This window comes from Borrelia turicatae 91E135 (assembly GCF_000012085.2).
Classification (GTDB): Bacteria; Spirochaetota; Spirochaetia; order Borreliales; family Borreliaceae; genus Borrelia; species Borrelia turicatae.
Genome location: NC_008710.1, coordinates 403,701 through 461,371, shown reverse-complemented (window position 1 = coordinate 461,371; position 57,671 = coordinate 403,701). Strand labels below are relative to the sequence as shown.

General features: G+C 30.5%; 48 protein-coding genes, 4 tRNA genes, 3 rRNA genes and 1 pseudogene (2 of these 56 cut by a window edge). 32 read left to right on the top strand and 24 right to left on the bottom strand.

All coding sequences use genetic code 11. The annotated features are described in order from the left end of the window. The 3 genes from recF to dnaA form a co-directional block, all read right to left on the bottom strand. Positions 1–844, bottom strand: partial view of a DNA replication/repair protein RecF gene (gene recF, locus BT0_RS02175; protein ID WP_041178478.1) — the 5' portion only. The gene continues 224 nt to the left of window position 1, outside the view; 844 of the gene's 1,068 nt are visible here — the first part of the coding sequence; its start codon is at positions 842–844; the stop codon falls past the left edge of the window. Between the two features lie 21 nt (positions 845–865). Continuing rightward, positions 866–2,026: a DNA polymerase III subunit beta gene (gene dnaN, locus BT0_RS02170; protein ID WP_011772384.1), complete on the bottom strand. Its 1,161-nt coding sequence runs from the start codon at positions 2,024–2,026 to the stop codon at positions 866–868. A gap of 240 nt (positions 2,027–2,266) precedes the next feature. Further along, on the bottom strand, positions 2,267–3,721 hold the full coding sequence (dnaA, locus tag BT0_RS02165) for a chromosomal replication initiator protein DnaA (RefSeq protein WP_011772383.1): 1,455 nt from the start codon (positions 3,719–3,721) through the stop codon (positions 2,267–2,269). A 246-nt stretch (positions 3,722–3,967) separates the two neighbouring features. Here dnaA and gyrB point away from each other — a divergent pair, with 246 nt between their 5' ends. The 3 genes from gyrB to BT0_RS02150 all read left to right on the top strand — a co-directional run bounded on the left by gyrB (position 3,968) and on the right by BT0_RS02150 (position 9,233). Next, positions 3,968–5,872, top strand: coding sequence for a DNA topoisomerase (ATP-hydrolyzing) subunit B (gene gyrB / locus BT0_RS02160; RefSeq protein ID WP_041178477.1), 1,905 nt, complete (start codon positions 3,968–3,970; stop codon positions 5,870–5,872). A gap of 11 nt (positions 5,873–5,883) precedes the next feature. Continuing rightward, positions 5,884–8,316: a DNA topoisomerase (ATP-hydrolyzing) subunit A gene (gene gyrA, locus BT0_RS02155; protein WP_041178476.1), complete on the top strand. Its 2,433-nt coding sequence runs from the start codon at positions 5,884–5,886 to the stop codon at positions 8,314–8,316. 134 nt (positions 8,317–8,450) lie between these two features. Then, positions 8,451–9,233, top strand: a complete 783-nt coding sequence (locus BT0_RS02150) for a ParB/RepB/Spo0J family partition protein (protein ID WP_041178475.1) — start codon at positions 8,451–8,453, stop codon at positions 9,231–9,233. On the opposite strand, the gene BT0_RS02145 is transcribed toward BT0_RS02150, so the two are convergent. The 3 genes from BT0_RS02145 to BT0_RS02135 all read right to left on the bottom strand — a co-directional run bounded on the left by BT0_RS02145 (position 9,226) and on the right by BT0_RS02135 (position 11,455). Continuing rightward, positions 9,226–9,930, bottom strand: coding sequence for a hypothetical protein (locus tag BT0_RS02145; RefSeq protein ID WP_011772379.1), 705 nt, complete (start codon positions 9,928–9,930; stop codon positions 9,226–9,228). The genes BT0_RS02150 and BT0_RS02145 overlap by 8 nt on opposite strands. A gap of 2 nt (positions 9,931–9,932) precedes the next feature. Further along, positions 9,933–10,685: a ParA family protein gene (locus tag BT0_RS02140; RefSeq protein WP_011772378.1), complete on the bottom strand. Its 753-nt coding sequence runs from the start codon at positions 10,683–10,685 to the stop codon at positions 9,933–9,935. Between the two features lie 191 nt (positions 10,686–10,876). Beyond that, the gene (locus BT0_RS02135; protein ID WP_011772377.1) at positions 10,877–11,455 is read right to left on the bottom strand and encodes a YigZ family protein; all 579 of its coding nucleotides are present in this window, start codon (positions 11,453–11,455) and stop codon (positions 10,877–10,879) included. Between the two features lie 114 nt (positions 11,456–11,569). Here BT0_RS02135 and BT0_RS02130 point away from each other — a divergent pair, with 114 nt between their 5' ends. Then, a complete protein-coding gene (locus tag BT0_RS02130; RefSeq protein WP_041178474.1) occupies positions 11,570–11,959 on the top strand; it encodes a DUF1893 domain-containing protein in 390 nt (129 codons plus the stop codon). Between the two features lie 9 nt (positions 11,960–11,968). Here the strand turns inward: BT0_RS02130 and BT0_RS02125 are convergent, their stop codons facing one another. Next, entirely contained in the window at positions 11,969–12,289 is a 321-nt protein-coding gene (locus BT0_RS02125) for a hypothetical protein (protein WP_011772375.1), read from the bottom strand. A gap of 269 nt (positions 12,290–12,558) precedes the next feature. Between BT0_RS02125 and rsmI the strand changes: the two genes are divergently transcribed. From rsmI to BT0_RS02105, 4 genes are all read left to right on the top strand, one after another. Continuing rightward, positions 12,559–13,233 (top strand): 16S rRNA (cytidine(1402)-2'-O)-methyltransferase, encoded by a 675-nt coding sequence (gene rsmI, locus BT0_RS02120; protein ID WP_011772374.1) that lies wholly within the window; start codon positions 12,559–12,561, stop codon positions 13,231–13,233. A 387-nt stretch (positions 13,234–13,620) separates the two neighbouring features. Then, a complete protein-coding gene (gene radA / locus BT0_RS02115; protein WP_011772373.1) occupies positions 13,621–15,009 on the top strand; it encodes a DNA repair protein RadA in 1,389 nt (462 codons plus the stop codon). A gap of 162 nt (positions 15,010–15,171) precedes the next feature. After that, positions 15,172–16,708, top strand: a 16S ribosomal RNA gene (locus tag BT0_RS02110). A gap of 73 nt (positions 16,709–16,781) precedes the next feature. Next, positions 16,782–16,856, top strand: a tRNA-Ala gene (locus BT0_RS02105). Positions 16,857–17,392: 536 nt separating this feature from the next. Here BT0_RS02105 and BT0_RS02100 read toward each other — a convergent pair. Beyond that, a tRNA-Ile gene (locus tag BT0_RS02100) sits at positions 17,393–17,466 on the bottom strand. Between the two features lie 164 nt (positions 17,467–17,630). Between BT0_RS02100 and BT0_RS02095 the strand changes: the two genes are divergently transcribed. Continuing rightward, positions 17,631–18,185 carry a DNA-3-methyladenine glycosylase gene (locus tag BT0_RS02095; protein WP_041178473.1) on the top strand — a complete coding sequence of 185 codons (555 nt, stop codon included), beginning with the start codon at positions 17,631–17,633 and terminating at the stop codon, positions 18,183–18,185. Here BT0_RS02095 and purB read toward each other — a convergent pair. The 3 genes from purB to hpt are packed head-to-tail and all read right to left on the bottom strand — an operon-like array spanning position 18,182 to position 21,387. Continuing rightward, positions 18,182–19,585 carry an adenylosuccinate lyase gene (gene purB / locus BT0_RS02090; RefSeq protein WP_011772371.1) on the bottom strand — a complete coding sequence of 468 codons (1,404 nt, stop codon included), beginning with the start codon at positions 19,583–19,585 and terminating at the stop codon, positions 18,182–18,184. The two genes, BT0_RS02095 and purB, sit on opposite strands and share 4 nt — an antisense overlap. Then, entirely contained in the window at positions 19,570–20,853 is a 1,284-nt protein-coding gene (locus tag BT0_RS02085) for an adenylosuccinate synthase (protein WP_011772370.1), read from the bottom strand. The genes purB and BT0_RS02085 overlap by 16 nt, the downstream gene beginning before the upstream one ends. A gap of 9 nt (positions 20,854–20,862) precedes the next feature. Continuing rightward, positions 20,863–21,387: a hypoxanthine phosphoribosyltransferase gene (gene hpt / locus BT0_RS02080; RefSeq protein ID WP_011772369.1), complete on the bottom strand. Its 525-nt coding sequence runs from the start codon at positions 21,385–21,387 to the stop codon at positions 20,863–20,865. A 133-nt stretch (positions 21,388–21,520) separates the two neighbouring features. Between hpt and BT0_RS02075 the strand changes: the two genes are divergently transcribed. The 5 genes from BT0_RS02075 to BT0_RS02055 all read left to right on the top strand — a co-directional run bounded on the left by BT0_RS02075 (position 21,521) and on the right by BT0_RS02055 (position 31,164). Next, positions 21,521–22,360 carry a Cof-type HAD-IIB family hydrolase gene (locus tag BT0_RS02075; RefSeq protein ID WP_011772368.1) on the top strand — a complete coding sequence of 280 codons (840 nt, stop codon included), beginning with the start codon at positions 21,521–21,523 and terminating at the stop codon, positions 22,358–22,360. Between the two features lie 304 nt (positions 22,361–22,664). Next, positions 22,665–25,599, top strand: a 23S ribosomal RNA gene (locus BT0_RS02070). 21 nt (positions 25,600–25,620) lie between these two features. Further along, positions 25,621–25,731 (top strand): 5S ribosomal RNA (gene rrf, locus BT0_RS02065). Between the two features lie 55 nt (positions 25,732–25,786). Further along, positions 25,787–30,220: a response regulator gene (locus BT0_RS02060; protein ID WP_011772367.1), complete on the top strand. Its 4,434-nt coding sequence runs from the start codon at positions 25,787–25,789 to the stop codon at positions 30,218–30,220. An 11-nt stretch (positions 30,221–30,231) separates the two neighbouring features. Continuing rightward, positions 30,232–31,164 (top strand): GGDEF domain-containing response regulator, encoded by a 933-nt coding sequence (locus tag BT0_RS02055; protein WP_011772366.1) that lies wholly within the window; start codon positions 30,232–30,234, stop codon positions 31,162–31,164. A gap of 2 nt (positions 31,165–31,166) precedes the next feature. Here BT0_RS02055 and BT0_RS02050 read toward each other — a convergent pair whose 3' ends face one another. From BT0_RS02050 to BT0_RS02030, 5 genes are all read right to left on the bottom strand, one after another. Further along, positions 31,167–32,189 carry a hypothetical protein gene (locus BT0_RS02050; protein ID WP_041178572.1) on the bottom strand — a complete coding sequence of 341 codons (1,023 nt, stop codon included), beginning with the start codon at positions 32,187–32,189 and terminating at the stop codon, positions 31,167–31,169. 105 nt (positions 32,190–32,294) lie between these two features. Beyond that, entirely contained in the window at positions 32,295–32,927 is a 633-nt protein-coding gene (locus tag BT0_RS02045) for an adenylate kinase (RefSeq protein WP_011772364.1), read from the bottom strand. 37 nt (positions 32,928–32,964) lie between these two features. Beyond that, complete coding sequence (locus tag BT0_RS02040; protein WP_011772363.1) at positions 32,965–34,173, bottom strand: TraB/GumN family protein; 1,209 nt, start codon at positions 34,171–34,173, stop codon at positions 32,965–32,967. A gap of 23 nt (positions 34,174–34,196) precedes the next feature. Next, a complete protein-coding gene (locus BT0_RS02035; RefSeq protein ID WP_011772362.1) occupies positions 34,197–35,333 on the bottom strand; it encodes a chemotaxis protein CheB in 1,137 nt (378 codons plus the stop codon). 35 nt (positions 35,334–35,368) lie between these two features. Next, positions 35,369–36,229 carry a CheR family methyltransferase gene (locus BT0_RS02030; RefSeq protein WP_011772361.1) on the bottom strand — a complete coding sequence of 287 codons (861 nt, stop codon included), beginning with the start codon at positions 36,227–36,229 and terminating at the stop codon, positions 35,369–35,371. Between the two features lie 218 nt (positions 36,230–36,447). Here BT0_RS02030 and BT0_RS02025 point away from each other — a divergent pair, with 218 nt between their 5' ends. Together BT0_RS02025 and BT0_RS02020 are read left to right on the top strand one after the other, a co-directional pair. Continuing rightward, complete coding sequence (locus BT0_RS02025) at positions 36,448–37,395, top strand: peptidylprolyl isomerase (RefSeq protein ID WP_236842845.1); 948 nt, start codon at positions 36,448–36,450, stop codon at positions 37,393–37,395. Then, the gene (locus BT0_RS02020; protein WP_011772359.1) at positions 37,395–37,991 is read left to right on the top strand and encodes a diacylglycerol/polyprenol kinase family protein; all 597 of its coding nucleotides are present in this window, start codon (positions 37,395–37,397) and stop codon (positions 37,989–37,991) included. Before BT0_RS02025 ends, BT0_RS02020 begins: the two co-directional genes overlap by 1 nt. Positions 37,992–37,994: 3 nt before the next feature. Here the strand turns inward: BT0_RS02020 and BT0_RS06155 are convergent, their stop codons facing one another. The 3 genes from BT0_RS06155 to BT0_RS02005 are packed head-to-tail and all read right to left on the bottom strand — an operon-like array spanning position 37,995 to position 40,281. After that, entirely contained in the window at positions 37,995–38,759 is a 765-nt protein-coding gene (locus BT0_RS06155) for a hypothetical protein (protein ID WP_081422776.1), read from the bottom strand. Further along, positions 38,756–39,637: a DNA/RNA non-specific endonuclease gene (locus tag BT0_RS02010; RefSeq protein ID WP_011772357.1), complete on the bottom strand. Its 882-nt coding sequence runs from the start codon at positions 39,635–39,637 to the stop codon at positions 38,756–38,758. Before BT0_RS02010 ends, BT0_RS06155 begins: the two co-directional genes overlap by 4 nt. Beyond that, positions 39,634–40,281: a hypothetical protein gene (locus BT0_RS02005; RefSeq protein WP_041178472.1), complete on the bottom strand. Its 648-nt coding sequence runs from the start codon at positions 40,279–40,281 to the stop codon at positions 39,634–39,636. Before BT0_RS02005 ends, BT0_RS02010 begins: the two co-directional genes overlap by 4 nt. 115 nt (positions 40,282–40,396) lie before the next feature. Between BT0_RS02005 and BT0_RS02000 the strand changes: the two genes are divergently transcribed. Together BT0_RS02000 and manA are read left to right on the top strand one after the other, a co-directional pair. Next, positions 40,397–42,265: a fructose-specific PTS transporter subunit EIIC gene (locus BT0_RS02000; protein ID WP_011772355.1), complete on the top strand. Its 1,869-nt coding sequence runs from the start codon at positions 40,397–40,399 to the stop codon at positions 42,263–42,265. Continuing rightward, positions 42,262–43,377 carry a mannose-6-phosphate isomerase, class I gene (manA, locus tag BT0_RS01995; protein WP_011772354.1) on the top strand — a complete coding sequence of 372 codons (1,116 nt, stop codon included), beginning with the start codon at positions 42,262–42,264 and terminating at the stop codon, positions 43,375–43,377. Before BT0_RS02000 ends, manA begins: the two co-directional genes overlap by 4 nt. A gap of 39 nt (positions 43,378–43,416) precedes the next feature. Here manA and BT0_RS01990 read toward each other — a convergent pair whose 3' ends face one another. Further along, positions 43,417–44,244 (bottom strand): DUF3996 domain-containing protein, encoded by an 828-nt coding sequence (locus tag BT0_RS01990; protein ID WP_041178471.1) that lies wholly within the window; start codon positions 44,242–44,244, stop codon positions 43,417–43,419. Between the two features lie 10 nt (positions 44,245–44,254). Further along, positions 44,255–44,854, bottom strand: a complete 600-nt coding sequence (locus tag BT0_RS01985) for a BAPKO_0422 family outer member beta-barrel protein (protein ID WP_011772352.1) — start codon at positions 44,852–44,854, stop codon at positions 44,255–44,257. Between the two features lie 586 nt (positions 44,855–45,440). On the opposite strand from BT0_RS01985, the gene proS reads away from it, so the two are divergent. Further along, a complete protein-coding gene (proS, locus tag BT0_RS01980; protein ID WP_041178470.1) occupies positions 45,441–46,907 on the top strand; it encodes a proline--tRNA ligase in 1,467 nt (488 codons plus the stop codon). 26 nt (positions 46,908–46,933) lie between these two features. Here proS and BT0_RS01975 read toward each other — a convergent pair whose 3' ends face one another. Further along, a complete protein-coding gene (locus BT0_RS01975; RefSeq protein WP_011772350.1) occupies positions 46,934–48,124 on the bottom strand; it encodes a dicarboxylate/amino acid:cation symporter in 1,191 nt (396 codons plus the stop codon). A gap of 210 nt (positions 48,125–48,334) precedes the next feature. Between BT0_RS01975 and BT0_RS01970 the strand changes: the two are divergent. Next, positions 48,335–48,538: pseudogene (locus BT0_RS01970) on the top strand (hypothetical protein); the annotation flags it as partial. An 11-nt stretch (positions 48,539–48,549) separates the two neighbouring features. Here BT0_RS01970 and BT0_RS01965 read toward each other — a convergent pair. Both BT0_RS01965 and BT0_RS01960 read right to left on the bottom strand, forming a co-directional pair. Next, positions 48,550–49,206, bottom strand: a complete 657-nt coding sequence (locus BT0_RS01965) for an ankyrin repeat domain-containing protein (RefSeq protein WP_011772349.1) — start codon at positions 49,204–49,206, stop codon at positions 48,550–48,552. Between the two features lie 12 nt (positions 49,207–49,218). Then, entirely contained in the window at positions 49,219–50,526 is a 1,308-nt protein-coding gene (locus BT0_RS01960; RefSeq protein ID WP_236842844.1) for a hypothetical protein, read from the bottom strand. Between the two features lie 75 nt (positions 50,527–50,601). Between BT0_RS01960 and BT0_RS01955 the strand changes: the two genes are divergently transcribed. From BT0_RS01955 to rpoB, 12 genes are all read left to right on the top strand, one after another. Continuing rightward, positions 50,602–51,624: a tetratricopeptide repeat protein gene (locus BT0_RS01955; protein ID WP_011772347.1), complete on the top strand. Its 1,023-nt coding sequence runs from the start codon at positions 50,602–50,604 to the stop codon at positions 51,622–51,624. Positions 51,625–51,635: 11 nt separating this feature from the next. Beyond that, the gene (locus tag BT0_RS01950) at positions 51,636–52,487 is read left to right on the top strand and encodes a hypothetical protein (RefSeq protein WP_041178468.1); all 852 of its coding nucleotides are present in this window, start codon (positions 51,636–51,638) and stop codon (positions 52,485–52,487) included. Positions 52,488–52,572: 85 nt separating this feature from the next. Next, positions 52,573–52,645 (top strand) — tRNA-Thr (locus tag BT0_RS01945). Between the two features lie 22 nt (positions 52,646–52,667). Continuing rightward, entirely contained in the window at positions 52,668–52,847 is a 180-nt protein-coding gene (gene rpmG / locus BT0_RS01940; RefSeq protein WP_011772345.1) for a 50S ribosomal protein L33, read from the top strand. A 10-nt stretch (positions 52,848–52,857) separates the two neighbouring features. Beyond that, positions 52,858–52,929, top strand: a tRNA-Trp gene (locus BT0_RS01935). A 30-nt stretch (positions 52,930–52,959) separates the two neighbouring features. Further along, positions 52,960–53,130, top strand: a complete 171-nt coding sequence (gene secE, locus BT0_RS01930; RefSeq protein WP_011772344.1) for a preprotein translocase subunit SecE — start codon at positions 52,960–52,962, stop codon at positions 53,128–53,130. Positions 53,131–53,139: 9 nt separating this feature from the next. Beyond that, positions 53,140–53,694, top strand: a complete 555-nt coding sequence (gene nusG / locus BT0_RS01925; protein ID WP_011772343.1) for a transcription termination/antitermination protein NusG — start codon at positions 53,140–53,142, stop codon at positions 53,692–53,694. A gap of 53 nt (positions 53,695–53,747) precedes the next feature. Beyond that, a complete protein-coding gene (gene rplK, locus BT0_RS01920; protein WP_011772342.1) occupies positions 53,748–54,182 on the top strand; it encodes a 50S ribosomal protein L11 in 435 nt (144 codons plus the stop codon). Next, positions 54,182–54,856 (top strand): 50S ribosomal protein L1, encoded by a 675-nt coding sequence (gene rplA, locus BT0_RS01915; RefSeq protein WP_011772341.1) that lies wholly within the window; start codon positions 54,182–54,184, stop codon positions 54,854–54,856. The genes rplK and rplA overlap by 1 nt, the downstream gene beginning before the upstream one ends. Before the next feature lie 10 nt (positions 54,857–54,866). Beyond that, a complete protein-coding gene (gene rplJ, locus BT0_RS01910; protein WP_011772340.1) occupies positions 54,867–55,364 on the top strand; it encodes a 50S ribosomal protein L10 in 498 nt (165 codons plus the stop codon). 76 nt (positions 55,365–55,440) lie between these two features. Further along, entirely contained in the window at positions 55,441–55,812 is a 372-nt protein-coding gene (rplL, locus tag BT0_RS01905) for a 50S ribosomal protein L7/L12 (RefSeq protein ID WP_011772339.1), read from the top strand. Between the two features lie 85 nt (positions 55,813–55,897). Beyond that, positions 55,898–57,671, top strand: partial view of a DNA-directed RNA polymerase subunit beta gene (rpoB, locus tag BT0_RS01900; protein ID WP_011772338.1) — the 5' portion only. Its footprint extends 1,694 nt past the window's final position; 1,774 of the gene's 3,468 nt are visible here — the first part of the coding sequence; it begins with the start codon at positions 55,898–55,900; the stop codon falls past the right edge of the window.

Sequence of the window (57,671 nt, the reverse complement as noted above, 5' to 3'; positions counted from 1 at the left end):
TATAAATCAAAGCAAGTGCCCTGATTTGTCCTGTCGAAGAATGATGAGTAAACACTCTCTCACCACTTAATATCTCATATAAATCTCTGTGTGGACCTATTAAAGTACTTTCACTGTAAAGTTCATCTTGTTCTTTTAAAAGCAAAGTCTGCAAAAATTCATCCCTTTTAGAACATTTCACAGAAGGTAAATATTTAATCTCTAAACTATAAGAAACATCAAAAATAAAAGAATAATAGTACTTAAAAAACTCATAAAAATGCTTGATAAAATTTTCCCTCATTTTTGTTATCTCAAAAGCAAAATCAACAAAAGTTTCATTATAAACTTTAAGTAAATCTTTATTGCCTTGTCTTAAAATCAAATTTCTTTGCTGTAAAATCTTTCGATATTTCCTAAGAGAATCTAAATAACTTAAAGAAACAAGACTTATTGCCTGATCAAAAAACCATCTCTTCTTAGCAGGAGCTCCAATGATAAAGTCAGTATCATAATTTGAGAAAATAACTGATGGAATGTTCAATATCAAATTTTTTCTATCTTTTACAATGCTATTGTTAACCTTTATTTCTTTTTTCCCATTCCTTAAGGACAAACCAATTTCTCCAGCCTTTCCTTCAGTATTATAGAAACACTTTAAATAAAATTCGGTCTTGCCATATGTAATAAGTTCTCTATCAGTACGAACTAGAAAAGACGATGCAAAAGCAAGACAATAAATAGCATCAAGAATATTAGTCTTACCTGAACCATTCTCTCCGCAAAAATAAATATTATTAAAATCAAAATTAATGACCCGATTCTCTATATTCTTAAAATTAAAGAACTCTACTTTCTTTATCATCTTTGCCAATAAAAAAGAATTTTAATTTAATACCATGGGCATTATCAAATGAATGAAACCAAAATTCGCAGGGTCACTTAATTTCAATATACCTCCTCCACTGAATTTTATCTCTAACTTTGAAGTATCAAATACACCCATTGCTTCAGTAAAATAAGCACTATTAATAGCTACAACTTCCTCGCTCCCTTCATAATCATAATTAGGACTTTGTACAAAAAATTCACCCTTTCTTCCTGTAATTGGATCTTCTGCCATAAGTCTTAGTTGATTGCCTGCAAAATTCAGAATAACTTTTTTAGACCTTTTGTCTGTGTAAGAACTTACCCTTGAGAGCCTATCTTTTAAAATGCTAACATCGATTAATGCTTTGTTCTGTTGTTCATTTGGTATGATACTTTCATAGTCAGGATAGTTTCCATTTATCAGACTGCAAACTATTTTATAATTATTGAATTCAACATAAAATTTTTTATCAGAGATCTTGAGCTTTATAATACCTTCTCCTACCATCATCTGCCTTAGAAGATTAACCATTTTGACAGGAACAATAAAATTGATATCCTCCTCAAATATTAAATCTGTTTTATATACAGACAGTCTATGCGAATTGGTGGAAACAAATGTCAATGCAGAGTTTTTGTCCTTTGTAAAATAAATTCCATTTAAAACGTTCTTGGACTCATCATGTGAGGCTGAAAATGAGACTTTGTTTATAATTTTCTTAAATTCCCTTTGGGTTAACTCAACTGTTAAATTGTAAATCTCTTCATTTATGTCATAATTGTAAATTTCAATCTCTTCACTAGAAAAAGTTGGCTCACTTAAATGATCATTTATGAAATTGTCATTCTTATTTTCTGATTCACCAATAATGCTTAATTTGCTTTCATCTTCTATAAATTTTATTTTTAGCTCATTGTACAAATTTAGTGCTTTTACTGCATCTGAAAAGTTTGAAGCATTGATTAATACTTTAAAATTTTCTGCTGAAACAATTGGGATTGTGCTTTCAAAAAAGATATTCCTATCTGTTGCCTTTATCTTGAGATTGGAATTTTTTACTTCGAGTAATATTGCACTCCAAATGTCATTTATGTTCCTATTTAAAATTATACTTTTGGCTTTGTCAATCTCGTTCGAAATCTGTTCTGTGTCGCACAGTATAAATTTTTCGTTCAATGTTTTACCTCCTTTTACTATATTATCATTTTTTGGCTTTCATTAATGCAAATCTTGTTCGGTTTATTGTACGTGTTTTTTTATTATATTTATATAGTTGTATTAGTAGGGAGCTGTCTAATTGTCTAATTCTATTTATTTCTTTACTTTATAAGGAATAATATATGTTTAATTGTTTGTGTTTTTTGATGAATTATTTGTTTAATTTGTTCAAAAATATTTTGAATTTTATATATTTTGCTAGTTTTTGTTGATTTTGTTCATAAGTTCTATGATTAAATTGTTAATTTCTAGGTCATTGTTTCTCTCTTTATCTATCTTATTTATCGAATAAAGCACTGTTGAATGGGTTTTTCCTCCGATGATTTTACCTATTTCAATTGTTGAAAGCTCTGTAAAATTCCTCAGAAGATAAGCATAAATGTGTCTTGCTTTTGTGATTTCAGGTTTTTTGCTGTTGCCTTCAATGTCTTTATTTGTAAGTTTTAATTCCCTTAAGATAACTTTTTTTATACTTTCAATATTAATTGTGTTATTTGTATTTGTTTTATCGTTTTCATAAGCTATTATCTCTTTAATTATTTTGTCTACTATGCTAGTGTCGATTTCTATATCTTCAAGGTCTATGTGAGCTTTTAATTTTGTTACAGCAGCTTCAAGATCTCTTATATTTGTTGTAACTTTTTTAGCAACTAAGTTGAGGATGTTTTTTGGAACTTTTATTCCATCTTCTTCTGCTTTTTTTTCTATAATTGCCACTCTTAATTCAAAGTTTGGTTTTGATATGTCGACATTGAGTCCCCTTGTAAATCTGCTTTTTAATCTATCTGTAAAATTGATGAGTTCTGAGGGTTGTCTATCGCATGTAAATACCATTTGTTTATTGTCTTCATAAAGAGCATTGAAAGTGTGAAAAAGCTCTTCTTGTATACCTTCTTTTTTTTGTAAATCATGAATATCATCTATTAATAACATATCTAGGTGTCGGTATTTTTTCTTAAATCTTTTTGTTTCATTTGTTTTTATACTTTCTACAAATTCATTTAAAAAATTTTCAGCAGTTACGTAAAGTATTTTAAATTCTTTATGTAATTCTTCTGTTTTGTTTCCTATACTTTGGAGTAAATGTGTTTTGCCAAGACCAACTCCACCATAAATTAGACATGGATTGTATTTTTTACCAGGATTTTTTGCGATTGATAAGCTTGCATTATATGCAAGTTTATTATTTGGACCTATAATGAAGTTTTCAAATGTGTATTTCTTTTTAAGAAAAGGATTTCTATATTTTGTATGAATGTCTTCTTTTATAACGTAGTGTTTTGTATGCTCTATTATGTTCTTTGTATGAGTGTTAAGTATTGTTCTTTTTTCGGGTGAATCTTGTTGTATGGAAATGTCTTTGAGTGAAGTATTTTTTAATTCCATGCTATGAGTCTTAGGTTCTTTTGGTGGATTTATAAATTCAACATTAATCGTATTATGGCCTTTTTCAGTGAGAATTTCTTTTATTCTTTTGGAAAATCTTTTTTCTACTTGGTTTTTATGAAAAGAATTTGGAGCAGATATTTTTATACTCTCATCAGTTGCATCTATGAAATATAAATTTTCAAACCATATGTAAAATTCTTCTTCAGAAAGTTCTTTCCTTATTGCTGCTAAAATTAAGCTCCATATGTTTTTTCCCTCTTGCATATTTTATCCTCGTCAATTTTGGCTTTTTATCATTATATCTTTTTGATTATTAGTATTGTGTATGTATAAGTATATAGTATAATAATGAACTGGAACATTATCTTAACTATTTGTGGGTCTTGAAATTTTATTGGTTTTAAGTCAAGTTGAATGTGTCTTGTAATTTGTGTTATTTAATAGATATTATATTGTTTTTAATGTAAAATTTGCTTATATCTATATTATGATTAATTGTGTGGAAGGTTTATGAGTTATGTTGCTAGTAATATTCAAGTGTTAAAGGGCCTTGAAGCTGTTAGAAAAAGGCCTGGTATGTATATTGGATCCGTTTCAATTAATGGATTGCATCACTTGGTTTATGAAGTGGTTGACAATAGTATTGACGAGGCTTTAGCGGGTTTTTGCGATAAAATAGAAGTTGTTATAAATTCAGATAATTCTGTAACAGTCAATGATAATGGTAGAGGAATTCCTACAGATATTCATGAAGAGGAAGGAATTAGTGCTCTTGAACTTGTTTTGACTAAGCTACATTCTGGAGGAAAATTTAATAAAGGTACTTATAAGGTTTCTGGTGGCCTTCATGGGGTTGGGATTTCGGTTGTTAATGCTTTATCATCTTTTTTAGAAGTTGTTGTGAGCAGGGATGGAAATTTTTTTAAGCAGACTTATTCCAGGGGTATTCCAACATCTGAGGTTGAGATTGTTGGGGTAAGTTCTAATAGGGGTACTAAAGTTACTTTTTTAGCTGATTCTGAGATTTTTGAAACCTTAGAGTATGATTTTGAAACTTTATCAAAGAGATTAAGGGAACTTGCATTTTTAAATGATAAGATACGAATTTCAATTGAAGATAAGAGATTGGGAAAAGAGAGATTTTTAGAATTTTATTTTGAAGGTGGAATAAAAGCTTTTGTAGATTTTATAACAAATAATAGCAAAAATATTCAAAGTGAGCCCTATTTTATTGAAGGAACTTATGATGATGTTATTGTTAGTGTTGGACTTAAGTGGACTGAAGGGTATTCTGATAATATTTTATCGTTTGTAAACAATATTAATACTAGAGAAGGAGGAACTCATGTTGCTGGTTTTAAGAGTGGCTTCTTAAAGGCAATGAGTGAAGCTTTTAAGGATTCAAAGATAAGCAAAAAAGATGTTCCAAATCTTACATTAGATGATTTTAAGGAGGGTTTAACAGCGGTAATTTCTATTAAGGTTCCAGAACCTCAATTTGAAGGTCAAACTAAAGGGAAATTGGGAAATTCTTATATAAAAAAAATTGTTGAAACTATTGTACATAATGAGCTTTTGAAAGTTATTGGTAATAATCTTTTAGAGGTAGATATTATTCTTAATAAGGCAATAAGAGCTGCTCGTGCTCGTGAGGCTGCAAGAAAGGCAAGAGAGTCTGAGAGAAAAAAAAGTGCATTTGAAAGCTTGGCATTGCCTGGCAAATTGGCAGATTGTGCATCTAAAAACCCGGTTGAAAGGGAAATTTATATTGTGGAAGGAGATTCTGCAGGAGGAAGTGCAAAAATGGGAAGAGATAGGTTTTATCAAGCTATCTTGCCATTGTGGGGTAAAATGCTTAATGTTGAAAAAACACGGGAAGATAAGGTTATTACAAATGATAAGCTTATTCCAATAATTGCATCTCTTGGTGCTGGAGTTGGAAAGAATTTTTATATTGAAAAACTTCGTTATCATAAAATTATTATTATGGCTGATGCCGATGTTGATGGGTCTCATATTCGAACATTGCTTCTTACTTTTTTCTTTCGTTACATGAGGGAGTTAATTGATAATGGACATGTATATATAGCTATGCCACCTCTTTATAAAATTAAGTATGAAAATAGTGTTCATTATTTTTATGATGATTCGGAAAAGGAAGTTTTTTTAAGCTCTATCGAGACTGGCAAAAGGGATAAAATTAGTCTTCAAAGGTATAAGGGGCTTGGAGAAATGAATCCTACACAACTTTGGGAAACCACTATGAATCCTGCTACTAGAAAAATGAAATTAATAGAGATAGATGATGCTATACAGGCTGAGAATATTTTTGTTACTCTTATGGGAGATGATGTTGAGCCTAGAAGAGAATTTATTGAGCAGAATGCGCTTGATGTAGTAAATCTTGATGTGTGATTGGAGCATTAATGGCAATTGAAGAAGATAAAGAGCAAATATTAAATATAAAAATAGAAGATGAAGTTAAAACCTCGTATTTAAATTATGCAATGTCTGTTATTGTTTCAAGAGCCCTTCCTGATGTGAGAGATGGTCTTAAACCTGTTCACAGAAGAATCCTTTATTCAATGCATGAAATGGGACTTAGGGCTGATAAAGCATTTAAGAAGGCTGGAAGAATTGTTGGAGATGTTCTTGGTAAATATCATCCTCATGGTGATCAGTCAATTTATGAAGCACTTGTAAGACTTGCACAGGATTTTTCGTTAAGATATCCTATAGTAAGCGGACAGGGAAATTTTGGTTCTATTGATGGAGACCCTCCTGCTGCTATGAGGTATACTGAAGCTCGAATGGCAAAAATAGCTGAAGAGCTTGTTAAAGATATCGATAGGCAAACTGTTGATTTTAGAGCCAATTATGATGATTCTTTGCTTGAGCCTGAAGTTTTACCAGCTGCTTTTCCATTTCTCTTGGTTAACGGTTCTAGTGGAATTGCTGTTGGAATGGCAACAAATATGGCTCCGCATAATTTGAGAGAAATTTGTGACGCCATAGTTTATATGTTAAATCATGATAGTGTTTCTGTGTATGATTTAATTGCAATAGTTAAAGGACCAGATTTTCCTACTTATGCTGAAATTATTTATAATGAGAGTTTAGTTAAGGCTTATACGACAGGGAAGGGCAGTGTTGTTATTCGATCTCGGTATCATATTGAAGAAAAGAGAGAAGATCATATTGCTATTATAATTACACAAATACCTTATGCTGTTAACAAATCTTCCTTGCTTATGAAAATTGCATTCTTAATAAAAGAAGAAAAGCTTGAAGGTATATCTGATATAAGGGATGAATCTGACCGTGAAGGTATTAGAATTGTTCTTGAAATTAAAAAAGGTTTTGATCCTCATGTTGTTATGAATTTGCTTTATGAATATACTGAACTGAGGAAAAATTTTAGCATAAATAACTTGGCTCTTGTTAATGGTATTCCAAAACAATTAAATTTAAAAGAACTTATATCTGAATTTATTGATCATAGAAAGGAAATTGTTAGAAGGCGGGTAGAGTTTGACTTAAAAAAGGCAAGAGACAAGGCTCATATTCTTGAAGGATTAAATATTTCCTTAAGACATATTGATAGGGTAATAGAAATAATAAGATTTTCTAGACTTGTAAAAGATGCTAAAGAATGTATTATTAAGGAATTTAATTTATCAGAAATTCAAGCTAATTCTATATTGGATATGAAGTTACAGAAATTAACATCTCTTGAGATAGAGAAACTTGAAGAAGAGTTTAAAATTGTTTTGGATTTAATAAAAGATTATGAAGATATTCTTGTCAGTCCAGAGCGAGTTGTTAATATTGTAAGGGAAGAGATTATTAATTTAAGTTTAAAATTTGGCGATGAGCGCCGAACAAAAATAATTTATGATGAGGAGGTTTTAAAAACTAGTATGTCAGATTTAATGCAGAGGGAAAATGTTATTGTTATTCTTACAAAGCAGGGTTTCATTAAAAGAATCTTACAAGATGAGTATAAACTTCAAGGTATAGGTGGGAAGGGCCTTGGTTCTTTTGACTTACAAGATAAAGATCAAGTTAATATTGCTTTATGTGTAAATACCCATGACTTTTTACTTATGATTTCAAATGAAGGGAAGCTTTATGTAATTAATGCTTATGGAATTAAGGATTCTTCTAGAACTTCAAAGGGACAAAATATTCGTGAGCTTATTAATTTGGGAGAAACAGAAGAGATATTGGCTATTAAAAATTGCAATGAGTTATCTCTGGATAATTACTTATTAATAACAACAGCAAATGGGAAAATAGCTCGTATTGAAACAGAGGGCTTTAAAACAGTTAAATCAAGAGGTGTTATTGTCATTAAACTGGATGATAAGGATTTTGTTACAAGTGCTGAGATTGTTTCTAAGAATGATAAAATTATTTGTATTTCTAAGAAGGGCAATGCTTTTGCATTTAATTCAAATGATATTAGGCTTACACACAGAGGGACTCAGGGTGTGTCTGGTATGAAAGTAAGAGAGGGTGATATGCTTATTAAGGCGTTATCAGCAAAACAAGGCTCCCATCTTTTAATTGTTTCTGAGAATGGATATGGAAAGAGATTAGAAATATCTAGAGTGACTGAGCTTAAAAGAGGAGCTACTGGTTATACTTGCTATAAGAAATCCGATGAAAAGGCAGGTGCAGTTGTTGATGCTATTACAGTTGCACAGGATGATGAAATATTACTTGTAAGTAAGACTTCAAAAGTTTTACGAACATTGGTTGACAAAATATCTGAGCAAGGTAAGGATGCTAGGGGAATGCAAGTGTTATCTCTTGATGAGGATAAATTAATGTCTGTTTCAAAATTTATTAAATGATCAATTAATGTTATTTATATTGTTGGAATGTTCTACGTGGAACATTCTTTTTTTTTGGGGTTATTTTTTTAGTTGAAATTGACATAGAACAACTTTATAAAATTTTGTATTATTACAAGGAGGTTTTTGATAAAATGAGTGAGACTTTTAAAATGGTAGATATTAATCTTGTAGATGTAGATAAGTCGCAACCTAGAAAGTCTATTAATCTTGCTGAGCTTGAGGAATTAAGTATCTCTATAAGAGAAAATGGAATATTACAACCCATTGTTGTTTTTCATGATAATGGTAGATATCACCTAGTAATAGGTGAGCGAAGATTTAGAGCTGCTAAATTAGCTGGTATGAGGCAAATCTCTATTATAGAGATAGAGACAACTAGAAAGAATAAAGATTTTATGTCTTTAATTGAAAATATTCAAAGGGAAAATTTAACCCCTGTTGAAGAGGCGTATGCTTATAAAAATCTTATGGATAAGCATTCTTTGACTCAAAGAGCTTTATCTGAAAAGATAGGTAAAAATAGGTCTCACGTTGCTAATCTAGTTCGAATTTTGGATCTTGAACAGGAAATATTAAATTCTTTACATAAAAAAGAAATATCATTGGGTCATGCTAAGGTTTTATTGTCGTTAAAGGATAGTCAGGATAGGTATGGGCTTTATCTTTTAATCATTAAAAAAAAATTGTCCGTTAGAGAAACAGAAAATTATGTTAAAAATTTTTATAAACCTATTAATGATAAATCAGAAATCTCAAGAGATCCTTTTTTAAATAGTGTTAAAGAATTTTTAATAAGCAGAATACAAACTAAAATAAGTATTAAGGGAAGCAAAGAAAAAGGAAAGATCGAAATAAGTTATTTTACATCTTCTGATTTAAAAAGAATTATTTCTATTTTTGAGAGTATTAAGTAATTTTTTTTATGAGATTTATTTTTTGTCGTATGTCTTTTAAAATAATCAAAAATTCTTTTTTATTTTCTATTTTATCTAATTTAATGTTTTTAATGTTTTCTAATTCTTGTAAGAGTAGTTCTATTAATTTTATAATGTCTTCTCTGTTAAGTTGTGTTTTATTAAAGTTTATTTCAAGATTTTTTTTGTTATGTTCATCTTTTTGATAACGTGATTTAAATTCTTTTAAAGATTTTATTTTTCCATTGAGAACTTCCATTTTTAAATGAGTAGGACAAGATTTTTTAGAAATTTCATATGAGAGTGATAGTGGTAAATTGTTTATTATGAGTTGCTTATCGGAATTTTCGACAAGCAATTCATATCTTGATATCAATGAGTAAACTTTATCTTTTTTAAATCCCATACTGGTAAACCATTTGTAAAAAAGACCGTCATATTGGTTATTTCCACGTAGTTTTTCTTGTGCCTCTTTTAGTATTCTTCCAATTTCTGTGTAGGTATTATTGAATATGTTGAAAATCTCGTATTGCTTCATTTTTAAAAAATCGGCTATTTCTTTATCCAATTTTTCATATTTAAAACTTTTGTTTTGAATTATAATTAATTCTTGTTTTGCCAAAGTTTTTTCGTTTTTTACATTATTTTTTAACTTTTGGCCCATTAAAGCCATTAAAGTGTCTAAATTGTCTGACATTTTTATCCTTTGATTTTTTCTATTATTTCTTTTGTAAGCTCTAAAAAGTCCTTTGCTGCATTACTTTCTTTGTTATACATATATACTGGTATGTTTTCTTCTTGAGATTTGGAAATGCTTATATTTTTTCTTATTTTGGTATTTAAAAATTTTTCTTTGAATACTTTTTTTAGATAATCAATATATTTTTCTTTGCTTTTGTTTCTAATATCATATTTATTGATAAATATACCAGTAATCTCTAGTTCTTGATTTATCTGTTTGACAGCAGTTATTGTATCTAATAATTGATTGATTCCTTCAAATGCAAAAAATTCTGTTTCTATTGGTATTAAAAGATATTTACTTGCAACAAGGGCATTTATTGTAAGTATTGAGAGAGTAGGAGGACAATCAAGAATGATAAAATCATAGTCATCTTGTTTATATTGTTCTAAAGCATTTTTTAGAAAATTTTCTCTTGCAATTTCATGTATTAATTCTTTTTCAAGTAGTGCTAGCTTAAGACTTGAAGGAATTATATCCAAGTTAAAATTTTTAATAGGTGTAATTTTTTGTTTTTTATAGATAAGTTCATAACTTGAATTTGTATCTTCTTTTTTTAAAATATTAAACCCGCTACTGGTATTACCTTGTGAGTCAATATCTATTAGAAGAGCTTTTTTATTAAGCAATGTGATTGAATAGGCAATATTTATAGCACTGGTTGTCTTACCAACACCACCTTTTTGATTAATAATGGATATTATTTTCATAACAATTTTCTCTTAATTAGTGTATATATAATAATATTCTATTGTAGAACATAAATAGTGAAAATGATAATAGTATATATAAAATTCTTTTTAGAAAAAACTAGACAATACACATTAAGCATTTAGCATGACTAAATGCTTAATGTGTATAGAGTTTAATTAAGTTATAGACATAACTTAATTAAATCAAATTAGAGCAGAGAATTTGCTTGTAAAAATGTTATGATATTTTTTTTGTCTTTTATGTTAAATTTTATTGTAGTGTTTATTTTATCTAGGAATTTTGCGTCTGTAATTTTAATTTCCATCTTGTTTTTTGTTCGTATAAGTAAATTATATTGGTTATAGTTTAGGTTAAGGCATAATGTTTCCATTTCTTTCTTTTCTGTTAGATTTGATTTGTTGATTACTTCTTGTGCTGCTTTGGAATATGCTTTAATTAAACCCTGTTTTCCAAGCAGAGTTCCTCCAAAATAGCGTACTGTAATAATTAGGGTGTCTGTTAAATTTTTGTTTAATATGGCTTCTAGCGTAGGTTTTCCAGCTGTTAATCGTGGTTCTTTGTCATCGTTCATTCCGTTTATAAATGAATTTGAATTGCCAATTCTAAATCCATAGATAACATGAGTTGCATTTTTAAATTTCAATTTATATTCTTTTAATATTTTATTTATTTCTTCTTTTTTCTCTACATGAAAAATATATGATAAGAAAATTGATTTTTTTACTTCAATTTTTGAATAAATATTTTCTTTAGGAATTAGCATCATTTAATTTAATAATATATCATCTTTTTTATGTTGAAGTATTTTTAATTTATGTTTATTATTATTAATAATTGTTTTTTTTAAATTTTGAGTGCAAGTCTTTAAGAGGTGTTAGAAATGATATCAGGGTTAAATCCTACATTAAAATTGTTTAAGGAACATAGAATACTTTACTCTAATATGGAAAGAGGTTTAAAACCCCTCTTGGAGGTTGATAATTTTATTAATAAATACATTCAAAATAAAGAAGGTTTAGAAATTTATGATAAAGTTGTAGGCAAGGCCGCTGCTGTTATTATTTACAATATTGGACTTCAAAATGTTCAGGCAGGTGTTATTTCGCAACCAGCAAAGGACTTTTTGGAAAGTAGAGGAATAAGAGTAACCTTTAAAAGGTTAGTAGAGAAAATAAATGATAAAACTGAGAACTTGATTGAAAGCTTAGAAAATCCAGAGGAAGTTTATAAGTACCTGATTAAAAGAGGAATTATTGTAAGTAATTCTTAAAATTTGAATTTATTTGTTTTTTGATTTGGAATATACAGAAATGATTAGTCCTATATTGTATATTAATATTATTAGGCTTCCCCAGCTTAAGTAGAAATTATCTTTTCCATGATCAAAAAACCATATTCCGGAATAAATTCCCAAAAATCCTCCAATAGCAGAGGTAAGCATAATTAAATTTGGATCAATTACATGTTTGATAATTTTACTTTTACCATCTTGGATAGTTTGTCTTTCAGAAAATTTACTGTCGATGAAAACCATGGTAAGTCCAGTAAGTGTGATGCATAGAAAATAGATTATAAAGATCTTTTTAATGAGTTTAAACATAAAACTTTACCGCCTTTTAGTTTTCAGTTGTTAAAATTAAATAATAATATAAATATAGCATAAAAATAAATATTTTTTTATATGGAGATATAAAAACCAAGTACTTTTATTAAAGTAAGGGTACTTTGAGAATAATTAATTTATGTGAAATTTTCTCTTATGAATTAAATTCACGAAAATTGGAATATTAAATATTATTTATTATTTTTATGCAGTATTAAGTTTAATGCATGTTAGGTAAGCTGTATTTTAAATTTTAAGGAGATTATGTGTTATACATTGTGGGAACACCTATAGGTAATTTAGGTGATATTACATATCGTGCAATTGATATTTTAAGATTAGTTGATGTTGTATTTGCTGAGGATACGAGAGTTGCTAAGAGACTTTTATCTCATTATGGTATAGTTAAAAAATTAATTTCTTGTAATGCTATAATAGAGCATAAGAGAATTGGTTTGTTATTAGAATACTTGTCTAATGGAAAAAGCGTAGCTTTCGTTAGTGATGCGGGCACTCCTTGTCTTAGCGATCCTGGTGGTTTGCTTGTTGATGCGGCATTTAAAAATGGACATAAAGTTTCTCCTATTCCGGGTGTTAGTTCTTTGAATACAGTTATTAGTGTAAATCCTTTTAAAGATAAAGTTGTAGTATTTGAAGGATTTTTGCCAAACAAAGGAATTAAAAGGATCAAAAGGATTGAGGAACTTTATCATAGAGGTGATGCATTTGTTCTTCTTGAATCCAGTCATAGAATTTTGAAGTTATTATTTGAAATTTCTTTAGTAAATTTGGATGCTAATGTTCTTGTTGGTCGTGAAATGACAAAATTATATGAGGAATATAAAATTGGTAAACCTTTAGAACTTAAGGAATATTTTGAAGAGAATAATAAAAATAAGGGAGAATTTACGGTTTTGGTTAGCAGGAAGTCTAAAAGTTAAAATTGTTTTAAAAGATGAGAAAAAATGTATTAATGGGTATTATTGATTGTTTATAAATTATGATGAATCGGAAGTAGCTTATGAAAGAGGTTATGATTATTCAAAAAATTTTCAAATATATGTTTAAGAACAGGTAAGAGTCTGATTTGTATAATTTTGTGTATAATTAATGTATTCTGGTGCTATATATTTTGCAAATTGTGATAAATTTAGCGAGAGTATTTAGACCTTTAAGGAATTGATTTAACAATTTTTACAGTGAGTTTAAGAACAATGATAAAGGTTTTAAACATTTTTTTTAATATTGAAAATTCAAGATGGGACATAAGTTTTAAAGACGGATTTATCACTTGTCCGAATTAAGAGAGGTCTACCTATTGACGTTTTATGATAAAAAATAGGGATAAGGAAATTTACAAATGTTTAAATTGTGGGTATAAATCTTTAAAGTGGCTTGGAAAATGTCCTGAGTGTTTTAGTTGGGAAAGTTTAGAACTTTATTCTGAATTTAAATCAGGTTATGAGGGAGATTTAAGTAAATCAAAAAATGAAATTTTTTCTTTAAGAGATTTTAAACAGGTTGATAATGTTAGACATTTAACAGGCATTGAAGAATTTGATAGAGTTCTTGGTGCTGGCATTGTAATTGGTAGTGCAATTTTGATATCAGGAGAGCCTGGCATTGGGAAATCAACTTTTTTACTTCAAATTTCTAGTATTCTTTCACTTTCTGACAAAAATGTGCTTTATCTTGCAGGTGAAGAATCAATTCCACAAATTAAATTAAGAGCAAATAGACTGAGGATTTCTTCTGATATATTGATAACTAATGAGATAAATGTTGATTCTTTAATCAAAATGCTTGCAAATATTGAACTTGACTTTATTGTTGTCGATTCTATTCAAACTTTGCATTCAAAAGAAGTTCAAGGCGGGCTTGGAGGGGTTGCTCAATTAAAGCATTGTGTTTATAAGCTTATAGAGTGGGCAAGAGGTAAGAATATAACTTTATGTTTAGTGGGACATATTACGAAGGATGGTATTTTAGCAGGACCAAAAGTAATAGAGCATATGGTAGATTCTGTTTTTTATTTTGAAGAGGCAGAAAAATCGTTACGTATGCTTAGAGCTACTAAAAATAGGTTTGGCGCTATTAATGAAGTAGGTATTTTTGAAATGACGGGTTTGGGGCTTGTTGAGATTAAGGATCCCTCTTCTATTTTTTTGGAGAAAAAGGAAGAAATATCTTCAGGGATTGCTATTGGGATCATTAATGAGGGGAGTCGAGTTTTATTTGTTGAAATACAGGCTTTAGTCACAAGGACAGGCATGAATATTCCTAGAATTTTTTCAGAAAAAATAGATTCTAAGAAAATATCAAGAATCTTAGCTGTTCTTAGTAAATATTTGAATCTCAGTTTTAATAATGATGATGTATATGTGAATGTTTCTGGGGGGCTTAGGATGGATGATATAGAAATTGAACTTGCTGTTTTGGTTGCATTATTTTCTGCCAAAACCAATGTTATTATAAATCAAGATTTAATCTTTACAGGTGAAATTTCTCTTTCAGGAAAAATTAAGGCATCCTCTAATATTGAGAGTAAGGTTATTGCAGCTAAGAAAGCCGGATTTCAGCATGTTTTGGGAGCAAATTTAAGAGAGAATTATTATAATGGATATGAAGGTATAGAGAGTGTGTTAGGTGTTGTTAGGCGGTTAGTGCGAGATAGCAAAAGAGAAGGTCATGGAGACAGTCGGTTAAAAAATAGATAGTATAAAAAAATGAATATTAAGTATTGACAAAGTGTAACGTATGTTATAAAGTAGTAAGAGTTGATATTAAGAATTGGAAGAAAAGAGAAGGGAAGAGTTAAGTAAGGTTTAAGAGCCAAATAAAATAAATAACCTGTTAATTTTAAAAGTAAAGAAATAAAAATAACGAAGAGTTTGATCCTGGCTTAGAACTAACGCTGGCAGTGCGTCTTAAGCATGCAAGTCAGACGGAATGTAGCAATACATTCAGTGGCGAACGGGTGAGTAACGCGTGGATAATCTACCTATGAGATGGGGATAACTATTAGAAATAGTAGCTAATACCGAATAAGGTCAATTGAGATGTTAATTGATGAAAGGAAGCCTTTAAAGCTTCGCTTGTAGATGAGTCTGCGTCTTATTAGCTAGTTGGTAGGGTAAGAGCCTACCAAGGCTATGATAAGTAACCGGCCTGAGAGGGTGAACGGTCACACTGGAACTGAGATACGGTCCAGACTCCTACGGGAGGCAGCAGCTAAGAATCTTCCGCAATGGGCGAAAGCCTGACGGAGCGACACTGCGTGAACGAAGAAGGTCGAAAGATTGTAAAGTTCTTTTATAAATGAGGAATAAGCTTTGTAGGAAATGACAAGGTGATGACGTTAATTTATGAATAAGCCCCGGCTAATTACGTGCCAGCAGCCGCGGTAATACGTAAGGGGCGAGCGTTGTTCGGGATTATTGGGCGTAAAGGGTGAGTAGGCGGATATGTAAGTCTATGCGTAAAATACCACAGCTCAACTGTGGAACTATGCTGGAAACTGCATGACTAGAGTCTGATAGGGGAAGTTAGAATTCCTGGTGTAAGGGTGGAATCTGTTGATATCAGGAAGAATACCAGAGGCGAAGGCGAACTTCTAGGTCAAGACTGACGCTGAGTCACGAAAGCGTAGGGAGCGAACAGGATTAGATACCCTGGTAGTCTACGCTGTAAACGATGCACACTTGGTGTTAATCGAAAGGTTAGTACCGAAGCTAACGTGTTAAGTGTGCCGCCTGGGGAGTATGCTCGCAAGAGTGAAACTCAAAGGAATTGACGGGGGCCCGCACAAGCGGTGGAGCATGTGGTTTAATTCGATGATACGCGAGGAACCTTACCAGGGCTTGACATATACAGGATGTAGTTAGAGATAACTATTCCCCGTTTGGGGTCTGTATACAGGTGCTGCATGGTTGTCGTCAGCTCGTGCTGTGAGGTGTTGGGTTAAGTCCCGCAACGAGCGCAACCCTTATTGTCTGTTACCAGCATGTAAAGATGGGGACTCAGACGAGACTGCCGGTGATAAGCCGGAGGAAGGTGGGGATGACGTCAAATCATCATGGCCCTTATGTCCTGGGCTACACACGTGCTACAATGGCCTGTACAAAGCGATGCGAAACAGTGATGTGAAGCAAAACGCATAAAGCAGGTCTCAGTCCAGATTGAAGTCTGAAACTCGACTTCATGAAGTTGGAATCGCTAGTAATCGTATATCAGAATGATACGGTGAATACGTTCTCGGGCCTTGTACACACCGCCCGTCACACCACCCGAGTTGAGGATACCCGAAGCTATTATTCTAACCCGCAAGGGAGGAAGGTATCTAAGGTATGTTTAGTGAGGGGGGTGAAGTCGTAACAAGGTAGCCGTACTGGAAAGTGTGGCTGGATCACCTCCTTTCTAAGAGAAAGAAATTATTATAAGGCAAATTATTATTTTAACTCTTCCTTTGTCTTTTCAGAGACTTTTTTTGGGGGGTTTAGCTCAGTTGGTTTAGAGCATCGGCTTTGCAAGCCGGGGGTCAAGGGTTCGAATCCCTTAACCTCCATTTGTTTATTGTAAAAGTGAATGAATAAATGGAGGTTATGGCTTTTAAAGAGTAACTTTTGTTGTATTAATTGAAAGCTAGCTTCAAGAATTAAAAAAATCCTATTAAAATTTTGATTTCCAGATAGAATATTTTTTTGTTTAAGAATTTTTTTAAATTTAATAATTTACTCAGATAAAATTCTCATCTACAAGGTAAGCAATATAAAAAATAAGGGTGTTACTTATTTATTTTTTTGAATTATTTTATTTAAGTTATTTTAAAATTTTTTAGCTTGTAGGAAATAATTTTACTTCATGCAAATTTTAAGATATTTGATGTTCTTATTTGTTTTGAGTGAATAAATATAATATATGGTTTGATATTTCAGGTCATGGTTTTATATTACTTGTTGTTTTGATGGTTTTAGTGATAAATTAAAATAGACCTGACAAATTTTTATTGCATACGGCAAGCTTGGTTGAAGCATCAGAAATGCATCTTTAATTATTTTGTTGAGATTATTAAATGCTTAAGAGGGGTTGAGTTTAATTAATTGGGACCAGGAGGAGTTGAACCTCCGACCTCAGGTTTATCAGACCTGCGCTCTAACCACCTGAGCTATGATCCCTTAAATATTCTTACCCTTTAAGATTCTATTTAACTTTGTTGTATTTGTCAATATATAGTTTTTTTTTCATGATAGTTATCTGTTATTTGCAATTTTTATTTAACGTTTTTTTCAATTGTAATAAGTTTTGAATTTGATTTTTGTTTTGGTTTAGAATTGTACTGATGGATAGAGAATTTTTTATGCAAGATGCTGTGACTGTGGCTAAGTCTTTGCTTGGACATTTGCTTGTTAGGAAAATAGGTGCCAAAGAAATTATTTCAAGAATTGTTGAGACGGAAGCTTATATGGGTGTAATGGACAAAGCTTGTCATGCTTATGGGGGAAGAAGGACAAGTCGTACCAGTGCCATGTATAATATTGGGGGATATGCTTATGTTTATATGATTTATGGCATGTATTACATGTTAAACGTTGTGGCATCTAATGAACATAATCCCCATGCTGTTTTAATAAGAGGTGTTGAGCTTATTTCGCCAAAAATTGATGGGATATTTACTAATGGACCTGGCAAGCTTGCTAAGTTTTTAAATATAGATTTAAAATTTAATAAAGTTGATCTTATTAATAATGGTGAACTTTTTTTGAAAAGAGGTTTATCTTTTAATTTTGAAGTGTCATGCTCAAAAAGAATAAATGTTGATTATGCAGGTGAGGAATATGCGAATAAACTTTGGCGATTTTACATAAGGGGCAATAAATATGTTTCTAAATATTAATTTTCCTTATTTTTTTCAAGAATAGGATCGATTATTTCTGTAATAAAGTTTTCAACTTGGTATGAGGCAAAACCTATATTTTCATTTGGATTTAAGATTTCATCTATGTCTTTAGATGTTAATTTAAAACTTTGGTCATTAAGGATTAGTTTAATTAAATCGTTCTCAGTTGTCCCTGAATAAATATTTTCTTTTACTTTCATTGAATAAATTCTTATCTTTTCATGTAATATTTGTCTATCACCTCCATTTTTTGTTGCTTTCATCAATATGTCTTCTGTTAATATAAATGGCATTTCTGTTTTAACGTGTTTTTCAATCATTTTTTTATTTACTCTGATATTATTAAATACTTTACTTAGTAATATTAAGGTAGCATCAGCAGCTAAAAATGCTTGAGGAATATTGAGCCTTTTGCAGGCTGAATCATCTAGAGTTCTCTCAAGCCATTGAGTTGCTGCTATAAAACCACCACTTGATTGTAGGCTCATTATAAACTTGGCAAGGGAAGCTATTCTTTCGCTATAGATAGGATTTCTTTTGTAAGGCATTGCGGATGAACCTATTTGGTGTGGTTCAAAATGTTCTTCAATTTCTTTAAGATGTTGCATGAATCTGATGTCATTAGTAATCTTATGTGCACTTTGAGCTAGGTTGCTTAAAAAATTTAATATGGATGAGTCAAATTTGCGATCATAAGTTTGACTAGTTATTTGATAAACTTTGTCAAATCCCATTTTTTTTGCAAGATTGATATCTAGATCTTTTACCTTTTCAAAGTTAGACGCAAACAATTCTTTAAAGCTACTTTGATTTCCAACCGTTCCCTTTACCCCTCTAAAGCGCATGTTGGACATAATGAACTTAAGTTCTTCAAAGTCAAAAATTAGACTTTGAAGCCATAAGCTACTTCTTTTTCCAAGAGTTGTTAATTGTGCTTCTTGTAGATGTGTATATGCAAGTGTTACCAGGTTTTTATGCTTTATTGAGAATTTTTTTAAAGTGTTAATTAGTTTTAACAGTTTATTCTCAATGAGCAATAAAGCTTCTTTGATTTGGACTAAGTCTGTGTTATCCATTAAATATGCACTTGTGACACCAAGGTGTAGAATTTTTCTAGCATCATCACCAGCCAAATCGGCATAAGCATAAAGATGTGCCATAACTTCATGTTGGAATTTTGACTCATATTTTTTTACAAGTTCGAAATCAATGTTTTCTATGTGTTTGGATAGTTTATTGAGTTGTTTATTACTAATGTTTATTCCCAATTCTTTTTGCACTAAAGCTAAGTTGTACCACAACTTTCTCCATGTGGTGTACTTGAATTTTGGTGAAAAAATGTAAAGCATTTCTTTGCTTGCATATCTTGATTTTAACGGGTTTATATATTTATCCACTTTTGATTCCTAAAAATGGTTTTTTCTCTCTCTGCTCCAAGAGATAAAATTGAAATTTGTACCCCTACTTCTCTTTCTATAAATTCAATATACTCTTTAGCTTCAATAGGCAAATCTTCGTAATGGCTAATATTTCTGATATTTTGTTTAAATCCTTTAAAGACTTTGTATACAGGTTTAACATTCTCGAGTATTTCACACGAAGTAGGTATATAGTCATATATTTTGCCTTTAAATTCATAAGCTGTGCAAATTTTAAGGTCTTCAATGTTATTTAGTATGTCTAATTTAGTTAGGGCTAAATGGTTTAGTTCGTTAAGGCTTATTGATTTTTTTATTGTTAAGAGATCAAGCCAACCAATTCTTCTCGGTCTGTTTGTTGTTGAGCCATATTCTTGTCCTTTTTCTCTAATTTTATCCCCAATAGGACCTAAAATTTCGGTTACAAACGGTCCTGAACCAACTCTTGATGAAAATGCTTTTACTATACCAATCTTTTCCTTGATTTTTGAAATAGGAATACCACAGCCTGTTGTTGCTGTGATTAATGTATTGCTTGATGTTACGAATGGAAATGTTCCATGTTCAATGTCAAGCATTGTGCCTTGAGCACCTTCTATTAAGATAATTTTTCCTGAATTTATGGCCTGATTTAATATTTCTTCTGTATTTGTGATTGCATATTGGAGTATTGCTATACATTTTTTATATTTACTTAAAATATCATCATAATTAAAAGGTTTATGGTTGTATATTTTTTCTATAATTTCATTTTTTTCATCTAAATTTATTTTTAATTTTCTTTCAAAAATTTTAATGTCAAGTAAGTCAACAGCTCTTATGCCTGTTCTGTTAATTTTATCAGCATAACAAGGTCCAATTCCTCGTTTTGTAGTTCCGATTTTGTAAACACCCTTTTTTTGTTCATTAAGCTCGTCAAGTTTAATATGGTAAGGCATTATTATATGCGCTTTATCACTTATGAATATTTCTGTCTTTATGTTATTATGCTTGAGAGCTTCAAGTTCTTTAATTAAAATTAAGGGATCAATTACTACACCAGGTCCAAGTATACATTTTGCTCCTTGCAAAACACCTGATGGTAATAAATTAAAGATGAATTTTTTATTATTGACAACAATTGTATGCCCGGCGTTATTTCCTCCATTAAACCTTACAACATAATCTATCTTTGATGAGAGAAAGTCTATAATTTTTCCCTTACCCTCATCACCCCATTGAGTTCCAATAACTGCATAAATTGACATTTATATCTCCTATTTACTTATTTTTGCTACATTCTTTAAAGTTCTGTGTTGTTCATTAAAGTCAATGCCATATCCAACTATGAAATCATTTTCAATTTCAAATCCCGAATAGTCTATCTTTAATTCTATTAATCTTCTGGATGGTTTGTTAAAAAGAGTACAAATTTTAATCTCTTTAGGATTTTTGGTTTTTAAGTGCTCAACGATTTTTTTGTATGTAAGCCCAGTATCTATGATATCATCAAAGATGATTACGTAACTATTTTGTATATTAATATCGATATCTTTTTTTATTAGTACATTTAATGAAGAGAGAGTTTTATTTTTATAACTTGAAGCTTGAAGGAAATCTATTTTTACGTTTAATCCAATTTCTCTTGTAATATCTGCAAAAAATATAAAAGAGCCTTTAAGAAGTGATATAAAAACCACATTGTTTTTATCTTCATAATAGTTTCTAATCTTTTGCGCTAGATCTTTAATTTTGCTTTTTATTTTTTCTTCCGTGAATAAAGTTGAAATTTTATCACTCATTCAGCTTTTCATTTAACTCTCCCTTCAACTTTTGACATTAATTATTATATTTTTTTTATTAATTTAATTCAAGTTAGAGATTATAAGTCATGAGTTTAATGTGATATCATTTATTTAAAAAGAGGATGTTATAATGAATGCCAATTATGAAAAGTATAAGATGTTGGTTTTTGATCTTGATGGAACATTGCTTAATAACAATCATGAAATTGCGCCATTGACTCTTAAAGTACTTTTAAGATTAAAGAATGATTTTCATATAATTGTTGCTACTGGTAGGAGGTTATATGAAATTAAAGATGTTTTAATGCAACTTAAAGATTTGCAAATTGATGAGAGTTATATTGTAACGGCTAATGGTGCTGAGATATTTTTAAAAAATAATCTGATTTTGAGATATAAGATTAATTATGATATAGTAAGAGAACTTCTTAAAGTAAAGCGAGGGGATATTGATATTAATCTTTATACTCTTAATAATTGGTATTCTGATAGAGAGATTAGAAGTCCAATTATGAATTATTTTATTGAAACTTTAGGAATACAACCTATTATTACTGATTTATCTGAACTTGAGATAGATTCTTGTTCTAAAATAGTTTATTATTCTCATGATTTTTCTAAGCTTGAAGACTTTGCAAATAAAATCAGAGATAAAAATTTTAAAGATATAAGTATATTTTATTCTGCTAATGATCTTTTGGAAATTACAAATATTGATGCTAGTAAATATAATGCTATTAAAAGTATTGCTTTATTTGAATGTATTTCTATTGATGCTATTTTAGCATTTGGAGATAATGGCAATGATTATGAGATGTTAAAAAATGCTGGAAAAGGTATTCTCATGAAAAATGCAAACAAGTTTGTTAAGAATAATTTATCAAACAACGAGGTTACAAAATTCAATAATGATGAAGATGGAGTTGCAAAGTTTTTAATTGAGTTTTTTAATCTTGACATTCAATTTTAATTAATCTTTTTCTTATATTTTATCTAAATCATTTGGGTTTTTAATATTTGCTTTACTTTGTCTAAGATAAGTATTTTATTTGCTTATTTCCTGAATTATGTGTTTTCATGGTCATTTTGTGTGTAAATTATATGATTATTTTTCGTATCAACAATTAATCTGGTATTTTTTTTGTGTCCTTTAATTATTAGAAAAATTATTTAATAAAAAGTGTAATAATGGTATTGACATAGTAAAGTGAAAAGTATATATTATTCTATGTTGTATAAACGATTGGCAAGTTAGAGATGGAAGATAAAAATATGGTCAAAGTAATAAAGAGTCTATGGTGAATGCCTAGGAGCTTTAAGGCGAAGAAGGTCGTGGTAAGCTGCGAAAAGCTTGGGGGAGAAGCAAACATTTTATGATCCCAAGGTCACCGAATGGAGTAATCCAATTAGCTAGATGCTAATTATTTACTGCGTATGTAGTAAAGGCTATACCAGGGGAAGTGAACCATCTAAGTACCCTGAGGAAAAGAAATCAAAGAGATTCCCTAAGTAGTGGCGAACGAAAGGGGAGTAGCCTAAACTTTAAATGTGTCAAGCTGCAGAGCATTGCATTTAGAGGGTTGTAGGACGCTTGAAGCTTAGTCTGCAATAAGCTGAGAAGTTACAAAATATTTATATAGAAGAATAACTTGGAAAAGTTAGCCAAAGAAGGTGATAGCCCTGTAATTTAAATGTAAATATCTTCTTAAAGATGTTCCTAAGTAGGACGGGACACGAGAAACCTTGTCTGAATCTGGGGAGACCACTCTCCAAGGCTAAATACTATAAAGCTACCGATAGTGAAGAGTACCGTGAGGGAAAGGTGAAAAGAACCCCGGGAGGGGAGTGAAATAGAACTGAAACCGTGGACTTACAAGCAGTCAAAGCCATGATTATTCATGGTGATGGCGTGCCTTTTGCATAATGAACCTGCGAGTTATCATGTCTAGCAAGGTTAAGGCATTGTAGTGCTGGAGCCTGAGCGAAAGCGAGTCTTAAACGGGCGATTTAGTTAGATGTGGTAGACCCGAAGCCGAGTGATCTATTTATGGCCAGGCTGAAGCTTGGGTAAAACCAAGTGGAGGGCCGAACCCTAGTCTGTTTAAAAAGGCAGGGATGAGCTGTGAATAGGAGTGAAAGGCTAAACAAACTCGGATATAGCTGGTTCTCCTCGAAATGGATTTAAGTTCAGCCTTATTTTAGTGCAATAGAGGTAGAGCACTAATTGAGCTAGGGCCTGTCAAAGGGTACCAAACTCAGTTAAACTCCGAATGCTATTGTATGATGAATAGGAGTGAGACTATGGGCGATAAGGTCCATAGTCGAGAGGGAAACAACCCAGACCAACAGCTAAGGTCTCAGAAATGTGTTAAGTGGAAAAGGAGGTTTAGGTACGTAAACATCCAGGAGGTTGGCTTAGAAGCAGCCATACCTTTAAAGAGTGCGTAATAGCTCACTGGTCGAGTACTTAAGCGCCGATAATGTAACGGGGCTAAACACATTACCGAAGCTTTGGATTCTAATTTACGTTAGAATGGTAGAGGAGCGTTCTGTAAGCCTGAGAAGTTAAACTGAGAAGTTTGATGGAGGTATCAGAAGTGAGAATGCAGGTATGAGTAACGAAAAAATGGGTGAGATCCCCATTCGCCGAAAACCTAAGGTTTCCTGGGTGAAGGTCGTCTTCCCAGGGTTAGTCGGCCCCTAAGGCAAAGCTGAAAAGTGAAGTCGATGGGAAACGGGTTAATATTCCCGTACCTCTTATAGTTTCGATTGGAGTGACGCATGAGGTTAACTACTGCTAGGCGATGGTAGTCCTAGTTTAAGCATTAAGGTGTTGATTTTAGTAGGAAAATCCGCTAAAAGAGCTGAGATGTGATGATGAGTGTTGTTTAGGCAACATGAAATGTAGGTAGTCAAGGTGCCAAGAAATAACTTCTAAGGTTAGGCTATAAGGGACCGTACCGCAAACCGACACAGGTAGGTGGGATGAAAATTCTAAGGCGCGCGAGAGAATCCACGTTAAGGAACTCTGCAAAATACATACGTAACTTCGGGATAAGTATGACCTAAGAGATTAGGTAGCATAAAAATGGTCCGAACGACTGTTTACCAAAAACACAGGTCTCTGCAAATCTGTAAAGAGAAGTATAGGGACTGACACCTGCCCGGTGCTGGAAGGTTAAGAGGAGATGTTAGTGTAAAAGCGAGGCATTGAATTTAAGCCCCAGTAAACGGCGGCCGTAACTATAACGGTCCTAAGGTAGCGAAATTCCTTGTCGGGTAAGTTCCGACCCGCACGAATGGTGTAACGATTTGGACGCTGTCTCAACGTGGAGCTCGGTGAAATTGAAGTATCGGTGAAGATGCCGATTACTTGTGGTTAGACGGAAAGACCCCGTGAACCTTTACTATAGCTTGGTATTGAGGTTTGATTAAATATGTGTAGGATAGGTGGGAGACTTTGAAGCTATCTCGTTAGGGATAGTGGAGTCGCACTTGAAATACCACCCTTGTTTAATTAAGTTTCTAACTCATAGTGATATGAGGAGAGTGCCAGGTGGGTAGTTTGACTGGGGCGGTCGCCTCCCAAAGAGTAACGGAGGTGCGCAAAGGTTACCTTAGAGTGGTTGGAAATCACTCTGTAAGTGTAAAGGCATAAGGTAGCTTAACTGTGAGACTGACAAGTCGAGCAGATACGAAAGTAGGTCTTAGTGATCTGGCGGTAGCGAGTGGAAGCGCCGTCACTTAACGAATAAAAGGTACTCCGGGGATAACAGGCTTATCCTTCCCAAGAGTTCACATCGACGGAAGGGTTTGGCACCTCGATGTCGGCTCATCGCATCCTAGGGCTGGAGCAGGTCCTAAGGGTATGGCTGTTCGCCATTTAAAGCGGTACGCGAGCTGGGTTCAGAACGTCGTGAGACAGTTTGGTCCCTATCTGCCACAAGCGTTGGATATTTGAGAGGAGCTATCTCTAGTACGAGAGGACCGAGATGGACGAACCTCTAGTGTACCAGTTATCCTGCCAAGGGTAAGTGCTGGGTAGCTACGTTCGGAAGGGATAACCGCTGAAAGCATCTAAGTGGGAAGCCTTCCTCAAGATGAGATATCCTATTAGGGTCCTGGGAGAATACCAGGTTGATAGGTTAGAAGTGTAAGTATAGTAATATATTAAGCTGACTAATACTAATTACCCAAATCTTTGACCATATTTTTGTCTTCCTTATATACCCTGGTGATTAAAGAAAAGAGGAAACACCTGTTATCATTCCGAACACAGAAGTTAAGCTCTTATTCGCTGATGGTACTGCGAGTTCGCGGGAGAGTAGGTTATTGCCAGGGTTTTTTTGTTTGCATTTTGATATATTTAATATGTATTAGACATATATTATGAATTATGCGTGGTTTGAGTTTATTTTTGTTTTTATTTTTTGTCTCTCATGTCAGTTTACCCGCTAAAGAAACCTTGAAATTTAAACTTGTAGATCAATATTATCCGCTTTATTATAAAAATCAAGAAAATAAGATGGTTGGTATGATTTTTTATCTTCTAGACAAGTGGGCACAAGATAATGATTATGACATTAGTATAGAAGCTATTGATTATCTTAATAAAGATAAAATTGAAGATGATGTAGTTTATTTGGGATTAACTTATAATTCAGACTTAAATGAATACCTTTATTTTAAGAATGAGATTGGCAAATGTGTAACCGCATTTATTTATGATTCAGAAAAAGAGCAAAAACCTTCCAATTTATTTTTTTCAAACGAATTACGTGTAGGTGTTGTAAAGAATACTATATATGAAGATATTTTAAGATTTCATGGTCATAATGATAATATTTTTTTATTTCCAGATACTGAAAAATTACTCTTGGCATTAAGAGGTAATAAGATTGATTTAGTATATGGGAGTTATAAGTCATTATCTTGTGTATGGTATAGTTCTTTTTATCCATCTTTTATGAAAGTTTTTAATTCTGAGTATTTTTATAGTTTTGGCATAAGAGCTGCTATTAGCAAGAATGCTATTAGTCAACTAAGAGACTTAAATGTTGATCTTTTAAGTTATATGCAATCTCTCTCTAGAGAGGAATATGCTTCTTTTAAAGAATTCGATTTTTTATTTAAGCTGGATGTTGGAATATATAATGATTATCCTCCTTTTAGTTTTATTAATTCTAAAGGTCAATTTGCAGGCATTTTAGTTGATTTGTGGAATACTCTTGCTAGAGAATATGGTTTTTCAGTTAAATTTGTAGGATTTCCAAAGGAGAGCATTAAAGGAAGCCTGGATGATAAGGATGTGTCTGTTTGGGGTGGAATTATTGAAGATGATAATATTTTGACTTCTAAAAAGTATAAAGCAACTGCTCCGATATGTTCACTTAATTTTAATTTGTATTTTACAAATGCTAAAAATAGTAATAAAGTTATAAATTCACAAGTTATTGGTTTAAGTTTAAATGATATTCAATTAGATAAAAATACAGACATAGTAAATAATTTTTTAGATATAGTCAATCATTCGTATGGATTTGTAGAAAATTCAATTACCGTAAACTATTTATTAAAATTGCATGGATACAATAATATATTGAAATTGCAGGATTCAAGTTTAAGTAAAGGTAAATTTTTGGTATTAGCTGCTAATAATAAGAGATTGCAATTGTTTGCATATATGCTTAATGCGTTGACAGAAAACATTTTATTCGACACTTTGTTACAAATAGGTAAAAATTGGCTTGGGCAAGATGAGATTGAAGATTATCAAAATAATTTTTATGGGCATATAAATAGCGGTAACTTTAATATTGAGGAAAAAATTTGGTTACAAAACAATAAGAGGTTAACCCTTGCTGTTAAAGATTGGTATCCTATTGATTATTTTAATTCGGGTCGTTATAAGGGAGTAAATGAGTGGTTAATTAAGAAAATAAAAAGATTGACAAATTTGGATTTCAATATTATAAGTGTGCATGAGAGAGATATTGAAGAATTAATGAAATTAGGGAAAATAGATATATTGTCTGCTAATTTAGATGATGCGAATTCAGATTATATTTTTAACATCAAAGCAGTATCAGGAATTCCACTACATCTTTTTTCAAATAAAACTAGACTATTTACTTCTAGGTCGTTTAATAGTATTGCGGTACTTAAGTTTTTGTATACCAAAAAATTGGAAACCAAAATAGGAACACGACTGGTGCAAGTGGATAGCTTTACAGATGCTTTGGATCTTCTCTATAGGGGCAAGGTTAGTGGGATTGTTAGCGATGAATATACTGCTACTATTAATTTTGAAGACTTAAATATTAGGGATATTAAGAAAATTTTTACTGTTCCGAATCTAACATTTGATTTAAATATTGCAGTTCATAACCAGGATTATATTTTAAGAAGAATTATACAAAAGATTTTATTTCGTACAAATGTTAATAATAAATTATATTTTGATGATTGGGTATTCAACGTTCATGAAAGTTTTAAAGATCTAAGGCTAAAAAAGTCTGGTATAGCAGTATTAACCATGGGTATGTTTGTTTTTACTATTTTTATGTTTTGCCTATTTAATTTGTGGAAGGAGATAGGATTTAGGAAAAAAATGTATTCTTCTGCAATCAGTGAGAAAAAGGTTATTGAGAATGCTATTGCTGCCAAAACTATTTTTTTAGCAAGTATGAGCCATGATATTCGTACCCCCATTAATGGCATAATAGCAGCTACTGAACTTTTGGAAAATACTGATCTTTTGGGTGTGCAAAAAGAGTATGTGCAGATGATAAATTATTCATCTATTTCATTACTCTCTTTAATTGATGAAATATTGTATATCTCTAAAATAGATATGAATGAAATCTATATTGACAATAATGAAATAGATTTGGAGCATGAAATTGAATGTGTTTTGAAAGGTTTTCAGTCGCAAAGTGCAAAACAAAATATTGATTTAATTTTTTATTCAAAATCAGATTTAGAAAATTACTTAATAGGGGATAGAGCTAGACTTAAGAGGGTACTGATTAATTTAATAGGAAATTCTTTTAAATTTACTACAGATGGAATCATAGTTTTAAACTATGAGATGATCCGCAGTACAGAAGATAATGATGGTAATAAAATAATTACTATTGAGTTTAAAGTGACTGATACTGGTAAAGGAATTAAAGAAAGTAATATACCTGTAATATTTGGGTTATTTAGACAAGGCAATGATTCTGATTCAAAAAAGTATGAGGGAAGCGGTCTTGGACTTGCAATATCTAGGAAGCTTGTTAGTTTAATGGGCGGTCCTGGTATCGCAGTTGAGAGTGAGGTAGGCAAGGGAACAACTTTTTCATTTATGTTGCCTTTTGTTTTAGGTCATAAGATTAAAGATAAAGAAGTAAATAAATTGGAATTGGTGACAAATAAAAAGATTTTAAGTTTATTTTTAAGTAAAAAGACCGTTGAAGTATTAAGAGACATAAGTAAGATATTTGATTATAAGGATATACATTATTTTTATTCTTATGAGCATGCTTATAAGGCCTTTTATAGGTATCCTTATTATGATTTTGTTTTTATAAATGTCGACGATTTTGGTTTACAAGAAGGTCTTAAGTTTGCTGAGAAGATTGAAAGTTTGAATTCTAATGTAAGAATAGTTTTTGTGTTTTATTGTTTAAAGAGTGATGAGATCATTGATTTTAAATATGAATACATGCAAAAACCTTTTCAAAGGTGGGATTTTTATTCTGATTGGATTAAAAATGGTGCAATTGTAGATGTTCCAATAATAAATGAGTCTAATACTCTTAAGCTTAAAAATAATGTTGGTATCTTAATAGCTGAGGATAATGAAATTAATCAAAAGATTTTAAAAAATGTTTTGATTGTTATAGGTGTCAAAGAAGATTCTATTGATATTGTTGATGATGGTGTTAAGGCTATTGAATTTTTAAAAACTAATAAATATGATATGGCTTTTATTGATATAAGAATGCCAAATTGTGATGGACTTACGGTATCTAAAGAAATACGCAAATTTGAAAGCCAGAATAACTTAAATCCATGTGTATTAATAGCTGTTACTGCACATGCATTAAGAGAATATAAAGATAGGTGTTTAGAAAATGGAATGAATGATTATCTTGCGAAACCGATACACATTAGTTCGATTAAGTATATATTAAAAAAATATTTACATATTGAGGTTGAAGATAATAAAATTATAGCAGATAAGACATTCGATGGGTTTTCTAATTTACCCAATTTAGATATTAATAATGCTTTAAAAGATTTAAATATCTCATATGATATGTATGTTGATTTGTGCAGGGGATTTGTTAACATGAGCGATAATTTGATACGTGATTTGGATGAGGCTTTTAATTTAAATAATATAAAATTAGTAAAAGAATTAGCACATTCAATAGCGGGAGCTCTTGGTAATATGCGTAGTAACTTATTTGGGAATTTTAAACAGATTGAGATAAATACAGGTTCAATACATGAATTAAAAATATTGTATTCTGAAGCGCGTAAGGGTTTGATTGTACTCATTAAGAACATAAGGGAGCAGATTTTAGATGTTATCGAAACTTACGATCAGGAAAAATTAAAATTTAAAAGCAATGATGAATTTTTGAGTCTTATGCAAAAGCTTTTAAATGGCATAGAAGATAGAAATCCAAAAGAGTATAAGGAAGTGCTTGAGGTGCTTAAAAGGTATAGTTTAGATGACAATAATATTATATTATTTGATTCTCTTATTAAATATTTAAGAGTATATAATTTCAAAGAGAGCGCTAATATTGTTAAACGTATGATAAATCTTAGATAAATAGGGAAGTCATGACTAAAGGTATGATTTTGGATAATTTTGAGGAAATTTCAGTTGAACCTCAGAAATTGCTACTTGTGGATGATACACCCACAAATTTAGATTTATTAATAGATATATTGCAACATAAGTATGAGATTAGGGTTGCATTAAATGGGTTTGATGCTTTAAAACAGGTTGAGATTGCTAGTCCTGATTTGATCCTTCTTGATGTATTGCTTCCAGATGTTAGCGGTTATGAGGTTTGCAAAAGGCTTAAAAATGATCCTGAGACTAAAGATATTCCTGTAATCTTTATCAGTTCAAGCGATTCTACTGATGCTCAACTTGAAGGATTTAGTGTTGGTGGGGTGGATTATATTTTAAAACCTTTTAATGGCAGGATAATTGATGCAAGAATTAAAACCCATCTTGAGCTTAAAAGACTTAGGGACTATTTTAAGAATCTTGCAAGAATTGATGGTCTAACTCAAATTCCTAATAGAAGGTTTTTTACAGATAAGTTTGCTAAGTCTTGGATGCAAGCTTTGGAGCATAAAAAGAACGTTATTGTGGGGATGTTAGATATTGATTATTTTAAAAAATATAATGATAACTATGGACATACCAATGGTGATGAATGTCTTAGGTTGATTGCAAAGAGTTTGAATAAAATTGCCATTAAATATAAGATAGATATTGCTCGTTATGGTGGTGAGGAATTTATTTTATTTTCTGTAAATAAGAGTTTGAACGAAGTGATTAAGATTGTTAGTATTTTAATTGAAGATATTAGGAATTTGGAAATAGTTCATGAGTACAGTAATATTTCTAATTTTGTTACAGTTTCAATTGGTCTTGCTGAACAAATTCCTTATGATTCCAATTTTACCAATATTATTAAACTTGCTGATGACAAATTATATGAAGCTAAGATCTCTGGTCGCAATCAATGTAAATATTAAAGTTAGATCTTATAAGTTAAAGAAAATCCAATAGAATCGTAGTAAATATATGAATTATTTGTACTTATTCTTTTTGAGATATCGGCCATTCCCATTGTGTTTACTGTGTAAATGGGTGCTGTTGAGAATTTGAATTGCATGTCTAGTGTTAAATTTTCTATGATTTCAATTTTTGAAATAAGGGAGAAATTGTGATAAAAGAAATCACTGCCCCATCCTTGATTTTGTGTTGTGCTTACGTTTCTTGCATGTCCAATGTATGTTTGGCCTTCGTATAACAGCCCAATTATATTAAGAGGTATTGGCATTTTGTAAGCTAGGAGTGCATAAGGGTTTATTGTAAATCCATTTATATTTTTACCTTCATCAGCTTTATATTTCCAAAGTTGATTGTCCTTAGCATGTGGATTTTTTATATGAAGAATATTATTTCCAACTACTGTAATAATGTGAGTCCAGTCTCCACCAAACACAGCATTTAGATCAAATTGTAGCCTACCTCCCATTGTTACCTCAGAATAAAGTTCAGGTTTACTTGAGTATCGCCCATTGCCCACGTGTATCCCAATACCTTTAAATCCAAATCCTTGCCAACCTATTCCAATTTCAATTCCTGTATATAGATTAATAAATGCAATGGGAGTGAAACCGATGTTTCCTTTAAGTAGTGCAACAACAGGTGAGAGTCCGATTTTAAAATCAACGTCTATTCCAGTATTTTGAAGTAAAAGTGAATGTGGATCGGGATTTTTTAAGATTTTAAAAAATTTATAGTAACCTAAATTTGATATTAGTTTTATACTTCCCCAAGAACTAGGTGAAATCTGATTGTTTGGTGATACTGATTTAAATTGAGGGGATATGAAGCTTGGAGAAAATTTGCTTCCTGAAGTTCCTAGTGCATGTGATGGATAATAAGCCATTTGAGAGTTGACATAAAAATATCCCATTTCATCTTGATTTTCTTTTGAATAGATTAAGATAGTCTGTAAAAATATCAATACCATGAATAGTTTTTTTATCATATAAATTCTTTCTTCCATAAAATACTTTCTCACATTATACCTTATTTTTTTTTAAATATAAATTATTTATAAATAATTATCATTATTATTTTAAATTAATATTTTTTAATACTTTGATATTATTTCTATTAAGCTTTTTTCTACTCCATCAATATCCTTTGATGCATTTATGTTATTAAGCCTGTTGTTTTTTGAGTAAAAATCTATTAGAGGTTTTGTCTGTAAATGATATTCTTGAAGTCTGATTTTTAAAGACTCTTCTACGTCATCTTTTCGTTGGTAAAGGCTTCCTTTGCAAAGATCACAAATACCCTTTTCTTTTGTAGGAAGTGTATATATGTTAAATATTCCGCCGCAGGATTGGCATATTCTTCTTCCAGAAAGCCTTTTTATTAGTATCGCTTCATCAAGTAAAAAGTTTATTATTTGAATATTTTGCAAGAACGTATCTAGAGCTTTAGCTTGATTGATGTTTCTAGGAAATCCGTCAAGAATAAAATTATCCTTATTTGCAAGGGTATTGATTTTATCTTCAACAATTTTGATTGTAATTGAGTCGGGTACTAATTGTCCATTTTCAACTATTTGTTTGATTTCCTTACCAAGAGGTGTAGCATTTGATATGTTTGCTCTAAATAGATCTCCTGTTGAAATATGATAGTAATTTAGTTTGCCTGATAAGATCTTGGCAATTGTGCCTTTTCCAGAACCCGGAGGTCCTAAAAAAACAAGTTTCATAATGTAACTCCTGTATACTCTTATTTTTCTTTTTGGTTTAGCTAAAGATATTTAACAAGAATTTAAATCCAACAATTGTTCCAATTGCAGACCCAATGTTTACGAAAAATACTATTAATAAAATTTTTGTAACTTTGTTCTTAAAATATCCTTTTATGTTTTCCAAATCTTCTTGTAGTTTTTCAAAATCTTTTATTTTTGGTTTATTTATGTAAGCTTCAACAAGACCTGCAACCATACCTGTTCCAATAAATGGAATTAGGGAAAATATTGGAGCACCAATTGATGCTGTTATTATCGTTATAATATTAGCTCTTAGTAAAAGAGCAGCAAGACCCGCAAATAAAGAGTTACATATTATCCAAAACTCTAAATTTTTGTATGCAAAATCAAAGCCTTTAAAGTAGAATGAACTTGCCATCAGTATGACAATTGAGATTGCTATAAAGTAAGATATTAATTTACTCACCGAGAAAGTATTTTTAGGTATGGTATTGAGATTGTCAATGTTGACAATCTTTTTGTTTTCTTTAATTTCTTTTAAATTTGCTATTATGCCCTTTACATGACCAGCTCCAACAACTGCAAGAATTGTTCCTGAACCCTCAAGTATTTTACTTGCTATAAATTCATCTCTTTCATCAATTAAAACTTTTTTTACAGTAGGAATTTCTTTTGCAAGTTCTTCCATCATATTTGATAGAACATCTTGTTCTTTGAGTTTTTCAATTTCATCTTGTGTGACTTTTACGTCTGAGAATGAAAACAAGCTTGATATTATTTTGACTTTTTCAAAAGTTGGGACACAGTTCCATGCTCTCTTTAGAGTTGTCTCAACTTTTCTGTCCGCGAGTATTAACGGTATGTTGTGCTCTTTAGCTTTTAAAATCGCCGTTTTCATCTCTTCTCCAGGATTAATTCCTTGTTCTTTTGCTAATTTTTTTTGAAAATTACTTAAAATGATTTGTACTATTAGTAAAAATGCTTTTCCTTGTTTGATTACTTTATATATATCTAAATTGCGCCATTTTTCGTTTTCATCTGTCTTTAGGATTGCGTGGTAACGAGCCTCATCAAGTTCAACGGCAATAAAGTCTGGCTTTAATGTTTCGATTAAAGTAGCTGTGTCTTGTGAACTTTTTTTTGATACATGTGCTGTTCCTAGTACATATATTTTGTCATGGTCTGTGTCAAGAGTGCTAACGTGTAAAAAACAATCTTCAGTATTCTCTTTTGTGATGTCCAAATGCGATCCTTGTCTTTAAAAATTTAACCATCAAGAAGAATGGCTTTTAATAATTTTACCACATGACTTATTGAAACTATATAGTCTATATTATTTTCTTCTATTGCTATTTTGGGCATTCCAAAAACCACTGAACTTTTCTCATCTTGTGCAATAGTTAATCCACCAGCTTTTTTAATCTCTCCAATTTCTCTAGAGCCATCACTTCCCATTCCAGTCATTATTAAAGCTATTGCTTTGTCTTTCACATTTTCTGATATTGACTTAAAGAGTACTCCTATAGAAGGTTTGTGTCCATTTACATTCTCAGCATCGAAGACTTCTATTTGATAGTTTTCGTTTATTTTATTAATTCTTGTATGGTATCCCCCAGAACTTATGTATATGAATCCTTTTTGAAGTATTTCTTTATTACTTGTTTCTTTGACAGTTAAGTTGCAAATATTGTTAAGGCTTTTTGCGAATTCTGTTGTAAATCCTTTTGGCATATGTTGAACAATTATTATTGGTAAAGGAAAATTTTTAGGAATTTCTGGTAGTATTGTCTTTAGTGCCGCAGGGCCTCCTGTAGATATTCCAATAACAACTATTTCAAATTTTCTGTTTTTAAGTTTTTTTAAATCTTTTTCATCTATTATTTTTTCTTGATTAAGGTTTGTATTTTCATTTTTATCTGTTGCTTTTGTTGTATTTGAATTTTCTTTGTTGACTTTGTTATTTATCAAATATTGATTTGTTTTGAATTTGAAATTGATGTCAGTTATGATTTTGTTTTTTATGGTTTTATTGCCGTAAATTGAGAGTAAATCAATAATTTTATCTTTTATGCTTTCTAATTTGTTATCAGTTTTTATTATAAAGTCATCAGCACCTTTTAAGATAGCATTTTTTGCTATGTCTTTGTTTGATGAGAGGATAATAACAGGGAGCTTGTTGTTTATATTTTCCTTTTTTTTTATGAGAGTAATTTCTTTGATTGTTTCTTCTTCTAAACTGAGTAGTATTACATCTGGGTGTTTTTTAAGTTTTTTAAGGGCGAAGTCTGTGTTGGCTGCAGTTGCAATAACTTCAAGCTTTAAAGATGAATTTATAATGTCTGATATAGTCTTTCTATTAACAGAAGAAGCTTCAATGACGAGTACATAAATTTTTATTTGCATTTCTGTTTTGCTCCTATGGGTCTGTTTATATCAAATTATAATTTGTATTTGTTTTTGAACTGAAACTTTTTTTTGGGAACATCCTTATCATCCTTTTCATATATTATGGCCCAGGGTGTTCTTAAAAATTTAAAAGGAAGATTGAGACCAAAAAGGGATTCTGAATGACCAATAAATAAATAACTTTTCATAGCCATAGAGGAATAAAATTTTTTTAAGACCCTTATTTTAGACTTTTCATCGAAATATATGAGTACATTACGGCAAAAAATAACGTCCATTTCTGAAAAGCCACTTTCAAAATTTAAGTTATGATAGTCAAATCGTATGTGTTTTTTTATATCATCTATTACCTTGTAACCATTCATGTGAGGTTTGATATATATTTTATATTGTATTGGGATGTGTTCGCATTTTTTTACAGAATAATAACCTTCTTTTGCTATCATTAGAGATTTTAAACTTAAATCGGAGGCAATAATAATAAAGTCAAAATTCTTTGGAAGATTGTGTTTAAGAACAAATGCCAGTGAATATGGTTCTTCTCCAGTTGAGCATCCAGCAGACCATATAATAATTCTATTTTTGCCCTCTTGAGTTTTAATGTTTATTAAGTTTGGAATTATAAATCTTTCAAAAGTTGCAAAATGGGCTTCATTTCTAAAGAATCGTGTTAGATTAGTAGTAACTAGATCTAAGAAATATTCTTTTTGAAATTTGTCCGAATTTATTAAGTCATATAATTGTTCTGGAGTATTGATATTTTCAAGCTCATGTATTGCATCATTAATTCGGCCTTGTAATACAACTTTATTTTTTTCATCAAATCGAATTCCGCTATTTTCATATATAAAATTGCAGAATTTCAGAAGAAGTTCATTGCTAATATTTAACATTTATAAGATCCAAATTTTGTAAATTTCCTTAATAAATACTATTACTTAATTAGTATAAATGACTAATTAATTATACAATTTTTGTGGAAAAATTGTACAATTAGAACTGATAGCTTAATTTAAATATTAATTTAAGGAATACATTTGTGAAGAGATGTTTATTATATTTTTTATTGATTTTAATGCTAATAACTTGTGATAGCAAAAGGAAAGATTTAGTGGAAAAAAAAGGAATATTTGCATTAATTGATACAAATAAAGGAAATATAGAGATTGAACTTTACTATAAAATTGCACCTCTGACAGTCATGAATTTTATTGGTCTTAGTGAAGGTACTATTAAAAATTCTGTTACAAGTCAGCCTTATTTTGAAAATATTATTTTTCATAGGGTTGTTGATGAATTTGTTATTCAGACAGGAGATCCTACCGGAACGGGTACTGGAGGTCCTGGTTATGTTTTTCCCGATGAATTAAACAAAAATTTGAGTCATAATGAACCAGGAATTGTTTCTATGGCTAATTCAGGTCCTGATACCAATGGGAGTCAGTTTTTTATTACTCTTGCAGATAATCTTACTTATCTTGATCTTAAGCACTCAATTTTTGGTAAGGTAGTTGCGGGAATGGATACAGTTCGTAATATACGTCAAGGAGATAAAATAGAGAAAGTAAGGATTATTCGTGTTGGTGAGGATGCAAAAGCTTTTAAAGTTGACAATGAAGAATTTTTAAAATTAAAAAAAAGTTATGAGGCAAGGAAGATTGCTGAGGTTAAAAAATACATGGCTTCTCAACTTGAAATAATTGACAAAGATTACAAAGATTTTCAAAAAGATGAAAGTGGTATCTTATATAAGATAAATAAACAAGGAAATGGCAAAAATGTTAAAAGTGGCAATATTGTAAAAGTAGACTATGAGGGATTTTTACTAAGTGGAATAAAATTTGACAGTTCAATTGACAGAGGCAAGCCAATAGAGTTTGTGGTTGGGAGTGGTCAAGTGATTGAAGGTTGGGACGTAATGTTGTCAGATATGTGCGAGGAAGAGGAGAGGGTAGTAATCATTCCACCAAATCTTGCTTATGGAGAGAGAAGTATTGGTAACGTTATAAAACCAAATTCTTTTTTGAAGTTTAATATTATTTTAAGGAAAATTAGTTAATGTTTGATCAAGTTTTTTATAACGAAAATGTTAAATATGAGCTTTATAGAAAATTTTTTCATATTTCTACTTTAGTATTTTTATTCTTTTATAAGTTAAATTTTTGGGTAGGTCTTGTATCTAGTCTATTTTTTATGTTTGCATATTTAATTTTGGAAATATTTAGAATCATGGAAATAAATTTATTCTTTTTAAGAGGTATATCAGAAATAATAATAAAGTCTAGGGAGGTATCTTCGTATAAAATATCTCTCTCTCCAATATTTTTGGTAGTGAGTATTTTTTGTACTTATTTTCTTATAGATAAGCCTTTTAGTTATATTGGGATATTTTCCGCATGTCTTGGAGATGGTCTTGCAAGTCTTGTTGGAAAACTAATACCATCTTTTAAACTTGTAAATAATAAAACATTCTCAGGTAGTGTTGCTGTTTTTTTGGTTGCTTTTATTGTTTGTTATTACTTCTTTCCGAACTTTATAATAGCATCAGTTGTTGGTATGGGGGCTGTGCTTGTGGAGCTTTTTGATTTTGAAAAATACGATAATTTATTTTTGCCTTTAGGTGTAGCGACTTTATCTTTTGTATTGATTGCTTAAGTTTTATAGCCAATAGAAGAAAACTTTTCCTGATTCTTTTAAGTACATTGGTGCTCCTATTGAGATTGGTATGAATGCATAGGTTATTTCTATAAAATTGAGATAAATTCCTGATACTATTAGTGATATTGATATAAAAAGTAAAAAGTAGCTTAGGTTTTTTTTCCTTAAGCATGATACTAAAAAGTTTATAGGTATTAGTAATAAAAACAAATAAACATAAAATCTATTGTTTGCTGTTGGAGAGAGAAAATCCTTTGTGTATTCATATGCATTAATAGGGGCTAAAGAGTTATAGACCATTGCAAAGGTGAAAATTAAGTAAATAGCGTAGGTTATTGATTTTATTTGAAAATCACATATATATAGGCTTAAGAAGAATAAATTTAGTAATGAAAATACGGTTATTAAGTGATAAAATTTCATAAAATAATAAAATTCTAGGCTTAATATATTACTTAAAAAATAATATTTAAAAATTGAAATAGGTTCAAGTATATATGAAAGAATGAAACAATAAAAGAATACGAATTGTATATTATTTGTTCTTTTATAGTTGATGCATGTCCAAATAGATCCTATGATTCCAATGCTGAAAATAAAAAATTTATTGACTAAAATCAATAAATTCTTATTATATATTTTAATAATATAGGTATAGAAGTTTATATTAAAGTTTATATAATACATGAATATTGATATAATAATTATTCCTAAAACAAAGGTTGTTAACAGGAAAATATTTAGTTTTGCAAAGAGTGTTTTCATCTGAATTTCCAAGAACGTACGTCTTTTTTCATTTTAATTATTTTTTTTATTTCAGCATCAAGTTTTGCAAAGAAATTTATTTTAGTTTTTTCTTCAATTAAATTAACGTTTACAACGTAATTTCTAAGTTCTAAGTCCTGAGCCTTTTCATTTGGAATGATAAAAGCCAATATATCATAAAAGTTGTTATTGTTTAATGATAGCACTATTTTATAAAAATTTTTTGGGACTAGAATTTTATTCTTTCCAATAAATCCTTTATTTTCTGTTAAAATTCCTGCACTAACAATATAAATTTTTTCTTTTAAGATAGCCCATTTTCTAACTAATTGTTCAAGTTTGAGCCAGATTCCTGAGTTGAATTCTCTTTGTTGAGGAGATATATTTGAGAGAAAATAGGTATCTAGCATTGCATCTTTGGAAAAAGACATATCAGCAGAACTGACGATATGCCCTCTATCATATCCGCTTTTTAGGTAATCACTTAGTTTGGGAGCAATTCCCTTAATATCTTGGTCTTCGAAAAAATTTTTACTTCTCGTTATTTTTTTTTCTCTAAGCAAGGTTAAAGCTAATTCAACCATTTCTCTTTTTAATTGGTAGGCTACCCATTCTGATTGTCTTGCACTCTCAGCATACCCTAAAGAGTAGTATTTTTTATGTATTATTTGGGTAGTAAGATATCCTTTTGGTAAGAGGTATTCTTCTTTTAATTCAGTTGAGATTTCGGGTTCATAAATTTTATCTTTGAGTTTGCTTAAATAATTGTAGGCTATTTCTTTTATGTTATTTAAGATTTTAGGATTTTGATATAAGAATAAAAAGCCCAATAAGATTAATATGTAAAAACAGAATAAAATTTTTAGTCTTTTGTTCATGAGTTTACCTCGTTGCTATTTTTAAGATTATATCTGATTCCGAAATCAAAAGAAATATTGAATGTATCAAGAAATAAGCACTCAATTTTTGAATATATGTTTAAGTAAGGTGTAGCTTTTTTTGTAGAGAATTCAAAAAATATATATGGTTCTATTACATAAGGTAATTTGTCATAGAATTTGAAATCCCCTATTAAGTTTGTTGAAAGGTAAAGTCGTCCCCCAATACCCGTGGTAGAAGATAAATATTTCATTTTTTTAGACAAATTTATGATATGCCAGTTTATTCCTGTGCCAATGTAAGAGCTTGAATATTTAACTTTTTTAGAGATGTTATATTCTTTAATCATTAGGATCATACAAACAACCAGAAAATCAAAATTGTTGATGGCAAATATGTAATAAGGTCTAAATATTATGTGATTGACTTTTGAATTTAAAAAAAATCCTGTTCCAAGTCCTGTTCCTGTTGAATAGATAAATCCTCTCTTTACTGAGAAAAAATCATTTTCATGATTAGTTGATTTTTCTTTTAATAATATACTTTTTTTATTATTTATTTCATTTTTTTTGTGTCCCTCATTATTTGAAGAATATAAGCTGGCGCATAGCAATAAAAAGCAAAATTCGATTAGTTTTTTCATAATTAAATTCATTTAAATAATATAAAATAATTTGAAAATAAAGAAGAGGAGGGAATCGGTGTTTAATGTTTGTATTATGATAGAATTAATTTAAGTACTTAGGAGGTTTAAGGTTATGTTTTTAAAATTTTTAAAAAAGGAGCTTATTTTTATATCTGATAAAATAAATTCTAAGGAAGAAGCAATTAATTTTTTAGTTGATCAAGTGAGTAAAAGAGGTTATACTCATGATAAAACAAGATTCCTTCAGGGGTTATTTGAGAGAGAAAATATTGGTGATACATCTTGGGAAAATGGAGTTGCTATTCCACATTTTATAGGAGATGTTGTTAAATCAAGTTTTATTTCATTGCTTTACATAAAAGGCGATGGCATAAAATGGTCTGATGATAATCCCCCTGTTAATTTAATATTTTTAATTTGTATGTCGAAAAGTCAACAAGGTAATGATCATATTAAGTCGATAGCTTTCATAGCTAAATTATTTGAGAGTGATGATTTTAAAAATATATTAAAAGTTATGAAGAGTACCGATGAAATTTATTCTTATATAGAAAATGTTGAGAGGTCATCTACAGATGATACCACAAGTGTTTCTAAATCAGAAAAAATAGTGGCTGTTTGTGCTTGTCCTGTGGGAATTGCTCATACATATATTGCTGCTAAAAAGCTCGAAGTTGAGGCTAAGAGACAAGGGTACATCCTTAAAGTTGAGACCCAAGGTTCTATTGGTATTGATAATCCTTTAACAGAGACAGAGATTAAAGACGCTGATGTTATAATACTTGCGGTGGATAAGGATGTTGATGAAGAAAGATTTGATGGCAAGAGAGTTTATAAGGTCTCAACTGCAAAGGCTATCAACAATGTAGAAAATGTTATTAAAGAAGCATTTAGTGCTCCCATATTGAATTATAAAAATGTTCATTCTATTAAAGATAAGTCTGGTAGTAGTAGAACTGGTTTTTATAAGTACTTAATGAGTGGTGTCTCTCCTATGATTCCAATTGTGGCAAGTGGTGGTATTTTAATAGCGCTTGGTATATCCTTGGCAGGGATTGGTTCTGATGGTCCAAATTTTGATAAATATCCTTTTTATAAAACAATTACAGATATTGGTGGTGTGGCTTTTGGCATGATGTTGCCAATACTTTCAGGGTTTATTGCTATGGCAATTGCCGATAAGCCAGGTCTTGCACCAGGTCTTGTGGGGGGTGTGCTTGCCAGAGATGTTAAAGCAGGATTTTTAGGGGCAATACTTGTAGGGTTTATGGCGGGTTTTGTTGCTAAATGGATAGCAAAGAGAAAGATTCCTGAATGGCTTAGACCCGTGATGCCTATATTTGTAATTCCGTTAATAAGTACTGTTATTGTTGGATTTTTCATGATTTATGTAGGTGTTTATATTGGCCAATTCATGGCATTGCTTGAGAATGGCCTTAAATCTCTTCAAAATAATTCAGAAACTTATGGTATTATAGGGAAATTATTTCTTGGATTAATACTTGGTGCTATGGTAGCAATTGATATGGGAGGGCCTTTTAATAAAGTTGCATTTCTTTTTGGTGTTGGTATGATTCCCCAAGTTCCACAAATAATGGGTATGGTTGCATCAGCTATTCCTGTTCCTCCTATGGCTATGGGGCTTGCTACTCTAATTATGCCTAAATTATTTGAAGAGGAAGAGCGAGAGTCTGGAAAAATATCGTTCTTAATTTCGTTTATTGGTATTAGTGAAGGTGCTATTCCTTTTGCTGCCAGTGATCCGGCGAGGGTGTTGCCTTCAATAGTACTTGGAGGTGCTGTTGCAAGTATCATTGCGGCATTTTTGGGTGTTGCAGACCATGCTCCGCATGGAGGGCCAATAGTTCTTCCTGTTGTTGATAACAAATTGGGCTTTATTATTGCAATAGCCGTTGGTGTTGTCGTTGCAACAAGTTTGGTTATTTTTCTAAAATCTTTAAAAGTGAAGGAATCTAAATGAGATCTGATAATATATTTTTGATGAAAAATAAAATTAAGGAATATGATTGGGGTGGAACTAGTTTCATCCCTTCTCTTTTGGGACAAAGAGAAGATGGGTTGCCTAAAGCTGAGATGTGGCTTGGAGCACATAAGACATTTTCTAGTAAAATATTAGTTGATGGTCAGTACGTTTTTCTTTGTGATTTTTTAGAAAATCATAAAGAGCTTTTGGGCTGTGAGAGTGAATTATCATTTTTATTGAAAGTTCTCTCAGCTCAAAAGCCTTTATCAATTCAAATACATCCTTCAAAAGATATTGCTTTAAAAGGCTTTGAACTTGAGAATGATAAGGGGATAGATATTAATGATTCTAAGCGAATTTATAAGGATAAAAATCCAAAGATAGAACTTGTTTATGCATTAAGTGATTTTTATGCTCTTAAGGGATTTCTTCCTATTTTTGAAATCAAGAGTATATATAAAAAATTGAAATTAGATTTTCATTTTGCAACCCATAAAGAATTTATAAAAATTATATTTAGTTTGCAAAAGTTTGAAATTGAGGATGCTATTAGTCGAGTGAAAAAAAATTTAAGTTTCATAAATGATTTTAGAGCTTATTGGTTTAATGAAATTTATGAGATTTATGGGGCAGATATTGGTCTTTTGGTATTTTTAGGGATGTATATTTTTAAATTAAGTCCAGGTGAAGTACTTTATACAGAGAGTCAAGAAGTTCATGCTTATCTTCAGGGTGATTGTCTTGAACTTATGACTAATTCTGACAATGTGATTAGGGCAGGTCTTACTACTAAATATATTGATAAAGATGAGATGCTTAAGGTTGGTAGATTTGAAGAGGGAGTATTTTCATTATTGAGGGGTAAGGAAATTGATGGTTTTAATGTATTTAAGCTTCCAGATACTAATTTAAGTTTATTTCAAAGAAATATAAATGAAAAGATCTGCTTTAAAAAGGATGGTGTAATGATATTGTTGGTTATGAATGGAGAAATTCAGATTAATAATGGAGTTTGCCTTAAGAGGGGCGAAAGCGTATTTATAGGAAATTATGATGAAAAATTATTAATTTGTGGAAATGGAGAAATTTTTATTGCACTCTCTTTATAATGAGAAGTTAGTCTTTTGGTTTTAGTAAGGAACTATCATTTACATGAAAACTCTAATAAACCCGATTGCGAAGAATTTAAATCTTATCCCTTCAAATACTATTTTTGGTTTTGTGAGAAATATTGTTGGACCAAGTGTAGGATAAACTTTAAATCCTAATGATAAATTTTTTATAATTTTATGTTCTATTGATAAAGGTAATCTGGTTACTATTCCTATCCTATCATAAGGAGAGGGTTGTGTAGTTCCAAGGGAAGTTAAATTTGCTTGGGACCAGTCTGTTCCAATTCCAACGCCTCCTCCAACTATTAAATATTCTCCTATTTGTTGTTTAAAAATTAGATCGATGGCAATTAAATTGTAAGGCTTAAAATTTGTAGGATTAAAGTATAAGAAACTACCATATCCAATATCTATGTCTACATATGGAACTGAGATTAAAAGATTGATAAGAGGATTTCCAGTTCCTATTCCCGCTGCAAATGAGTAAGGATTTTTTTCCCTGTGTATTGCGTGAAAATTTGTAATGATTTGTGGTTTAGGTTCTTCAAAGATGGGTTTAGGCTCTTCAAGGATAAGTTTAGGTTCTTCAGAGATGGGTTTAGGCTCTTCAAGGGTAAGTTTAGGTTCTTCAATGATAGGCTTAGGTTCTTCAATGATAGGCTTAGGTTCTTCAAGGGTAAGTTTAGGTTCTTCAAGGGTAAGTTTAGGTTCTTCAATGATAGGTTTATCATTTGTGATACAGGTTGTTCCATCATCTTCTTGTTTGCATCTGATGGAATAATTATTATTAGATTTGGAGAACGCAAAATGGTGTAAATTAAATATTAACAATAATATAAATATTTTTTGAGTATTGTTTTTCATCAATTTTCCTTTAAATGTATATTTTTATGAATCCAAAACCAAAAAATCCAAATCTTATTCCTTCCATTGATGTAGGTTGAAATATCATTGTTCCTCCAATTGTTGTTATAGCTTTGAAGCCTATTACAACATTTGTCAAAAAACTGTATTCTAATATAATAGGAAGTCTAAACACAATTCCTAACCTATTGTTAGATGAGGCTATTGAAAATTCTTCTTGTTTGTCTTGAGTATTTTCTTGTTTTATGTTTGAACTATTTTGTTCGTCTGGTTTTATTTGAGACAAGTCGATACCTATGCCAAGCCCACCGGTGAGCATTATACTCTGATAAATTTCTTCTTTAAATAGGATATCAGTTCCAAAAACAATATAAGGTATGAAATTGTTAGGATGTAATCCATTAAAGCCCCCATATCCAATATCTATGTCTACATATGGGAAATTAATTATGATATTAGTGATAGGGTTGCCAATTCCAAACCCTATTCCAAATGATCTAAATTGGGTTTGTTGCTTATTTAATATTTTATTAAGATTTGATGTATTAATTGTTGTCGCAACAGATAAACTTGTTAAAAAAACCATAATCAGTTTTAACAATGTCTTCATAAATTCTCCTTCAACTTATGTTCGATTAGATGTGCACAATTTTTAAAATTATGTTTCATAAAATGTAAAAAATTTTTTTATCTCAACATGTTTTTAATGATTTTGAGTTATAAAAATTGGATTTGTTTTAATTGATGTCAATTTTTGGTATACTATTAAAGTTAAACCCATAAATATTTTTCTACACATTTTTTTCAAACATCTATTGTGAAATACAAACATATTTTTGTAACTTATAAAAATAAATATTAGAGCAAAGATTTATATTAAAAATATATTTGACATATTTTTAATATAAATATAAATTTAAGTATAGATTTGATTTGCAGGTTGATAAGGCTATTCTTTGCTCTTTCGCATGGTTTTTAAAGATACATTTTAATGTATGATCTTTATTTGGTGATTTTACTATTTTCTTATTAGTTAAAGATTACGATATTCATATTAGAGATCTAAATAGCATTGATTTGGATAATTAGTATAAGAAACAATACGATTTGCCTTTAAGAGCAAAGAATCTCTTTTTATTTTATAAATTAATGACATTTTGTCTATAATGATGAATTTTTCAAAAAGGGTGAGGTTTATGGGTAATTTTATTTCTTCAAAGGAAGAGGAATTTTCTAAGTGGTACTTAGATATAGTACAAAAGGCAAAACTTGTTGATTATAGTCCTATTAAAGGTTGTATGGTTATTATGCCTTATGGGTATGCTATTTGGGAACAAATTAAGAGCATACTTGATAATAAATTTAAAGAAACAGGGCATGAGAATGCATATTTCCCATTGCTTATTCCTTATGAGTTTTTGGAGAGAGAAAAAGAACATGTTAAGGGATTCTCACCGGAACTTGCTGTTATAACAACTGCTGGTGGTGAAGAATTAGCAGAGCCTTTGGTTTTAAGACCCACTTCTGAGACAATTATTTGGAACATGTATAGCAAATGGATAAAATCTTATAGAGATTTGCCTGTTAAAATAAATCAATGGGCAAATATTGTCCGTTGGGAAAAAAGAACAAGACCATTCCTTCGTACCACTGAATTTTTATGGCAAGAAGGTCATACTGCACATGAAACTGCTGGAGAAGCTTTGGAAGAGACTTTGTTTATTTTAAACCTTTATAAGCGGTTTATTGAAGATTACTTAGCTATTCCTGTATTTTGTGGACAAAAGACAGAAAGAGAAAAATTTGCAGGTGCTGTGTCTACTTACACAATTGAAGCATTAATGCAAGATAAGAAAGCTTTGCAAGCAGGAACATCTCATTATTTGGGATTAAATTTTGCCAAGGCTTTTGATGTTAAGTTCCAAAATAAGAAAGGTGAGATGGATTATGTTTTTGCTACTAGTTGGGGAGTTTCGACTAGGTTAATTGGGGCATTGATTATGGTTCATTCTGATAGTAAGGGTTTAATATTGCCACCAAAGATAGCACCAATTGAAATTATTATTGTTCCTATTTTTAAAAGAGATGATGAAGTTAATAAAAAAATTATTGAGTATGCTACTACTATTTTTAATATCTTAAAAGAAGCAAAGTTTAGAGTTGAGCTTGATAGAGATATCAAAAATTCGCCAGGATTTAGATTTGCTGCTGTGGAACTTAAAGGAATCCCAATACGAATTGAGGTAGGTTCTAATGATATTCTTATGGACTGTGTCACTGTTGCAAGAAGGGATCAAGATAAAAACTCTAAGTATCAAGTATCAGTTAAAGAGTTGCCATCAAAAATGAGACATGAGCTTGAAACTATGCAATGTGAATTATTTAATAGAGCATTAAAGTTTAGAAATTTGCATACCAAAGAAATTATTGGGTTTAAAGAGAATGACTATGATACTTTTAAGACTTATATCAATGAGCATTTAGGATTTGTACTCTCTTCATGGTGTGGAAATGAAGTGTGTGAAGAGAGTATTAAAAATGATACAAAAGCTACAATACGATGCATTCCTGAAGATTTTCAAAATAGGTCTTTAAATAATTTAACTTGTATTTATTGCAATACAACAGCCAAGCATCTTGTTTTATTTGCAAGATCTTATTAATGTTTCGTTTATTTAAAAACTAAACATTAGGTATCTTTTAATTCATTGAAATCTATTATTTGTATTATTGCAATATTAGAGGTGAAATCGATCATTAAAGCTAGAGATGTTAAAATTGGAAGAATTGGAATTATGTTAGAGTGGCTAAGTTCAATTCCTTTTGTATAAGTTGAGCATAGCATTGTAATTATATAAATCAAACTGTTTGGTATGTGTGGGAATGCGAAAATAAAAAGAAATGCCAATATGCTCATATAACTTATTTCGTAAATTGATATAGGCAAGCTAGAATAAGATTTTAAAATAATAAAAAATGAAATTGTTGCAATAAAAATTGTTCCAGATTTAGAGATAAAGTTGATTATTGGTATGTTTGTGATTATTGATTTTTTTATATTTATTCTTTCATTTTTAATATCTTCTATTAAGATAGAATAAGGGGCATAAGCATCCATTGTTAAACCCGCAAATATTATATTTTGGATGGATATTAGTATGTTCTTATATGATAATTTAAAATTTTTGGTTAATCGATAGCTAATCATTGGAATTATTATTAGGATAATAGTGATTGTCCATAATGATAAAAAAATTATGCTATCTATGTAGTATTGATAATTTTTAAAATTTTTTAAGTTAGTAGTATATGCTGCTGTAATAAAGATAATCCCGAAGTGTAATATTTTAACAACTATCCCGTTTGCATGATAAAAAAGATTTGAAAAGCTTAAAATAAGTTCTCTAGCAATTCTTCCCTTTTGTTTTGCATAATAAAGACTAGCACCAATAATTATTGATACAATATAAATACTTAAAAGATTTGGATTGTTATTTGTAAATATTATAAAAATATTTTTTGGGAAAAATGTTTCAAGAAATACTTTTTGATCAAATGTATATGTATTTTGAATGTTTTTGTCTAATATTGGAATTCTTTGTGGTAAATATATTGTTGCAATTACAATTGATATGATTATTCCCATAATGTTAACTAAGATTCCATAATAGATTGTTTTTCCAAATAATTTTCTGAATTTTTTATTTTCAATAATGTTTTCTATACCAAGTGGAATTGAGAATATTAAAAAAGGAATTAAGGAAAGATAGCCTAATCTTATGAAGATATGTGAGAGTATGTTGTAAGCTCCAGAAGGAAAAAATAATCCAAGCAGTATTCCAATAGGTATAATTAGAGAAAATTTTACTTTTGTATTCATAAATTGTTCCTTTGCGAGTTTGAAAAATAGTATTTATAGCATAATAAATCTTACTAGATTTTTTTGTAAATATAAACTTTGGTAATATTATTTATTATCAAAACATATAAGTAAGTCCGATTTTGGAGAGGAAAGTTCTTGTATAAGTATCCTGAATTAGTCAATACAGATTTGAATTTAAAGTTACCAGAAATTAATTCATTAGAAGAAAATGATAAAAATTTCTTTTTAGATGATTATTTTCTTTGGTTAGATAAAGAAAGCAAAGTAATTCAAAAAATTGAGAAGATGGTTTGCGGAATAATGTGGCGCAATGCTCTTTTTTATAAAGATTTAAAGGAGGAGTTTAGTAAGAAATCTTTTGCATATAAGGAGTTTTTTGATAAAGATAAAAATATTAAAATGTCAAGTTAATATTAATCATTTTATATTACTTTGTACTTTTTTAGAATATCTTTTATATTTTTATTTTTTAAATTCTTAATTTCTTTTTTGTATTTATCTTTAATATAAGCATTTTTTTTAAGTAGTAGCTCAATTAAATTAATATTTTCAATTTCTATTGCAGCTTGTATAGGTGTTTTTCCATTTTTGAGAGCAAGGCTTAAGTCGGCTCCTTTTTCTTTTAAAAGATTAAATATTTTTTCATTGTTTAGGTATATTGCCCAAAATATTGATGGATATTCTGTTTCGTCTATTTGGTTGATTTTAATTCCGTAGTCTATTAATGTTTTGGTAGTCTGAAAATCATTATTGATTATTGAAATTGATAGCGGAGATATTTTGTATTGAAAATTTATTTCTGCTGAGAGGTTTAGGGCTATTAAAGTACCCTTTATATTTTGGAAGTATACAGATGTGATTAGAAAATCATTTTTTATTTTTTGTAACTCTTTTAAAATATTGGTATTATTTAGATCTATTGACTCTATAAAACTGTCTAGCTTTGCTTTATCTATTTCATATTCTTTATTGCTAAGATTGTAAATTGTTTTTGATAATTCTTTTATTATTTTTGTGTTTTCATTTGCATTTAAGAATGTAATAAATTGTGTTAATAGTAGTATGAATATTATTTTCATTGACTTTTACCTTTAAATAGTTTTCTGAGATTGTTGTTTAATTATCTCTTGATTAGACTGAGCATTATTAAACAGTATAACCGCAATTTTATCCTTGTCATCAATTATTATTAAATCGTCTTTAACATTTTTAGGAGATATAAATATGAGTTGTAAGGCATTGTCTGTATAGTCTAGTAGACAAAAATATTTTTCTCTTTCCTTAGTCATTAATTTGATAGCTTTTTTATATGAAATTTGTAAATTTGGACTAAGCCCTATTATTTCAAATGTTCCAGAACTTGGAAAATTATAAATTTTTTTGTCTACTTTCCAAATGAAAGTTTGATCGCTCTTAAATTCAATATTTCCGTATTGTGTATTTATTAATGTTCCATAAGATATTAATCTATTTATTAGATTTTGATTTTGTTTTTTTGATTCAAGGATAATTTTTTCGACATTTTGTTCAATAATAACGAATTTTGACTCAAAATTATGTTCTTTAACTTTTATGATTGACTTGTAGTAATTTTGAGTTTCTTTTGTTAAGAGAATAAAATCTTCCTCTGAAGTTTTAGATCTAAATAAAAACCCATTAGGTTTTACTTCCTCAACAATATCGAATTTGAAATGTAAGCTTAATTCGGGTATATTGATTATTATTTCATTTTTGGGAGTAAAAAACAACCCATACTCTTCTCTTAGTAAGTTAGTGTTATAAGTGTTATAGGCGATCATTTTTTCATAGTAAAGTGGTCTTAAGTATTTAATATTATTAAATGTATTGATTATGTCATTCTGTGAGACTTGATCTAGTGGGTTTGTGAGTATTGTACCTGTAATATTATCGAAAACTTCAAGTGCATAATCAAAAACATAACCTTTGTGTCCATCTTTTGTTAAAACGTATAGCCATTTTCCTTTAAGTGAGCCTACTTCTGTGTCTTTCCCAATGTGTATGATTTTCAATATAGATTCTTTCGAAATTCTATATATTATGTTTTCTCTATAACTGTCTGGAGATGTTCTTAAAGGTAAGAGATCTTTTTTACTTATGGCATATTTGTTTACGTATGGTTGAATACTTAGCTTGAAATTTTCTGCTTCTTTTTTTGTTTGAAACTCTTCTATCGTAAATTTATGTACGATAAATTTTATTCCATTATAGTTTATTGTTACTGTTTTTTTCTCTTGATTAGCATCTTCTATTTTGACAAGTGATCCATTTGGCAATTTTTCTCTATTTTTTGAGTCTAGGACAATACCATATTTGTTGTTTTTATTAAAACAAGATAGAAATAATATTAGCAATAAGATATAAATTAATTTTTTATTCATGTTAAAATCCTGATAGTTTTTATTGACCCTAAGGTATGTTTTGTTATACATGACCTTTATTATATAATAAAAATAATGAAGTTATTAATTCAAGCGTTTGGACTAATGCTGGTTTTTAGCTGTTGTAAGATTAAGCAGAGCGAAATTCAAAGTCTCGTAAGTCTTTTAGAAGAGTCAAGTAAAAAAGGTTTAGATAGATTTCTTATTGTTGATAGGATAGTCGACATTCATATGCGCAATAAAGATTATCAAGATGCTTTAAGGTCTGTAAATCAAGAAATTGCTCATTATGAGAGTAGAGAATATTATCCTTTATATTTTTATTTGATGGGTAATATATATTCTTCCATTAAGGAAGACTTAGTGGCTTTTACCTATTATAGATATGTTGTTGATAATTTTGATGATTACATTTATGAAAATAGCTCTGTAAAATTAGATATTGCAAAAAGAGTTATCAATTTAAATATTGAAGCTGGACACAAAATACGTTATTATAAGCTATTGCTTGATGATCATGCAGAAAGTCTTACTAATTCAGATAGGGGTAATTATTATTACAATCTTGCTTTAAGTTTAGAGAGTATTCAAAATTATGATGAGGCGTATTTTTATTATAATAAATTGCTTTCAATTCCAAGGTCAGACTTAAGAATAGATTCAATAGACTATTCTGGTGTGATTACTAAGGTTAATTATTATAATAATCCAGATTTTATAATTTATAGAAATTTAAATGACTTGATTCAAGATGTTAAAAGATATATTTTTTCTGGGAATACCACAAAATTATTGAGTATAAGGGATAAGCATAATTTTTTTATTCAAAGTTGGGATCAAAGGGGTGGTAAAAGCAATTCAATTAATACAAACAGTTTTTTAACAACGATGATTAAGCTTGGAAGTAGGCGAAAGAATGGGATACAGTTTGCAAGTAGTTTTGAGGCTGATTCTAGTGATGATATATCTTATCTTGGATCTAGTGGTTGGGAGCACATTTGGGAATGGTATTTTGTCTTTAAAAAAATTTCTTATCCAAAAGATCCAGAAATTAATAATGGTTGGGCTTGGATAGGTGTTTATCTGGGGAAAAAGTAGGGAGTTTTAATGTGAATTTACTAAGTAGACTTTTGAGTTTTTTATTTTTATTTTATTCTAATGTCTCTATTGTAAATGATTCTTTATCTAAGTCTAGCATAAAGAGAACGATTGATTGGGATACAAAGATCATTTATTTTGATATTATTAAACCGGTAGATGAGGATAAATTTGGCAGAGTTGGGCTTGATTCTACGTCTAGATTAGTGTTTAGTGTTAATGATTTTAAGGATACTTTAATAAGACAGTCTCTTTTTGAAATGATAATTGATTCTGATAATACTTTTAAGGATTATTTTGATTCTGATCCCCATTTAATACTTTATTTTTCAGGACTTGATAGCATTTTAAAGAGAGGATATACGAAATATTCAGAAGATTTGAAAAGCATAACTGTTAGGTATGAGCTTTGTCTTTTTCCTGATTTTGTGAACTTGTTTATAGCTCATAGTAAGCCTTATATGGCTTTTTATCCATTGATGGATACAAGTGTTGATCAGTTTGTTTATACTGGAATCATTATTTATGCGGGTGATGATTATCAATTTTCCTCAGGTGGCGTTGTAAAATTAACGGATGCTTTTTTTATTAGGATTTATGATGAAGATATTAAGCTTTATTTTGATAAGAAAATGGTTGAGCCAGATGCACTTAGGAAGTGGGGGATGCTTGAATATACGAATGACATCTCTTATAAGAATAAAGATAGAGTTGGAAATTATCCTTTAAGGTTAATTGCTAAAGGAGTGTATGGTAAAAATCATTCAGATATCATACTTGATAAGTATTCTATTAATAAGATATTTTCAAATAAAAATAATGTTAATCTTTTAAGACAGGGTAAGCTTGTTATTATTAAATAAGAGTCTGAAAATATAATTTGGGGGCTTGTCTTTTTTAAGATAATAAATTAACATGATATAAGAGTTTATTATAAAGGGAAGTAATGCCCTTATAGCTCAGGTGGTAGAGCACCACCATGGTAAGGTGGCGGTCGTCGGTTCAAATCCGATTGAGGGCTTTTTGTAGTCAGGAGTATTATTATGGGCAAGAAGAAAGGTAAAGGTGCTGTTGAGCTTATAGCTTTAGTATGTGAGGAAACAGGAATTAGAAATTATACGACTACTAAGAATAGGCGTAATAAACAAGAAAAATTAGAATTAATGAAGTATTGTCCAATTCTCAGGAAGCATACTCTTCATAAAGAAGGTAAAATAAAATAATTAAAGTGATAGGTCAGTAGTTCAAGGGCAGAACGGCGGTCTCCAAAACCGCATGTTGGGGGTTCGAGTCCCTCCTGGCCTGTTGTCTGTATTGTTAAAGAGAGGCTTTTAAATGTTTAAATTTGTTAAAGAGAGTGTTTTGGAACTTAAAAAAATAACATGGCCTAAGTATGGTGAAGTAATAGGCAGCGGAAAACAGGTTTTTTGGTTGGTTGTTTTTATTTCTATTTTTTTAGGTATAGTAGATTATATCATGTATCTTGCTATAACTTATGTATTTTAAGGAAAGATTATGTCCAGGGCCTGGTATGTGTTACAGACTTTTTCTCAGTATGAGAGAAAGGTAGAACAAGAGATAAAACTTTTGATCAGTGAGGGCGTTTTTGGTAGTAATGTTTTAGATGTTAAGGCCCCTATTGAAAGGGTAGAAGAGATAAAAAACGGGAAAAAGCGGATACGGGAGAGAAGAATTTGGCCGGGTTATATTCTCATTGAGTTAGATTTGCCTGAACAGGAGTGGAAAAGCACTGTAGCTAATATTATTAAGATACCCGGTGTTGTCAATTTTGTTGGTACTAATAAAGAGCAAAAACCTTTTCCAATTAGTGATGAGGAAGTTAAGAGTGTTTTTATGCTTGCTGGCGAGATTAAGGCAGATAAATCTATTTTTATACTTTATGATTTTGAAGAAGGTGAGAGAGTTAGAATTAAAGGAGGTCCTTTTGATTCTTTTGAGGGTGTTATTGGATCTATCGACTATGAAAAAAAGAAATTGAAGGTTGCAGTTCAAATTTTTGGGAGATCAACTCCTGTTGAGGTTGATTTTCAGCATATAGAGAAAGTTTAATAATTAGTATATTAATGGGAGCTTAAAGGCGTTATTACCATAAGGAGTTATTTATGTCTAAGAAAAAAAGAGAAATTGCTTGGGTTAAGCTTCAAGTTCCAGCTGCTCAAGCTGCTCCAGGAGCTAAAATAGGTCAAGCCCTTGGACCTCATGGTGTTAGTGGGCCTCAGTTTGTTAAGGAATTTAATGAGAGAACAGCAAAAATGGAGCCAGGAATTATCGTTCCTGTTATTATTACTGTTTATGCTGATAAGAGTTTTTCATTTATTGTAAAAACTCCTCCGGCTTCAGTTTTGATTAAGAAGGCTGTTGGTATAGAGACAGGTTCTAAAAAATCAAATACAGAAAAGGTTGGAACTATATCAAAAGAAAAAGTAATGGAAATTGCAAGAGTTAAAATGCCTGATTTAAATGCAAAAACTGAACTTGCTGCATTTAAAATCATTGCAGGAAGTGCTCGTTCTATGGGTGTTGAGGTGGAAAAATAATGGCTAAGAGTGGAAAAAAATATATTCAGGCTTTATCTAAGGTAGATAAGCTTAAATCTTACAGCATAGATGATGCAATCTCTTTATTAAAAGAGATCAAATTTGTTAAATTTGATGAAACTATAGATGTATCTGTTAATCTCAATTTAAAGAAGAATCATACAGTTAGAGATACAGTTGTTTTGCCAAATCAGTTTATGAGAGAAAAGCGAATACTTGTTTTTGCAAAGGGTGATAAAGCTGAGGAAGCAAGGGAAGCTGGTGCTGTTTATGTTGGAGATGATGATCTTATTAATAAGGTTAAAGGTGGTTTTAGTGATTTTGATGTTGTTGTTGCAACACCTGATATGATGAAAGATGTGGGGAAACTTGGTCCTATATTAGGTAAGAGAGGTTTAATGCCAAATCCTAAGACACAAACGATTACAAATGATTTAAAGGGTACAATAGCTAGTCTTAAGAAGGGACGTACAGAGTTTAGGGCAAATAAAAATGGTGTTATCAATTTTTCTGTTGGTAAGTCTTCTATGGATAACAATAAGGTGAAGGAAAATTATGATGAATTTATTAAGGAATTACTTAAAAGACGCCCAAGCGATTTAAAAGGTACTTTTGTGGATAGTGTGTATATGTCATCTACCATGGGACCTTCTGTGAAGATTGATTTTGTTTAGGAGTTGAATTATGCATGCAAAGATAAATCCTAAAAAGGTTGAAATGTTTAATTTGTTGAAAGAGTTTTTAGATGGTAAGGATAGTGTTTTTTTTCTAGATTACAGGGGTTTAACAGTAGCAACGCTTACTGAGTTGAGAAATAGAGTTGAAAATGAGAAGGGTGAATTAAAGGTTGTAAAAAACAATATAATGAAGCGAGTTCTAAAAGATAAACATATGGAAGGTCTTGATTCTTATCTTTTAGGACCAACAGCTGTTGTTACCGCTGTTGATGAGGCTAATGTGATTGCAAAAATTTTTTATGAGTTTGTTAAAACTAGCTCTTTAAAAGTTAAGGGAGGTTTTGTTTTAGGAGAGGTTTATGATGAAGCTAAACTTAATGCGTATAGTAAACTTCCTACTAAAAAGGAATCTATTTCTTTGTTTATGAATGTGCTTAAAGCACCAATTTCAAAACTTGCAAGAACTTTAAAGGCTTTGTCTGATGTTAAAGATGTTAAAGTTTAATCAGAACAGTGTTAGTCTTAATACAGTGCATGCTATCACTGTTTGAAATAATGTAAATGAAAGGAGTTAAGTTAATATGGCACTAAGTAAAGAAGATATTTTAACATGGCTTGAGGAAGCCAAGACATCTGAAGTCGTTGAGCTTATAACAGCTATTGAGGAAAAATTTGGAGTTACTGCTGCTGCAGTTGCTGTTGCTGCTGGATCTGGGCCTGCTTCAGTTGATGCTGAAGAACAAACTGAATTTGATGTAATGCTTATGTCTTTTGGAGATAGTAAAATAAACGTTATTAAAGAAGTAAGAGCTGTTACTGGACTTGGACTTGGAGAGGCTAAAGCTTTAGTTGAAGCTGCACCTAAGGCAATTAAGGAAGGTGTTTCAAAAGCAGATGCTGAGGATATAAAGAAGAAACTAGAAGCAGTTGGTGCAAAAGTTGAAATTAAATAAAACATTAAAAATATGCCAGATTTGTTATTCCACATGTCATTTTAGTGGCATGTGGTTTATTGTGTCTTAAAAAAGGAGTCTTTTAATGATAAAAAGGGTTCATCTAGGACAAGGAAAAGCCGAAGAAATCTTAGACTTACCTAACCTAATAGAAATACAATTGAATTCTTATGAAAAATTTTTGCAGCTTGATAGATTAAAGAATAATAAACCTTTGCTTAATGAAGGCCTTGAATCTGTTTTTAGGGATGTTTTTCCTATGAAAAGTAGCAATGGTGAAGTTGCGCTTGAATATGAGAAATACTATGTTGAATATGATTCTCTTAGTTTTACTGAAAAGGAATGCAAAAGAAAGGGCCAAAGTTATGAGGCGGTTTTAAAAATAAGATTAAATTTGCAGTTTCTAACAACAGGAGAGATAAGACAAAAAGATGTCTATATGGGGACTATTCCTTTAATGACTGATAGAGGAACTTTTATTGTTAATGGTGCTGAGAGAGTAATTGTGTCGCAGATTCATAGATCTCCTGGGGTTGTTTTTTACAAGGAAAAAGACTTATATTATGCTCGTATTATTCCTTATCGTGGTTCTTGGTTGGAATTTGAGATTGATTCAAAAAAAGATTACCTTTATGTTAAGATAGACAGAAAAAAAAGAATACTTGTTACTCTTTTCTTAAGAGCTTTAGGTCTTGATACTAGAGAAAAGATAATTGAAACTTTTTATAAGATTAAAAAAATTGAAGTAAATGAAGATACTAAAAGAGAAATTACAGGGCAATATTTAGCAGTAAACATTACCATAAAAGAAAATATGACTTATCGTGCAGGTGATAAAATAACTTTGCAAGATATTGAAGATTTCTTGCAAAATGGGGTAAAAGAAATAGACCTTATTGATTTTGATGGATATGATAGTGTTCCTGGGAAACATTTTATCAGTTCTGATGTTATTTTGAACTGTTTCGAGAAGGAAGATGCTTATTTTTCTTTAAAGGATGGATTTAAGGAGCTTTCAAGGGAATCTGTGATGCTTGCGGTTTATAGTGTGCTTTTACCTGGAGAGCCAATATCCATTGATAATGCTGAGAATGATTTAAGAACTGTGTTTTTTTCAGAGAAGAGATATGATCTTGGTCATGTGGGACGATATAAGCTTTCTAAAAAGTTTGGTCTTAATGACTTAACGACTTCAGTTCTTACTATGACAGATATAGTAAATACGATATCTCATCTTTTAAGAATATATGATGGGCATGATGTTCTTGATGACATTGATCATCTTGGAAATAGAAGAGTTCGTTCTGTTGGTGAATTGCTTACAAATATATATAAAGGCGCAATGTCAAGGGTAGAGAAAATTGCAAAAGATAGAATGTCTAATAAAGAAGTGTTTAATCTTAAACCCCAAGAATTAATAAGTGTTAAGCCTATTGTTTCTGCTGTTAAAGAATTTTTTGCAACTAGTCAGCTTTCACAATTTATGGATCAGGTTAATCCTTTAGCTGAATTGACGCATAAAAGGCGTCTTAATGCTTTAGGACCCGGAGGACTCTCAAGAGATCGTGCAGGTTTTGAAGTAAGGGATGTGCATTATACCCATTATGGTAGAATGTGTCCTATTGAAACTCCTGAGGGACCAAATATTGGTCTTATTGTTTCTTTAGCTACTTATGCAAAGGTAAATGATTATGGGTTCCTAGAAACCCCTTATAGAAAAGTAATTAATGGCAAGGTTACTGATGAGATCGAGTATTTGTCTGCAATTGATGAGGAGAAAAAATGTATTGCTCAGGCAAATGCTGCTGTTAATGCTGAGAGTAATTATATTGATGATTTAATTTCCGTTAGAGTGTCTG

Excerpts from the sequence above, each read along its gene's own strand:
- dnaA (WP_011772383.1), bottom strand. The coding sequence starts at position 3,721 with ATGCAAGAGGGAAAAAACATATGGAGCTTAATTTTAGCAGCAATAAGG.
- gyrB (WP_041178477.1), top strand. The coding sequence starts at position 3,968 with ATGAGTTATGTTGCTAGTAATATTCAAGTGTTAAAGGGCCTTGAAGCT.
- gyrA (WP_041178476.1), top strand. The coding sequence starts at position 5,884 with ATGGCAATTGAAGAAGATAAAGAGCAAATATTAAATATAAAAATAGAA.
- BT0_RS02150 (WP_041178475.1), top strand. The coding sequence starts at position 8,451 with ATGAGTGAGACTTTTAAAATGGTAGATATTAATCTTGTAGATGTAGAT.
- BT0_RS02145 (WP_011772379.1), bottom strand. The coding sequence starts at position 9,930 with ATGTCAGACAATTTAGACACTTTAATGGCTTTAATGGGCCAAAAGTTA.
- BT0_RS02140 (WP_011772378.1), bottom strand. The coding sequence starts at position 10,685 with ATGAAAATAATATCCATTATTAATCAAAAAGGTGGTGTTGGTAAGACA.
- BT0_RS02135 (WP_011772377.1), bottom strand. The coding sequence starts at position 11,455 with ATGATGCTAATTCCTAAAGAAAATATTTATTCAAAAATTGAAGTAAAA.
- BT0_RS02130 (WP_041178474.1), top strand. The coding sequence starts at position 11,570 with ATGATATCAGGGTTAAATCCTACATTAAAATTGTTTAAGGAACATAGA.
- BT0_RS02125 (WP_011772375.1), bottom strand. The coding sequence starts at position 12,289 with ATGTTTAAACTCATTAAAAAGATCTTTATAATCTATTTTCTATGCATC.
- radA (WP_011772373.1), top strand. The coding sequence starts at position 13,621 with ATGATAAAAAATAGGGATAAGGAAATTTACAAATGTTTAAATTGTGGG.
- BT0_RS02095 (WP_041178473.1), top strand. The coding sequence starts at position 17,631 with ATGGATAGAGAATTTTTTATGCAAGATGCTGTGACTGTGGCTAAGTCT.
- BT0_RS02085 (WP_011772370.1), bottom strand. The coding sequence starts at position 20,853 with ATGTCAATTTATGCAGTTATTGGAACTCAATGGGGTGATGAGGGTAAG.
- hpt (WP_011772369.1), bottom strand. The coding sequence starts at position 21,387 with ATGAGTGATAAAATTTCAACTTTATTCACGGAAGAAAAAATAAAAAGC.
- BT0_RS02075 (WP_011772368.1), top strand. The coding sequence starts at position 21,521 with ATGAATGCCAATTATGAAAAGTATAAGATGTTGGTTTTTGATCTTGAT.
- BT0_RS02060 (WP_011772367.1), top strand. The coding sequence starts at position 25,787 with ATGCGTGGTTTGAGTTTATTTTTGTTTTTATTTTTTGTCTCTCATGTC.
- BT0_RS02055 (WP_011772366.1), top strand. The coding sequence starts at position 30,232 with ATGACTAAAGGTATGATTTTGGATAATTTTGAGGAAATTTCAGTTGAA.
- BT0_RS02050 (WP_041178572.1), bottom strand. The coding sequence starts at position 32,189 with ATGATAAAAAAACTATTCATGGTATTGATATTTTTACAGACTATCTTA.
- BT0_RS02045 (WP_011772364.1), bottom strand. The coding sequence starts at position 32,927 with ATGAAACTTGTTTTTTTAGGACCTCCGGGTTCTGGAAAAGGCACAATT.
- BT0_RS02035 (WP_011772362.1), bottom strand. The coding sequence starts at position 35,333 with ATGCAAATAAAAATTTATGTACTCGTCATTGAAGCTTCTTCTGTTAAT.
- BT0_RS02030 (WP_011772361.1), bottom strand. The coding sequence starts at position 36,229 with ATGTTAAATATTAGCAATGAACTTCTTCTGAAATTCTGCAATTTTATA.
- BT0_RS02020 (WP_011772359.1), top strand. The coding sequence starts at position 37,395 with ATGTTTGATCAAGTTTTTTATAACGAAAATGTTAAATATGAGCTTTAT.
- BT0_RS06155 (WP_081422776.1), bottom strand. The coding sequence starts at position 38,759 with ATGAAAACACTCTTTGCAAAACTAAATATTTTCCTGTTAACAACCTTT.
- BT0_RS02010 (WP_011772357.1), bottom strand. The coding sequence starts at position 39,637 with ATGAACAAAAGACTAAAAATTTTATTCTGTTTTTACATATTAATCTTA.
- BT0_RS02005 (WP_041178472.1), bottom strand. The coding sequence starts at position 40,281 with ATGAAAAAACTAATCGAATTTTGCTTTTTATTGCTATGCGCCAGCTTA.
- BT0_RS02000 (WP_011772355.1), top strand. The coding sequence starts at position 40,397 with ATGTTTTTAAAATTTTTAAAAAAGGAGCTTATTTTTATATCTGATAAA.
- manA (WP_011772354.1), top strand. The coding sequence starts at position 42,262 with ATGAGATCTGATAATATATTTTTGATGAAAAATAAAATTAAGGAATAT.
- BT0_RS01990 (WP_041178471.1), bottom strand. The coding sequence starts at position 44,244 with ATGAAAAACAATACTCAAAAAATATTTATATTATTGTTAATATTTAAT.
- BT0_RS01985 (WP_011772352.1), bottom strand. The coding sequence starts at position 44,854 with ATGAAGACATTGTTAAAACTGATTATGGTTTTTTTAACAAGTTTATCT.
- proS (WP_041178470.1), top strand. The coding sequence starts at position 45,441 with ATGGGTAATTTTATTTCTTCAAAGGAAGAGGAATTTTCTAAGTGGTAC.
- BT0_RS01975 (WP_011772350.1), bottom strand. The coding sequence starts at position 48,124 with ATGAATACAAAAGTAAAATTTTCTCTAATTATACCTATTGGAATACTG.
- BT0_RS01965 (WP_011772349.1), bottom strand. The coding sequence starts at position 49,206 with ATGAAAATAATATTCATACTACTATTAACACAATTTATTACATTCTTA.
- BT0_RS01960 (WP_236842844.1), bottom strand. The coding sequence starts at position 50,526 with ATGAATAAAAAATTAATTTATATCTTATTGCTAATATTATTTCTATCT.
- BT0_RS01955 (WP_011772347.1), top strand. The coding sequence starts at position 50,602 with ATGAAGTTATTAATTCAAGCGTTTGGACTAATGCTGGTTTTTAGCTGT.
- rpmG (WP_011772345.1), top strand. The coding sequence starts at position 52,668 with ATGGGCAAGAAGAAAGGTAAAGGTGCTGTTGAGCTTATAGCTTTAGTA.
- secE (WP_011772344.1), top strand. The coding sequence starts at position 52,960 with ATGTTTAAATTTGTTAAAGAGAGTGTTTTGGAACTTAAAAAAATAACA.
- nusG (WP_011772343.1), top strand. The coding sequence starts at position 53,140 with ATGTCCAGGGCCTGGTATGTGTTACAGACTTTTTCTCAGTATGAGAGA.
- rplK (WP_011772342.1), top strand. The coding sequence starts at position 53,748 with ATGTCTAAGAAAAAAAGAGAAATTGCTTGGGTTAAGCTTCAAGTTCCA.
- rplA (WP_011772341.1), top strand. The coding sequence starts at position 54,182 with ATGGCTAAGAGTGGAAAAAAATATATTCAGGCTTTATCTAAGGTAGAT.
- rplJ (WP_011772340.1), top strand. The coding sequence starts at position 54,867 with ATGCATGCAAAGATAAATCCTAAAAAGGTTGAAATGTTTAATTTGTTG.
- rplL (WP_011772339.1), top strand. The coding sequence starts at position 55,441 with ATGGCACTAAGTAAAGAAGATATTTTAACATGGCTTGAGGAAGCCAAG.